Origin of the sequence: Streptomyces sp. NPDC046909, from assembly GCF_040644695.1 — a bacterium.
GTDB lineage: Bacteria > Actinomycetota > Actinomycetes > Streptomycetales > Streptomycetaceae > Streptomyces.
The window spans coordinates 227345-284102 of the sequence record NZ_JBEYXC010000009.1 but is presented as its reverse complement, the minus strand read 5'-3'; the positions used below and the strand labels follow the sequence as shown (position 1 = coordinate 284102).

Below are 56758 nucleotides of genomic sequence, written 5' to 3'. Positions count from 1 at the left end.
GCGCACTGCTGGAGTTCGCGGGTGTCGACGGCCCGGACGACGACGGCCCGGAGGACGAGGGCCCTGACGAGGAAGGTCCGGACGACGAAGGACCAGAAGACGAAGGGCCAGAAGACGACGGCCCGGAGGACGAAGGCCCGGATGTCGAGGGCCCCGGGCTGGACGGCCCGGACGTCGAGGGCTGCGGGGGAGTGCTCGTGGGCCCGCCCGAGTCGTCGGAGCCCTCGGCCACGCTCAGCATCACGTACTGCCCGAACCCCAGATCCGTCCCGGCCGGCGGATCGGTCGCGACGACCTGCGCGTCGTCCGGCGGCACCTTCGCACTGTCGTACCCGACGGCCAGCCCCTGGGCGATCAGCGTCTGCCGGGCCTGACCGAACGACGCCCCGGCGAGGTTGGGCACCTTGTGCTTCTCCCGGGTGTCGAACTCGGTGTCCTTCGTGCCCGCGGTGCCGACCGGGCGCTTGATGCCGCGGTCGGGATCATCGACGTCGACGAGGTCGATCTGCTCCAGCGGACGAGCCGCCGGCCGCACGGCCACGACGGAGGACCGGTCGTAGCCCTTCCACTCCTTGTTCCCGTCCTCGAACTTGACCGAGATCCGGCTCGTGTCACCGGCGAAGGGACGCAGCGGGTTTCCACAGCTGCACTTCACGGCGGGCTGCCCCTGACGATCGACCAGAATCGCGATTCCGGCCTGCAACAAGGAGTCGTAGGGAACAGCCTTTCCCTTCTTGTAGTCGTGGTTCTTCACGAGAGTGTCGTGACGCAACAGAACGGGTGTGAGCCGATCGAGATATTTCGGTATCCGGTCCGTGGTGATATTCAGGGCCCGTGCCCACGCCTGAGCCTTCTGGTCGTTCCTGGGATCGGTGAGGAATTGCTCCAGCTTGTCGACGTCACAGACCGTCGGCTGTTTCGAACCCCCGTACAGACCCGGGGTGTCCCCTTGCTGGAGACTGCCCCGCACCGGCCGCGACGCGACCTGCGCGTCCTGGCCGAGGCCGCTCTTCTCGTCGAAGAAGGGCGCGAGCGAGGGCACTCCCACGGCGACCGCCTTCACGGCCCGCAGGGCCTCGCGATCGCACCCGGTGAGTGCCAGAACGAAGACCAGCAGCACCGCGACCTTACGGATCGCCGATTTCCCGGTCGTTTGCAGAAACACGTGAATTGTCATCACCGCTCCCCCCGGCGGTTCCCCCAACGCGTTTCATGCTACTGAATGGAAAAGCATTCCCGGCGGATTGAGGGCAAAGAGCGGACTGAGGGGAAAGAGGTGTCAGCGCCCGCGTGCGTTGAGTGAGGCCAAATAGGCGTTGTACGCCTCGAGTTCCTTGTCCCCGTCCCGGTCCGCGGCCCGGTCCTTGCGCCGCGCCTGCCGCTGCTCGGAGCCGTACCACTGGAACAGCAGCGCGAGCAGCACCAGCACGGACGGGATCTCACTGAACGCCCAGGCGATACCGCCCGCCGCGTTCTGGTCGGAGAGCGCGTCGATACCGAGCGAGGCGGGCGGGTTCTTGAACGACTCGACCATCGGCGTGGACGCCATCATCAGCGCGATCCCGAAGAACGCGTGGAACGGCATGCCCGCGAACAGCTCCAGCATCCGCATCAGATACCCGGGCCGGTTCGGCCCCGGATCCACCCCGATGATCGGCCAGAAGAACACCACGCCGACCATCAGGAAGTGCACCATCATCGCGATGTGCCCCGTCTTCGAACCCATCAGGAAGTCGAAGAGCGGCGTGAAGTACAGCGCGTACAGACTCGCGATGAACAGCGGAATGGTGAACGCCGGATGCGTGACGATCCGCATGTACCGGCTGTGCAGCAGCGCGAGCAGCCACTCACGCGGCCCCTTGCGCCCCTTCCCCGCGACCGGCAGTGCCCGCAGCGCCAGCGTCATCGGCGCCCCGAGCAGGATCAGGATCGGCGACAGCATGCTGATGATCATGTGCTGCACCATGTGCACGCTGAACATGACCATTCCGTAGTCGTTGAGCCTGGTGCACATCACCAGTGCGATGGTCAGTACGCCGACGACGTACGAGATGGTCCGCCCCACGGACCAGGCGTCCCCACGCCTGCGCAGCCGCACGACCCCCCAGCCGTACAGCGCGAGCCCGAGCAGACAGGCGACGAGGAAGAACGGGTCGGCCGACCACTGAAGACCCCGCCCCAGCGTGAACGGCGGCAGATCCATGGTCATGCCGTGCCCGCTGTGATCCATTCCGGCGGCTCCTGATTCGTGGGGGGTTGTGCGATGTGTCCGCCACACAGACTAGAACCGCCCCCGGCCGCTGCTGCGGCCGGGGGCGGACTGTTCAATTCCGTACGGTCGGATCTAGAGCACGCACTCGGCCTCTTCGTAGCGCTCGGCCGGCACCGTCTTCAACGTCTCCACGGCCTCCGCCAATGGCACCATCACGATGTCCGTCCCCCGCAGCGCCGTCATGTGACCGAACTCGCCCCGGTGCACGGCCTCCACCGCATGCCACCCGAACCGGGTCGCCAGCACGCGGTCGTACGCCGTCGGCGTGCCACCCCGCTGCACATGCCCCAGAATCACCGGCCGGGCTTCCTTCCCCAGCCGCTGCTCCAGCTCGATGGACAGCTGACGGGCGATCCCGGCGAACCGCTCATGCCCGTAGACGTCCTTGCCGCCCTCGTCGAACTCCATGGTCCCGGCGGCCGGCTTGGCCCCCTCCGCCGCGACGACGATCGCGAACCGCTTGCCCGCCTCGAACCGTTCGCCGACCCGCTTGGCCAACTCCTCGATGTCGAAGGGCCGTTCCGGTACGACGATGGCGTGCGCGCCGGCCGCCATGCCTGAGTGCAGGGCGATCCACCCGGTGTGCCGCCCCATGACCTCGACGACGAGCACGCGCTGGTGGGACTCGGCGGTGGTCTTGAGCCGGTCCAGGGCCTCGGTCGCCACACCCACCGCGGTGTCGAAGCCGAAGGTGACGTCCGTGACGGCGATGTCGTTGTCGATGGTCTTCGGCACGCCCACGATGGGCAGACCGGCGTCCGACATCAACCGGGCCGCCTTCAGCGTGCCTTCACCGCCGATGGGGATGATCGCGTCGAGCCCGAGCTCGGCGACATGCCCCTTCGCCCGCTCCACACCGTCGCGCAGATGCGAGGGCTGGACGCGGGAGGAGCCGAGGATGGTGCCGCCGCGGGCGAGGATGCCGCCCACCGCGTCGAGATCGAGCTTGAGATAGTCGCACTCCAGGAGGCCCTTCCAGCCGTCCCGGAAGCCGATGACCTCGTCGCCGTGGTCGGCGACGGCGCGGTGCACGACGGACCGGATGACGGCGTTCAGGCCGGGGCAGTCGCCGCCGGACGTGAGGACACCAATGCGCATAGCCCGAAACAACCTTCTCAACGTGGGCCGGGGACCGGACCACGCTGTCCGGCTCGATCCCCGCCACCCTAGCGGCAGGAGGGGGCGGGGCCGTACCGTGCGTCCGCCTGCTGGACGGGCCCGCTCAGGTGTGCGGACCCATCGTCAGACGGGCCGGTAAACGGGGGCTGGAGCGCCGATGAAACCGCAGGTCAGGCGGGCTGCTGCGCGGCCGCGATGCGCTCGTTGCGCAGCGCCTCGTACCAGCGGTCGTCGGTGGGCGGCAGCGCGTTCACGTCCAGCGCCAGCTTCAGCAGCAGGTCGGCGATGAGCGGGTTCCGCGCCAGCACCGGTCCGTGCATGTACGTACCGAAGACGGTGTCGTTGTACGCGCCCTCCGTACCGTCGCCCGTCCCGTTGCCGTTGCCGAGCTTGACCTGGGCGAGCGGGCGGGCCGTCGGTCCGAGGTGGGTGACGCCCTGGTGGTTCTCGAACCCGGTCAGCGGGGGCAGCCCGAGCCGCGGGTCGATGTCGGCGAGCACGTCACCGACGCAGCGGGCACCCTCGCCACGCACCGAGACCACGTCCAGCAGCCCGAGCCCGGGCTCGCGCTGACCGAGGTCGTTGATGAACTCGTGCCCGAGGATCTGGTATCCGGCGCACACCGAGAAGACGATCGCCCCGTTCTCCACGGCCCGGTGCAGTCCGCCGTCGCGGCGCAGCCGCTCGGCCGCGAGCCGCTGCGGACGGTCCTCGCCGCCGCCGATGAGGTAGATGTCCCCGGAGGTCGGGATCGGCTGGTCGCTGCGCACGTCGAGCCGGGCCACGTCGAGGCCGCGCTGCCGCGCCCGGCGCTCCACGACCAGGACGTTGCCCTGGTCGCCGTAGGTGCTGAGCAGGTCGGGATAGATCCAGACGACCCGCAGCTGGTTGTCGCTCACAAAAGTCCCCTGAGTGTCAGTTGCCGACGCGGCGGCGCAGGTCCTGGAAGGCGGTGTAGTTCGCGATGACCTCGATACGGCCCGGCGGGCACATCTGCACGGCCTGGTCGAGGTTCTCGCAGACCTGGAAGTGCTGGTTCGCGACCTCCAGACGCACCGCGAGGTCCAGCTTGCGGTCGCCGATGACGCAGATCGGGTGGCCGGTCAGACGCGTGTAGTCGACGTCCCACAGCCAGGAGGTGTCGGTGCCGTCGGCGCCGCGCGCGTTGACGGAGAGGATCACCGGGGTGGGCGGCGGATCGATCAGGCTGAACGTTTCGAGCCAGCCGGCCGGGTTCTTCGCGAGCAGCAGCCGCAGATCGCGCTGCTGGAACTGGACGACGTCGTACCGCCCCGCCACGGCCTGCACCTGGTACATGCGTTCCAGGGCGACCTGCGGCGGCACACCGAACACGGCGGCGACGGCGGCGGAGGAGGCGGCGTTGGCCTTGTTGGCGCGACCGGGCAGCTGGAGATGAATGGGCCAGGCGGAACCATGAGGGTCCAGCACATGGTCGCCGGACAGCGCCCAGCTCGGCGTGGGCCGCCGGAATCCGCACTCACCGCAGAACCAGTCGTCGCCGGGCCGCTGCATCACACCACCGCAGGACGGGCAGGACCAGGCGTCGTCCTTCCACATCTGCCCGGCGGCGACCCAGATGACATTGGGGGAGGAGGAGGCGGCCCACACGACCAGCGGGTCATCGGCGTTGGCCACGATGACGGCCTTGCTCCCGGCCAGCCCCTCACGCCAGTTCTCGGCGAGCATGCGGGTCTCGGCGGCACGGTCGAGCTGGTCGCGCGAGAGGTTGAGCAGCGCGATGCACTTGGGGTCGGTGTCCCGGGCGACGCCCGCGAGGTACTTCTCGTCGACCTCGATGACGCCGTACCGCGCCTCGGATCCCCCGGCGAGCGCCGAGGTGATGCCGGCGGGCATGTTGGCGCCGAGCGCGTTGGAGACGACGGGCCCGGCGGCGCCGAGCGCCTCGGCGATGAGCCGGGTGGTCGTGGTCTTGCCGTTGGTCGCGGAGACCAGGACCACATCCAGGTTCTGCGCGAGCCGGGCGAGGAGGTCGGGGTCGAGCTTGAGCGCCACCCGGCCGCCGATCACCGAACCGCTGCCGCGCCCCGCGGCGCGAGACGCCGCCGCGACCGCCTTGCCCGCGGTCACGGCGATCTTGGCCCGCGGCGTGAGCGGGTCCGAGTTGCCTGCCATCAGTTCTCGATCCTCCTTGCGTACGCGCCGCGCCTGACGGCAACGTGGTGGTGGTCAGCCTATCGAGATCCATTCGCACTCCCGAATCCGTACCCTGGCCGACATGCGACACAGTTTGATTCCGGGCACCCGCGGGCGCGTACGACCGATGACTCTCTTCGGCGATCCGGTACTGCATTCCCCCTGCGCCGACGTAACCGACTTCGGCCCCGAACTGGCGTCACTGATCGAGGACTTGTTCGCCACGATGTACGCCGCCCAGGGCGTCGGCCTGGCCGCGAACCAGATCGGCGAGTCACTGCGGGTCTTCGTCTACGACTGCCCCGACGACGAGGACGTACGACATCTCGGACATGTGGTGAACCCGCGTCTGGTGGAAGCGGACGGTGTGGTGCTACGGGGCCCGGAAGGCTGCCTGTCGCTGCCGGGCCTGGAGGCGGGAACGGAACGATACGACCACGCGGTGGTGGAGGGTTTCACGGCGACGGGAGACCCGGTAAGGGTGCACGGTACGGGCTTCTTCGCCCGCTGTCTCCAGCACGAATGCGACCACTTGGAGGGCAGCGTGTATGCGGACCGAGTGACGGGCTGGCGTCACAGACGCTTGCTGAGGCAAGTGGGCCGAGCCTCTTGGCGCCGGGGAAGTGCAGACACCTAAGGGGCGCGGGGCTGTATCGATTTGCGGCTCCGCCGCGTGGGCGCGATCAACCCCACAGACCCGCAGGCGACACACAACCCTCAGAACCCAGGTCCACCGATCTTGTCCCCGGCCGCAGCGAGCCGCCCCCAAAGGAGATCGGCCAGACTCCGCACCAACTCCGCACGCGAGCAAGGCCGTTCCCCCAGCCACCAGTCACCGGCCGCATGCATCATCCCGACGATCCCATGCCCCCACACCCGGGCAAGCTGCTGACTGCCGGGCCCGAGATCCAGCCGGTCCTCGATGACCTGCGCCAACTCCTCACCCATCTGCCGAAGCAACGGCACCGAGTGCTTCCCGACATCGAACCCGGGATCGCCCGACTGCCCACCCTCCGCGGGATGCATCAGGAACCGGTACACCTGAGGCCGCAACTCGATCGCCGCGAGATAAGTGTCGAGGGTCGCCTCGACCCGCTCGCGCCGATCCGCAGGTGCGTCGAGAGCCGCCCGCAGAGAATCCAGCAGCGCATCCGTATGCCGCTTGGCCAACGCCGCGTAAAGTCCCCCCTTGTCACCGAAGTGACGGTAGAGGATCGGCTTCGTGATGCCCGCTTCCGCGGCGATCGCGTTCATGGAGGCTTGAGGGCCGTCACGCAGGACTACCCGGTCTGCGGCCTCCAGCAGCTCTCGCCGACGGCGGTCGGCGGACCGCTGCTGATCGGTCCGCTGCGTGGTGTCCATGAGCTCTCCCCACCCGTGCTGTTTCGGTGACGCCTGCGCAAACTAACACTCAACCTGCCCCTCGCATCGAACGGGCTACCGAGCGGTCATCAGGAGTTGACTTTTCCTACCGGTCGGTAACAGACTCGGGTTACCGCTAGTAACATGCACGTCGCGCCGCCGCTGGAGGGGACATGGCCGAGTTCACCATGGAGCTCAACGACGAACAGAAGGAGGTCCGGGACTGGCTGCACGGCTTCGCCGCCGACGTCATCCGCCCCGCGGCCGCCGAATGGGACGAGCGTGAGGAGACTCCCTGGCCGGTCATCCAGGAGGCCGCCAAGGTCGGCATCTACTCACTCGACTTCTACGCCCAGCAGTACTTCGACCCCACCGGCCTCGGCATCCCCATGGCGATGGAGGAGCTGTTCTGGGGCGACGCGGGCATCGCCCTGTCGATCGTCGGCACCGGCCTCGCCGCCGTCGGCGTCCTCGCCAACGGCACCGAGGAGCAGATCGGCACCTGGATCCCGCAGATGTACGGCGACGCCAACGACGTCAAGGTCGCCGCGTTCTGCTCCTCCGAGCCGGACGCCGGGTCCGACGTCGCCTCGATGCGCACCCGCGCGGTGTACGACGAGGCCAAGGACGAGTGGGTCCTCAACGGCACGAAGACCTGGGCGACCAACGGCGGTATCGCCAACGTCCACGTCGTCGTGGCCGTCGTCGACGCCGAACTCGGCTCCAAGGGCCACGCGTCCTTCATCATCCCGCCGAACACGCCCGGCCTGTCCCAGGGCCAGAAGTTCAAGAAGCACGGCATCCGCGCCTCGCACACCGCCGAGGTCGTCCTGGAGAACGTCCGCGTCCCGGGCCACTGCCTGCTCGGCGGCAAGGAGAAGCTGGACCAGCGGCTGGCGCGGGCGCGCGAGCGGGCGAAGGCCGGGAACGGCGAGCGCGTGAAGAACGCGGCGATGGCCACGTTCGAAGCCTCGCGGCCGGCGGTGGGTGCGATGGCCGTCGGTACGGCCCGTGCCGCGTACGAGGTGGCCCTCGACTACGCGAAGACGCGTGAGCAGTTCGGGCGTCCGATCATCGACAACCAGGGTGTGGCTTTCCAGCTCGCGGACATGCGTACGTCGATCGACGCGGCGCGTCTGTTGGTGTGGCGGGCGTCGTGGATGGCGATCAACGGCAAGCCGTTCACCGCGGCCGAGGGTTCGATGTCCAAGCTCTTCGCCAGCGAGACGGCGAAGAAGGTCACCGCGCAGGCGGTCCAGATCCTCGGCGGCAACGGCTACACGCGGGAGTACCCGGTGGAGCGGATGCACCGGGACTCCGCGATCTACACCATCTTCGAAGGCACGAGCGAGATCCAGCGACTGGTGATTGCCCGGACGCTTTCGGGGATGTCCATTCGGTAGTCGCGCGGCTGCGGCGGCGTGGGGGCTGGTCGCGCAGTTCCCCGCGCCCCTAGGTGTCTCACCGGTGCCTGAGTGGAGTGAGTTGCTGGATGTCGTATCTCCCTCGCAACTCCTCGATCGCCTCGTGATCCGGCGGACCCCCGCCCCCCAGGATCTCCAGCAGCTCCTCGAAGTACCGCTCGTGATCCGGCGGCGGGGACGCCTGGAAGAACATCTTGGCCGGGGTGTCCGTCGGGTTCGCGAACGCGTGCGGGCAGCCCGGCGGTACGACGATGACCGTGCCCGGTGTCGCCCGTACCACCCGGTTGCCCGAACTCGACTCCCAGCGCTGCCAGTTGTCCGGGGTCCGTACCCGCGGCTCGAAGGCGAGCACGTCCAGCTCGCCCTCCAGGACGTAGAACAACTCCTCGCTGCGGGTGTGCACATGGGCCCCCACGTCGAAGCCCGGCGGGACGATCACCTCGAACGTGGACGCCATGCGGGAGTGGGAGCCCGTCACCTTGAAGGTCACGTGCTGGGCCGGGGTCTCGACGACCCGGCCCTGTCCCGGCGGTACCAGGAGTCCTTCGGCGGCCGTCACCACATCACCGGCAGAGCCTCGGGGCCGCGGATCAACGCACCCTTCTTGAAGGGGACTTGGTCCGGCGGCACCGCCAGCCTCAGCCCGGGCACGCGGTCCAGCAGCGCGTCCACCAGCAGTTCGGACTCCAGGCGGGCCAGCATGCCGCCCGGGCAGTAGTGCGGGCCGAAGCCGAAGGACACATGCGGGTTGGGGGTACGGGAGAAGTCGATCGTCTCCGGGTACGGGAAGACGGCCTCGTCGCGGTTCGCGGCCAGGTACGACACGTACACCGCGTCGCCCGCCCGGATCCGTACGCCTCTGATGCCGACGTCCTCCAGGGCGATCCGCGACAGGCCGACGGCGTTGCGGTGCGGGATGTAGCGCAGCAGCTCGTCGATGGCCTGGGGGCGGATCGACGGTTCGGCGCGCAGACGGTCGGCCAGGTCGGGGCGGGTCAGCAGGAGGTAGAACATCTGGCCGCTGTTGTTCGTCACCGCCTCGCCGCCGATCTGGAGCAGGACCGCCAGGCCCACCGCCTCCTCCAGCGTGACCTCGCCACGGCCCACCGCCGCCCCCAGGAGGGACGCGACGTCCTCGCCGGTGCTGCCCTCCCGCAGGCCGATCAGATCGGCGAAGTAGGCGCCCATCTCGTTCTTGGCCTTCTCGCTGACCTTCTTCCCGTGCGAGGAGGACAGGATCAGCTGGGTCCAGGTGTGCATGCCCTGCCGGTCGGCGGCCGGGACGCCCATCAGCTCGCAGATCACCGCGATGGGGAACGGGGTGAGGACGGTCGCCGTCAGGTCGGCCGGGGGACCGTCCTGGAGGAGTTCGTCCACCAGCTCGTCCAGCATGTGGCGCGACCTCTCGCGGATGCGCTCCACGCCCCGCGCCGTGAACGCGGCGGCCACGGAACGCCGTAGCCGCGTATGGTCCGGCGGGTCCAGGAAGCCCACCGCGCCGCGCGCCGGGATGAAGTGCGGGGCGAGCCGGGTGACCTCCGGCTGGTCCATGACGGCCTCGCGGCTGAAGCGGGGGTCGTTGGTCACCATCCGCACGTCCTCGTACCGGGTGACCAGCCAGGCCCAGCCCTCGCCGTTGGGCAGCTGGATCCGGGTGACCGGACCCTCGCGCATCAGCTCGGTCAGCACCGGGTCGAAGTCCGTGCCGCTCAGATCGAGCGCGGGCCAGTGCCGGACGGGTGGCAGGATCTCGGTGATCGTCTCTTCGGTCATCTCACGCCGTCTCTGCGTAACGCTGCCAGCGGCCCAGGGCCATTTCCGCGGTGATGCCGGGCCCGAACCCGGCGAGCAGTCCACGCGCCCGGTCGTGCGCGCCGCCCGCGTCGAACAGCCGGCGCAGCGCGTCCAGGACGACGGCGCTGGCGATGTTGCCGTACTCGGTGAGCGTGGCCCGGCTGAAGCGGAAGGCGTCCGGGTCGACCTGGAGGAACTTGCTCAGGTCGTCGAGGATGCGCGGGCCGCCCGCGTGGACGATGTAGAAGTCCAGGTCGGCCGCGTCCCAGCCGTGCAGGCCCGCGAGATCCTGGAGCGCCGGGGCGAGCGGCTCCATCGTGGCCGGCACCCGCTTGTCCAGCTGGAAGTGGAATCCGGTGGCCCGGACGTCGTACATGATCCATTCCTCGGTCTTGGGGATCAGGTACGAGCCGTTGCGCTCCAGCGAGATGCCCTCGCCGCCCCGCCCGCGCACCACGGCGGCGGCGATCCCGTCCCCGAACAGTCCGTTGGAGAGCAGGTTGCCGATGCCGAGGTCGGTGGGCTGGTAGCACAGGGAGCAGAACTCGCAGGCCACGATGAGGGCGTTGGCCTCCGGGTAGGCCGTGCAGAAGTCGTGCGCCCGGTTGATCGCGGCCCCGCCGGCCGCGCAGCCCAGCTGGGCTATGGGTATCTGCCGGGTGGTGGACTGGAAGTCCATCTCGTTGATCAGCCAGGCCGTCAGCGAGGGCATCATGAAGCCCGTGCAGGACACGTAGATGATGACATCGATGTCGCTGGTCAGGAGCTCGGCGTCGTCGAGCGCCCGCTGCACCACGGCCGGTACCCGCGCCTTCGCCTCGGCCACGTAGACCTTGTTGCGCTCCTCGAAGCCCGGATGCTTCAGCGTCTCCTCGATGGGCTGCACGAGGTGCCGGGTGCGCACCCCGGTGTTCTCGATCAGCCGGAGGGCCAGCGGCAGTTGGGGATGGTCGGAGTGCCGGGAGCGAGCCAGCTCCAGCGTCTCCTCCATCGTGATCACGTACTCCGGAACGGACACCGAGGGTCTGCACAACGTCGCCATGAACCGTGCCTGCCTTCACCTCAGGAAGTGGTCCAGTCCACGATCACCTGAGAGGGCGGCAACTTCGCGCGGGGTTACTCCAAACGCGGGACACGGGGGATACCTGAAGAGCCGCTACGAGGTGGTCCCGCTGCTGTGCGCGATGCACGCCACATCGATGCGATCGGCGAGCTTCGCGAGTTCGATCGTCAGCGCGGCCACCGTGTCCTCGTCGAGCCCGTCCTCCCCGGCCTCGACAAGGTGCAGCCACCGTCCGCCAACCGTGCGGAGCAGCTTGCTGACGTCGGCCGCGGCCACTTGCAGCGTCCCCCGGTCATCGACGATCAGAGGCAGAGTCACTTCACGGTTCACACCGGGGATCGTAGCCGCGCAAGCGTCACGCTCCGTGCCAAACCGTCGTGATGTTGCAGAACTCGCGGATTCCGTGCCCGGACAGCTCACGCCCGTAACCGGACCGCTTCACCCCGCCGAACGGGAACGCCGGATGGGAGGCGGTCATGCCGTTGAAGAACACTCCGCCGGCCTCCAGGTCCCGTACGAACCGGTCGACCTCGGCCTCGTCGCGCGTCCACACGTTCGAACTCAGCCCGAACGGGGAGTCGTTGGCGATGAGCACCGCCTCGTCGAGGTCGCCCGCGCGGTACAGCGTGGCGACCGGGCCGAAGGCCTCCTCGCGGTGGATCCGCATGTCGCGGGTGATGCCGGCGAGGACGGTCGGCGGGTAGTACCAGCCCGGCAGCTCGGGCCGCCGCAGCCGATGCCCGCCGCACAGCACCTCTGCCCCGCTCCGCGTCGCGTCGTCGACCAGTTCTTCCAGGTCGTCGCGCCCCTGCTCGCTGGAGAGCGGACCGATGTCGGTGTCCTCCTCCATCGGGTCGCCGACCTTCAGCGCCTTCATGCCCTCGACGAACCGTTCGGCGAACGCGTCGTACACGTCGGTGTGGACGATGAACCGCTTCGCGGCGATGCACGACTGCCCGTTGTTCTGGACCCGTGCCGTCACCGCGATCTGCGCTGCCCGGTCGATGTCGGCGGACGGCATGACCACGTACGGGTCGCTGCCGCCGAGTTCCAGGACCGTCTTCTTCACCATGTCCCCGGACACCGAGGCCACCGCGCGGCCCGCGGGCTCACTCCCCGTGAGCGTGGCCGCCTTGACGCGTTCGTCGCGCAGGATCTCCTCGACCTCGCCGGAGCCGATGAGGAGCGTCTGGAAGGTGCCCTCCGAGTAGCCCGCCTGGTGGAAGAGGTCCTCCAGGAACAGGGCGGTCTGGGGGACGTTGGAGGCGTGCTTGAGCAGCCCGACGTTGCCGGCCATCAGCGCGGGCGCGGCGAACCGGATCACCTGCCACAGGGGGAAGTTCCACGGCATCACCGCGAGCACCGGGCCGATCGGCCGGTACCGCACCCGGACCCGGGAGGCGCCCGAGTCCTTCACGTCGAACTCCGAGGGCTCCTCGTCCGCGAGCAGCGCCTCGGCGTGCTCGGCGTACCAGCGCATCGCCTTCGCACACTTCGCGGCCTCGGCGCGGGCCTGCTTGACCGGCTTGCCCATCTCCGTGGTCATGACCTTGGCGATGTCCGGCGCGATGTCGTCGAGAAGACCCGCGGCCCGGTTCAGCAGCCGGGCGCGCTCGTCGAACGGCGTCGTCCGGTACGTACGGAACGTCGCCTGCGCGAGCTGGAGCCTGCGCTCGATCTCCTCCGGGCCCATGGCCTCGTACGTCTTGAGCGTCTCGCCGTTCGCCGGGTTCACCGTCGCGATGGGCATGACCGACCTCCTGAAGAGCGGACTGTGCTTCGACCTTCCCGCGCGGCGGCCCGCGCCGCAACGTGTCAAGCCGAGTGCTCCGCCAGCCGGTCGAGAAACGCGGCCTGCGCCTTGACGATCACGTCCCGGGCCCGGTCCAGGCCGAACCACTCGACCCGGTCCAGCTCGGGGAACTCCTGCTCATGGCCCGACTTCGGCGGCCACTCCATGCGGAACGTGCCCGGCACGACGGTCGTCGGGTCGAGGTCGGCCTCGATCGCCCAGACCGTGACGAGCTTGCCGTTGGTCTGCTTCACCTCGCCGAGCGGTACGGCTTCCCCGTCGGGCGGCGGCAGCCCGAGTTCCTCCTGGAACTCACGCCGGGCGGCGTCCCAGGCGGCTTCCTCGCCGGCCACGTACTCGCCCTTGGGGACGCTCCAGGCACCGGCGTCGCGGCGAGCGAAGAAGGGGCCGCCCATGTGGCCGAGCAGGACCTGGAGCCCGTCGTCGGTGTGCCGGAACAGGAGCAGCCCCGCACTCGTCCTCACGGCTTCACCTCGGGGTGCGCGGCCAGCAGCGTCTCCACCGTGTCGGCCTCCTCCGGCCGCTTGTCCTCGCGGTAGCGGACCACACGGGCGAAACGGAGCGTGACGCCCGCCGGGTAACGCGTGGACTTCTGGAGCCCGTCGTAGGCGATCTCGACGACGAGCTCCGGGCGTACGGTCACCACGTACCCGTCGGTGTCGACCGCGAGCTCCTGGAGCCGCTCGGTCTGCCAGGTCAGCATCGCGTCGGTCATGCCCTTGAAGGTCTTCCCGAGCATCGCGAAGCCGCCCTCAGCGGTACGGACGCCGAGATGGAGGTTGGAGAGCTTGCCGGTACGGCGGCCGTGGCCCCACTCGGCGGCCAGGACCACCAGGTCGAGGGTGTGGACGGGTTTCACCTTCAGCCAGGACGCGCCCCGGCGGCCCGCGCTGTACGGGGCGTCGAGGGACTTCACCACCACGCCCTCGTGCCCGCGCTCCAGCGTCTCGGCGAGGAACGCCTCGGCCGCGCCCACGTCCTCCGGCCTGGCCACCAGCGTCCGCCGCACCCGCATCGGCTCGGGCACCAGTCGGGCCAGCTCCGCGTGCCGTTCGGCGAAGGGGAGGTCGAGGAGGTCGTGGCCGTCGACGGACAGGGCGTCGAAGAAGACGGGGGAGACGGGGACCTCGGCGGCGGCCGTCGTCACGTCCACGCGGGAGCCGACGCGGCCGGCCGTCTCCTGGAAGGAACGGGGGCGGCCGTCCGCGTCGAAGGAGATGACCTCACCGTCCAGAATGAAACGCTCGCCTCGCAACTCCAGGGCGGCAGCAGTCAGTTCGGGCAGGCGGTCGGTGATCTCGTCCAGGGTGCGGGTGTAGATCCGTACGTCGTCGCCGTCCCGGTGGACCTGGACGCGGATGCCGTCCAGCTTCTCCTCGACCGCGCACGCCCCGAGCTTCTCGACCGCCTCCGCCACCGAGGACGCGCTGTGCGCCAGCATCGGCAGGACCGGGCGGCCGACGGTGAGCGAGAAGCGGTCCAGGGCGGCGGGGCCGTCCGCGAGCAGGGCCTCGGCGACGGTCTGGAGTGAGCCCGCGAGCATCACCGCGCGGCGGACGTCGGCCGGGGGTGCCTCGGTCGCCTGGGCCAGCCCCTCCGTGGCGACGGCGTCGAGTGCGCCCTGTCGTACCTCGCCGCTGATCAGGCCGAACAGGAAACGTTGCTCGGCCTCGGTCGCCGCGCCCATCAACTCGCCGACGATACGGGTGCGTTCGGCCTGCGAGCCGGTGCCGGAGACTTTGCCCAGCTCGGTGAGGAGGGCGTCGACGTTCCTGACGTTCAGGCTGGGCTCGGCGGCCGGGGTGACCGGACGGCTCAGCACCTTCCAGCCCACCCCCAGCCGCCCCTGGGGGAGGCGTCCCGCCAGATACGGGATGACGATCGGGACGTCCTCCGGCTCGGCCTCCCGGAACAGCTCGGCGAGCAGCGCGATCTTCTTGGAGCGCGCAGAGGTCGCGGCGACCTCCTGGGACACCTGGGCCAGCCGGGCAAGCAGCATGCCACCAGACTGCACCGGAGTCGGCGGGTCTACACCCGGGAAGCCGCGTCGAGGTCTGCGAAGAGCAGATCCCCGTTGATGAATGCCCCGGCCCGGTAACCGCCCGCCGCCGCGTTCACCACCTGCTCGGAGAAGCCCATCGCGTTGCCCACCGCCCAGACGCCCCGCACCGACGTGAGGCCGGTCGGGTCGACCACCGGGTACGCGCCGAAGGGGGTCTCCGTGAACTCGGCGCCGAGCTTCGCCAGCAGTTCCGTCTGCGGTACCGTGCGGGGCGCGAGGAACAGCGCCTCCCGTGCGTGCACCGAGCCGTCCACCAGGCGCACGCCCGTCAGCCGGTCGTCCTCGATCCGCAGCCCTTCGACCTCACCCGGCACCACCCTGACCCCGGCGGCCGCGAGCCTGCGCAGGTCGTCGTCCGACAGGTCCGTCTCCGCGACCTCGTGCAGGAACAGCGTCACGTCCTTCGACCACTGCGACACCATCAGTGCCTGGTGCACGCTGAGCGGGGTCGTCGCCAGTACGCCGAAGGCCTGGTCGCGGACCTCCCAGCCGTGGCAGTACGGGCAGTGCAGCACGTCACGGCCGAAGCGCGCGGCGACGCCGGGGACGGCCGGGAGCTCGTCCTTGAGGCCGGTCGCGATGACGAGGCGACGGGCCCGGACGGTGCGGCCGCTCGCCAGGGTCACCATGAAGTCCCCGGCGGAATCCTTGGTGGACTCCTTGGTGGACTCCTTGGTCACGTCCACCGCGCGGTCTTCCACCAGCTCGACGCCGTACCGCGCGATCTCCTCGCGGCCGAGCGCCAGGAACTCGGCGGGCGGCATGCCGTCGCGGGTCAGATAGCCCTGCATATGGGCGGCGGGCGCGTTGCGGGGCTCGCCGGCGTCGATGACGAGGGTGCGGCGCCGGGCCCGGCCCAGGACGAGGGCCGCGGAGAGGCCCGCCGCGCCGCCGCCGATCACGATCACTTCGTAGGTCTCGGGTGTCTCGGGTGTCTGGGTCATGCCGACACGGTCGTCCCGTGGGTGCGGGATTGACAAACTTCTTTGCCGAATCTGCAATACGGGGCATGACTACGGATGACGTACTCGCGGAGGTCGGGCCGAGGCTGCGGCGGCTGCGGAAGGACCGGGAGGTGACGCTCGCCTCGCTGTCCGAGACGACCGGCATCTCCGTCAGCACCCTGTCGCGGCTGGAGTCCGGGCTGCGCAAGCCCAGCCTGGAGCTGCTGCTGCCGATCGCGCAGGCCCACCAGGTGCCGCTGGACGAGCTGGTCGGGACGCCGCCCGTGGGGGACCCGCGGGTGCGGGCCAAGCCCCTCGAACGGCACGGGCGCACCTACTGGCCGCTGACCCGCCAGCCCGGCGGGCTCCAGGCGTACAAGGTGCTGGTGCCGCAGCGGACGGAGGAGCCCGAACTGCGTACCCATGAGGGCTACGAGTGGTTGTACGTGCTGTCGGGCAAGCTGCGGGTCGTCCTCGGCGGGCATGACGTGGTGATGGCGGCCGGGGAGGCGGCCGAGTTCGACACGCGGGTTCCGCACTGGTTCGGGTCGACCGGGGAGGGGCCCGCGGAGTTCCTGAGTCTGTTCGGGCCGCAGGGGGAGCGGATGCATGTCCGGGCGAAGTCCCGGCGGTCGTGACGCCCGCTACTGTTCCGCGGCGGACTGTTCCCTGATGGCAAGCGACCGCTTAGTATGCGGTGAACCCCGTCAGACGATGCAGTCGCGTGGAGGCACCGCATGCAGGCATGGCAAGTGCACGAGAACGGCGAACCGGGTGAGGTGATGCGCCTCGAAGAGGTGGCGACACCCACGCCCGGCGACGGCCAGGTCCTGCTGAAGGTGCGTGCCGCGAACATCAACTTCCCTGATGTGCTGATGGCCCGCGGCCACTACCAGGTGCGGCCGCCGCTGCCCTTCACCCCGGGCGTGGAGATCTGCGGCGAGACCGAGGACGGACGCCGCGTGCTCGCCAACCCGGCGCTGCCGTACGGCGGTTTCGCCGAGTACGCCGTCGCGGATGCCGCCGGTCTGCTGCCCGCGCCCGAGTCGCTGGACGACGCCGAGGCCGCCGCGCTGCACATCGGCTACCAGACGGGATGGTTCGGACTGCACCGCCGGGCTCATCTCGAGGCCGGGGAGACGCTGCTCGTGCACGCCGCCGCCGGTGGGGTCGGCAGCGCCGCCGTGCAGCTCGGCAAGGCGGCCGGGGCCACCGTCATCGGGGTCGTCGGCGGTGCCGAAAAGGCCGCCGTGGCACGGGAGTTGGGCTGTGACGTCGTCATCGACCGGCGTGCCGAGGATGTCATCGGTGCCGTGAAGGCGGCCACCGGCGGGCGGGGCGCCGACGTGATCTACGACCCGGTCGGCGGCGAGGCCTACACGCAGTCCACCAAGGTCGTCGCCTTCGAGGGGCGGATCGTGGTCATCGGGTTCGCCAGCGGAAGCATCCCGAGCCCGGGGCTCAACCACGCCCTCGTGAAGAACTACTCGATCCTCGGCCTCCATTGGGGCCTGTACAACACCAAGAACCCGAAGCTGGTCCAGCACTGCCACGAGCAGCTCACCGAACTCGCCGCCCGGGGGGCCATCAAGCCCCTGGTGAGCGAGCGGGTGCCGCTGAGCGAGGCCGCGGCCGCGGTGCAGCGGGTCGGGGACGGGGTCACCACCGGCCGGGTCGCCGTCGTCCCGTCCCTCGGTGCCTCTTCGGAGAACGGAGCCGCCGCATGACCGACGCAGCCGAACTCAAGCGCCGCACAGCGGAGTTGTTGGCCGCGCACCCGCCCACCCGTCTCCCGCCACCACCCTCAACCGAGGACCCTGCGGGCCCGCCCCCCTTGTCTGCCACGACCGAGCGTCTGGACTTCCTGCGGGCCCGCTTCGACGCCGGGCTGGCCTGGGTCCACTACCCCGAGGGGCTCGGCGGACTCGGTGCCGCGCGCTCCCTCCAGGCCGTCGTGGACGCCGAACTGGAGGCCGCGGGCGCCCCCGACAACGACCCCCGCCGCAATGGCATCGGCCTCGGCATGGCCGCGCCGACCATCCTCAAGTACGGCACCGAGGAGCAGAAGCGGCAACTGCTCCGGCCCCTGTGGACGGGCGAGGAGGTCTGGTGCCAGCTGTTCAGCGAGCCCGGCGCCGGATCCGACCTGGCCGCGCTCGGCACCCGGGCCGTCCGCGAGGGCGACGGGTGGGTGGTGAACGGGCAGAAGGTGTGGACGTCCAGCGCGCACAACGCCCGTTGGGCCATCCTCATCGCCCGCACCGACCCGGACGTGCCCAAGCACGCGGGCATCACGTACTTCCTGTGCGACATGACCGACCCGGGCGTCGATGTCCGGCCGCTGCGCCAGATCACCGGCGAGGCCGAGTTCAACGAGGTCTTCCTCACCGACGTCCGCATCCCCGACTCCCGTCGCCTCGGCGAGATCGGCGACGGCTGGCGGGTCGCGCAGACCACGCTCAACAACGAGCGCGTCGCCATCGGCGGCATGCGACTGCCCCGCGAGGGCGGCATGATCGGCCCGGTGTCGAAGACCTGGCGCGAGCGCCCGGAACTGCGCACCCATGACCTCCACCAGAGGCTGCTGAAGCTGTGGGTCGAGGCCGAGGTCGCCCGCCTCACGGGTGAGCGCCTGCGTCAGCAGCTTGTCGCCGGTCAGCCCGGCCCCGAGGGCGCCGGCATGAAGCTCGCCTTCGCCCGGCTCAACCAGGAGATCAGTGGCCTGGAGGTCGAACTCCGGGGCGAGGAGGGCCTGTTGTACGACGACTGGACCATGCGCCGCCCCGAGCTGGTGGACTTCGTCGGCCGCGACGCCGGCTACCGCTACCTCCGCTCCAAGGGCAACAGCATCGAGGGCGGGACCAGCGAGGTCCTGCTGAACATCGTCGCCGAGCGCGTCCTGGGCCTGCCGTCCGAGCCGCGCACCGACAAGGACGTCGCATGGAAGGACCTGGCCCGATGACGGACCTGCTGTACTCGGAGGAGGAAGAGGCGCTGCGGTCCGCCGTACGGGACCTGCTCGCCGACCACTGCGACGCCCCCGGCGTCATCGCCCGCACCGAGTCCGACGCCCCGCACGACCTCGCCGCCTGGAAGGCCCTCACGGACGGCATGGGCCTCGCCGGTCTCCTGGTCCCGGAGGCGCAGGGCGGCCAGGGCGCCACGCACCGCGAAGTCGCCGTCGTGCTGGAGGAGTTGGGGCGCGCCGTCGCCCCGGTGCCGTACCTCACCAGCGCCGTCGTCGCCACCGAGGCCCTGCTGGCCTGCGGCACGGACGACCTGCTCGCCGAACTGGCCTCGGGGCGGAAGATCGGCGCCCTCGCCGTCGCCCTGAACATCGCGGCGGGCGGCGCCTACAAGGTCGTACGCCATGAAGGCGGGGCCCTGCACGGGGAGTTGACCGGGATCGCCGACGCGGTGGCCGCCGATGTGCTGCTGGTGCCCGCGGACGACGGCGGGCTGTACGCGGTGGACGCCGCCGACGTGACGGTCACGCCGCAGGTGTCGCTGGACCTGACCCGGCCGCTCGCGACCGTGTCCCTGAACGGTGCTCCCGGCCGCCTCCTCGGCGACGCCGAACCCGCCGTACGCCGGGCCCTTCGGGCCGGTGCCGGGCTGCTCGCGTCCGAGCAACTCGGTGTCGCGGACTGGACGTTGACCGAGACCGTGCGCTACCTGAAGGAGCGCAAGCAGTTCAACCGGCCCGTCGGCGGGTTCCAGGCGCTCAAGCACCGGCTCGCCCAGCTGTGGCTTGAGGTCGTCAACCTGCGGGCCGCCGCACTCAATGCCGCCGACGCGCTCGCCGGCGGTGAGTCCGGGAAGGAAGCGGACGTGGCGGTCGCCGTCGCGCAGGCCTACGCGGCGTCCGTCGCCGTGCACGCCGCCGAGGAGGCGCTCCAGCTGCACGCCGGTATCGGCATGACGTGGGAGCACCCGATCCACCTGTACCTCAAGCGGGCCAAGGCCGACTCGATCGCGTACGGCACCGCGGGCGCCCACCGGGCGGCGCTGGCCGAACTGGTGGACCTGCAAGCCCCCTGACGTTCATCCGGGAAAGCCCGCCCCACCTGGGGCGGGCTTTTTCGTGTGCCCCGCGCGAGGGCGATGAACAGACGGCGGCAGTCCGGCCAACTCCTGTCACGAGCATGCCCTTTGAGAGCGGTACGACCGCATACTCGCCGGTGTCCCGTACCGCCCTCAAAGGGAGGCAGGCATGGCCCTCACCACCCGACGCAGAGCCCTCACCACCCTCGGCGCCGCCCTCGCGGGCGTCGTCGCCCTGCCCGCCACCGACGCGCTCGCCGGCCAACAGAAGCGCCACCCACGGCCGTTGTGGCGGGCCCACGCCCACAACGACTACGAGCACCCCCGCCCCCTCTTCGACGCCCTCGACCACCGCTTCGGCAGCGTCGAGGCCGACATCTTCCTCGTCGGCGACCAGCTCCTCATCGGCCACACCGTGGACGACCTGGACCCGACCCGCACCCTGGAGTCCCTCTACCTGGACCCGCTGGCCAAGCTCGTCAAGGCCAACCGGGGCTCGGTGTACCGGGGTTACCGCAGGCCGCTCCAGCTGCTCATCGACATCAAGACCGAGGGCTCCTCGACGTACCTCGAACTCGACCGGCATCTCCAGCGCTACAAGCACCTGTTCACGACGTACGCCCACGGCCGGGTCCTCCGCGGACCCGTCACCGCCGTCATCTCCGGCGACCGCGCCGCCCGTACGCCCATGGAGGCGCAGACCGTGCGGCGCGCCTTCTACGACGGCCGGCTCACCGACCTCGGCAGCTCCGCGCCCGCCTCCTTCATCTCGCTGATCAGCGACAACTGGACGCTCAACTTCACCTGGCAGGGCGTCGGAGCGTTCCCGGACGCCGAGCGGCAGAAGCTGCGCGGCATCGTGCAGGCCGCCCACGCGCGCGGGCAGCAGGTGCGGTTCTGGGCCACGCCGGATGTCGCCGGGCCCGCGCGTGACGCGCTGTGGGGCGAGCTGCTCGCCGCCGACGTCGACTACCTCAACACCGACGACCTCGCCGGACTCGAAGCCTTCCTGGACGCCCACCGGTCGGCGTAGACACCACACGTTCGGCGGACAGGTCAGCCGCCCGGACGAACCCTCCGCTACGCCACACTTGCGGCCGAACGCCGTGAACCGGACGTGCTGGCGTGGCGGAGGAGGCTGACGATGGCGATTTCCATCTCTGTGGTGATGCTGCTGCTGATCCTGGCGGTGATCTTCCTGCGCAACGGCGGGCTCAAGGTCTCCCACGCCCTGGTCTGCGCCCTGCTCGGCTTCTACCTGGCCAGCACCAGCATCGCCCCGACCATCAGCAGCGGCCTGACCGCGACCGCGGACATCGTCAGCAGCCTCCGCCCCTGAGGCTCACCCCGTCGAGAACACGCCGATGCCGTTGGGCACGGGGCGTTCGGCGCCGCCGGTGGGGTGGTTGTACACCGACACCGTCGACGCGCCCGGCGCCCGCGCGACCAGCGTCGAGGACCCTCCGCCGTCGAGGCTGAAGCCGTCGACCGCGCCCAACCCCCGTAGTACGGACGCCACTTCGGCGATCGTCAGCCCCGTGCGGTACGCGGTCGCGCCGTCCACGGCGAGCAGCAGCACCCGCCTGCCGCTGTCCGCGACGCCCACCGCGGTGCGTACCGCCGACGTCGTGGCGTCCAGGCCGGGCAGCGGTGAGCCGTCGTCGAGGACCGGATAGCCGCCGAGGACGAAGCGGTACGGGATCCGGGTCGCGGACGCCACCAGCCGCTGCCGTAGCTTCACGAACTCGCCCACGGAGAACTTCCGCAGCTGCTGCGCACCCGCCTCGCGGCCCACGAGCACGGTGGTCCGCGCCCCGATGGGCCCGCTGCCCGGGGTGTCGGAGGCCGACACGACCCGGCCGCCACGGACCGTCACCTCGTAGGTGTCCGTGCTGCACGGGGCGGCCCGGTCGGTGTCCGTGCCGCAGGTGGCGCGCACCCGGGAGGCGCTGCCCCAGGCGGTGGTGTAGGCGCCGATGGAACCCACCGGCAGGGCGTACTGGTTGAGCCCGCCCAGCGGCAGCTGCGTCCAGGGCGTCCGGACGAAGCCGGTCAGGGTCAGGCTGTCGAGGCGGGTCCGCCGGTCGACGCCCATGCCGAGCACGTTCCTGGTGGAGGTGCCGGGCGGCAGGGCGGGGCCGAAGCGCTGCCCGTCCGGTACCGCGGCCTTGAGCGTACGGCCGCTCGCGATCGCAGGGCCCACGCTCGCGCCGGTCGCCTCGACGCCCGGGTGCTGGGTCTCGGTGATGTTGAAGAAGTCACCGTTGACACCCGCGACCGCGCCCTGCGCGTCGGCCAATCGGGAGACGGGCGCCCGCGCGGCCACCGCGCCCGGGTGCAGCAGGTCGAGCCGTACACGCGGATCGCGCAGATTGACCGTCAGCACATGGATACGGGTCGGCCCCTTGGCCGCCTGGATGTCGTACTGCTGATAGGTGACCCCCGACGCGACCCGGACGGCGCTCGGTACGGCGGCGGCCGGCGCCGCCCCCGTCAGGGCCGCACCGGCCAGCGCGCCGAATGCCGTGAGAAACGCCAGTACCGTTCTGCCCGCTCGGAACCTTCTCTGACGACGCGTCACAGTCCCCCCTGAAGTCGCGTCAACTCTCCCAGGACTCAGGGGAAGTGCACCAGACGGCAGGGTTTCTAGGCGCCGAGAAGCCGGGAACGGGTCAGAAAACGCACTCCTTCGGGTGCTTCGAGCGAGAAGCCGCTGCCCCGGCCCTCGACGACATCGACGATCAGCCGGGTGTGGGACCACAGCTCGTACTGGCTGCGCGACATCCAGAACGTCACCGGCTCCTCGACCCCCTCCACCACCAGCTCCGCGAGCAGCACATCGGAGCCGCCGGTGCGGAACTCGCCCTCCGGGTAGCACATGGGGGCGCTGCCGTCACAGCAGCCGCCGGACTGATGGAACATCAGCGGGCCGTGCGCCTCCCGGAGCCGGCGCAGCAGGTCGGCGGCCGCGGGGGTGAGCTCGACGCGCGGGATCTCCTCATCCATGCGGTCCAGCGCAGCAGACGGGACGTTGCGAGAAGGTTGCAGCCGGAGGGCGAGGGCCGGGGTGTCAGGCGGGCTGCGGTGTCAGTCGCTTGTGGCCCTTGCGGTCGTAGTAGACGGTCATCGCGAAGCCGAACAGGACGCCGAGGACCGCGCCGATCGCGGTCATGGTCCAGGCGCGGGTGAGTCCGGCGTCGCCGCGGGCGTCGAAGTAGAGGATCGCGCGGACGCCGTCGCTGAGCTGGCGCATGGGCTCGAAGTGGGAGAGGAAGCGGTAGAAGTCCGGGACCGCCTGGAGGGGCACGGTGGCGCCGGAGGAGGGCAGGCCCAGGACGATGAACACGAACATGGAGACGAGCTGGCCGATACCGCCGAACGCGGCGTTGATCGCCTGGACGCCGAGGCCGACGGCGAGGGAGGCGCAGTAGGAGTAGATCCACAGCAGGGGCAGGTGGGTCGCGTCCATGTTCAGGAAGGTCACGCAGGCCAGCATCACGAGGGAGACCGTGAGCAGGGTGATGCCCGCGGTCATCGCCATCTTCAGCAGCAGGGTCTGGGTGCGGCTGATCGGCACGGTGGGCAGCCGGGTGTGCCAGGGGCCGATCTCGTTGTCGGCGTAGCCGAGGGCGGTGTCGACGCCGTTGCTGACGATGTTGCCGCCCATGAACCCGGCGAGGACGAGCAGCAGCGTGTAGTAGAAGGCGGTCAGGCCCAGGCCGCTGTGCCTGCCGACGGGGTGGCCGACCTCGGTGGCGACCGTCACCGGGTCGGCGAGCAGCAGCTTCTGCGTGGCGTTCGCCCGCGGGGCGGCCGCGGTCAGCTCCTTGCCGATGGTCTGCGAGGCCTGACGGGCGGCCGCCGTGGTGATCTGACCGGCGAGGGAGGAACCGAGGCTGCCCTTGCCGGGGTTGGTCAGCACCGTCATCGTCGGCCGCACGGTGGCGCCGGTGGTGGTGAGCGCGCCGACCGAGGCGGTGAAGTCGGTGGGGATGACGAGGGCGCCGTAGACCTTGCCGGAGTCCAGCTCGTCCTGGGCCTGCGTCCGGGTGAGCCGCCGCCAGTCGGCCTTGTCGTAGGAGGTGTCCGACATGATCGCCCCGGCGACCTGGGTGCCCAGGTTCTGCTTCTGTCCGGGCAGCGGTTGGCCGGTGTCGGAGTTGACGAGCGCGATCGGCAGATCCTTGAGGTCGCCCTGCGGATTGACGATGCCGCCCATGTAGAGCAGCGACAGCAGCAGGGCGAGCAGTCCGCTCAGGACGGTGGGGACCACCCACAGTTTGGGGTTGCGCAGCAGAGCGGAGGCACGGGCCTGGGGAGCGGCGTCGTTCATGGCTCTCCGTCGGGTCGGCGGCGACACGGTCCCTCCAGTCGTACGCGACGGCGGCCCGCCGCGCATCCAGAGTGGGGGAGGGGGCCGGGTCCGCCCCCTCCCGGGCGGCGTCACACGGCCAGGCGCGCCAGCGTCTCGTGGAAGTCCGGCGCGCCCTCGGCCCGCCGGTTGTACGGCAGCCGGCTCAGCACGGCCGCCATGCCGCAGGTGTTGGTCACGGCCGAGAAGACCAGGCCCGCGCCGATCAGCCCGGACAGCCAGTGGGCGGGTGGCTGGACCAGTCCCGCGGCGAAGCCCGCGACGACCAGCGAACCGGCGGTGAGGCGGACCTGACGGTCCATCGGCCAGGGGGTGCGGCCGGTGCCGGCCGGGCGCTCGACCGCGTGTCCGGCCGCCGCCCAGGCACCGGTGCCGCCGTCCAGGGAGAGGGCCTCGACGCCCAGGGCCGCCAACCGCTCGCAGCCCTTGGCGGACCGGGCGCCGGACGCGCAGACGATCAGCAGCGGCCCGCGCGTGGCGACCGCCCTCAGGACGCTCGCGGCCTCGTCGAGCCGGTCCAGCGGGATGTTGTGGGCGCCGGGCACATGGCCGCCGGCGTACTCGCCGGGCGTGCGCACGTCGACGACGGTGAACGCGTCCAGCCGGGCGGCGGCCACGGGGACGGAGACGGGGACGGGGACGGAGGAGGGGGTGGTCACGGAACAGAACCTTTCGGTGAGGTGTTGCCCCGCACAGGTAGGATACCCGTGGGGGTATATAGGGGCCTGTATGAGGAGGAAACGTGCAGCTCGACATGTCGGCCGAGGAGCTGAAGTCCGCGCTCAACCGGCTGCGGCGCGCGCAGGGTCAGCTCGCGGGGGTCATCCGGATGCTTGAGGAGGGCCGGGACTGCGAGGACGTCATCACCCAGCTCGCCGCGGTCTCCCGGGCGCTGGACCGGGCCGGTTTCTCGATCATCGCCACGGGTCTGGAGCAGTGCATGACCAGCGAGGACCCCGAGGTGCGCGACTCCGTGGCGATGCGGGCCCGGCTGGAGAAGCTCTTCCTGTCGCTGGCCTGATCACAGCATCACGCCGACGCCCATGGCCACGGCGACCGCCAGCAGTACGGCCCCGAAGACGCGCTGGAGCACGGCCGCGGAGACCTTCGCGGCCAGCCGCCTGCCGTCCCAGGCCCCGAGCACGGCCGTCGCGAGGAACGGCATGATCAGCGCCCAGTCCAGCTCGACGGCGGTGTGGGCCCGGGCCGCCAGCGCCACCAGCGCGTTGGCGACGATGACCAGCAGACTCGTCCCCACCGCCGCGCCCATCGGCACCGCCAGCACCGTCACCAGCGCGGGCACGGCCAGAAAGCCGCCGCCGACCCCGAGAAACCCGGTCACCGCCCCCAGCCCGGCCCCGGCTCCGGCCGCGCGGCCCGCCGACGCCCGGACGCGCGCGTGGGGCGTACGCCGACGCAGCATCCGTACGGCGGCCAGGCCGGCCAGCGCCGCGAACATCAGGGTGAGCAGCGTGTCCGGGATCCGCGCCGACAGGGCCCCCGCCACGGCGGCCGGCACCAGACCGGCCCCCGCGAACAGCAGCCCCGCCCGCCAGCGCACCGCCCCGCAGCGCGCGTGGGCCACCAGCGCGGTGACCGACGTGACGATCACGATGACCAGGCTCGCGGTGGTCGCCGCCGCCGGACCGAAACCGAGCAGATAGATCAGCGCCGGGACGGTGAGAATGCTCCCGCCCGCCCCCAGCGCGCCGAGCGCCAGACCGACCAGGGCTCCGGCGAACAGAGCCAGCACGAACGCGGTCATACGACGATCCCGGGCGCCCCGTGCGCGTCCGCGACGGGAAGTCCCTGAGCGGCCCAGTCACGCATACCGCCGATCACGTCGACGGCCGTCACGCCGTGCTCCGCCAGCAGGGCGACCGCCTGCCGCGAACGGTTGCCGGAACGGCAGACGAGGACGAGGCGCTGAGCGGTCCCGAGGTGCCTCGCAGCGCTCACGGACTCCAGCCGGGCGAGGGGTATGTGCAGCGCCCCGGGTATGTGCCCGGCCCGGAACTCGTCCGCCTCGCGCACGTCGACGAGTACGGCCTCGCCGTCCCGGAACAGCCGCCGGGCCTCGGTGACGGAGGCACGGGGGTGAGAGGGGTCGTACATGCTCAGCGTTCTCCGGTGACGAGGGTGAGGCCCGCCTCGGCCGCGGCGGCGTACCCGTCGTCGACGGCCACCACCTCGCGCCCTGCGGCATCGAGCAGGGACGCGGCGATGGCGGCCCGCATCCCGCCCGCGCAGTGGACCCACACCGTGCCCTCGGGCACCTCGTCCAGACGGCGGTGGAGCTGGTGGACCGGGAGGTGGACGCTGCCCTCGATCCAGCCGCCCGCGCGCTCGCCGTCCCGGCGCACATCGACGACGACCAGGTCCTCGCCGCGCTCCCGGGCGGCGGCCAGACCGGCGAACGTGGCGCGCGGGAAGGCGGCCGGCTCGGCCCCGTCCACCAGCCAGTCCGCCGGACCGCCGACGGCCGCGGCGGCGGGCCGGTCGATGCCCACGCGGGTCAGCTCCCGCTGGGCGCGGGCGACGTCCTCGGCGCTCTCCGCGAGCAGTGTCACCGGCTTGCCCCACGGGATCAGCCACGCGAGATAGGTCGCCAGCTGCCCGTCGACCTCGAAGTTGACCGCCCCGGCCACATGGCCCGCGGCGAAGGCCACCCGGCCGCGCAGATCCACCACCCACTCACCGGCCGCGAGCCGTCGCGCTATCTCCTCGGCGTCGGCGCGCCGAGGCGGCGTGAGGTCGACCGGGGCGGGGCCGCCGCTGTTGGCCGGACCCATGTGGGCGTAGTAGGCGGGGACGTCGTCGAGCCCGGCCAGCAGCTCCTTGACGAAGGAGTCGACGTCCTGGACGAGCCCGGGGTTGGAGACCTTCTCGGCGCCGATCGTGCTGTGCGCCCCGCCCGCCTCGGACGAGGAACAGAAGCTGCCGAACCCGTGCGTCGGCATGACCGCCACCTCGTCGGCGAGTCCCGCCGCGAGCCGCCGCACGGACGCGTGCTGCGCCCGGGCCAGCTCCTCGGTGAGCCGGGGCTCGACGAGATCGGGCCGGCCCACACCACCGATGAGCAGCGAACCGCCGGTGAAGGCGGCCACCGCGTGCCCCGACTCCTCCAGGACGTACGAGGTGTGGTGCGGGGTGTGCCCGGGGGTGGCCACGGCCCGCAGCACCAGGTCCTCGTCGACCGGCTCCACATCCCCGTCGGCGACCGGCACACGCGCGTACGCCACCTCGGCACCGGCCGGCACCAGGTAGCGCGCCCCGGTCAGCCGCGCCAGCTCCAGACCGCCGGTGACGTAGTCGTTGTGCACATGGGTCTCGGCGACGGCCACGATCCGCGTCCCGCGCCGGGCGGCCGCCGCGATCACGCGGTCGATGTCGCGCGGCGGATCCACGACCACCGCCGCGCGGGCTCCGCCAGCCAGATAACCGCGATTGCCCAGCCCTTCGGTTTCCAGCGCGTCGACAAAGAACATGGCTGACTCCTTCGTGGAAAATTACCCCCCGGGGTATCTGAATCCCACGGTAACAGATACCCCTGGGGGTATTTTTCGGCGCCCGGAAAGGTGTCGAAGATCCCGCGAAACCCGGGCCCGGATGTCGGATGTCCCGGCCACGGCGGTCTGTGGCTGGTTTCCCGGGGCCGACGAACCGAGGGTGACCGACGTCCGTCACATCCCCGCGCCCCTCCGGGCGCCGCTAGGAGAGCTTCCGTGAATGCCACGACCACGGCGCACCCGTCGCAGGAACGCCGGGCCGCCACGCTCGTCATGGCCTGCGTCGGCGTGTTCGTCGCCTATCTGCCGGTGACCACCGTGTCGGTGTCCCTGCCCGCGATGCAGCGGGCCCTGGGCGCGTCGACCTCCCAACTGTCCTGGGTCTCCGACGCGTTCGTCCTGCCCATGGCCGCCCTGATCCTCACGGCCGGGGTCTTCGGAGACGTCCACGGCCGCAAAAAGGTCTACCAGGCAGGCCTCGCCCTCAGCGGCCTCGGCGCCCTGGTCGCCCTGTGCGCGCGGTCCGTCGAGGTCGTCTGGATCGGCCAGGCCCTCGCCGGACTCGGCTCGGCCGCCCTGCTGCCCACCACCCTCGCCCTGATCAGCCACGCCGTCCCCGACCCGCGCGAGCGCGGCAAGTACATCGGCCTGTGGGCCACCGCCCTCATGGGCGCCCTCGCGACGGGCCCGATCGTCGCCGGCATCATCCTCGACCACTTCGCCTGGCGCTGGATCTACCTCCTCTCCGTCCCCGCCTCCCTCCTGACCATGGCCTGCGCGGCCAAGCTCCTGACCGACTCCCGTGCGCCCGGCACACGCCGCCTGGACTGGCCCGGACAGCTCACCGCCGCGCTGTCGATCACCGCACTCGTCTACGGGATCATCGAGGGCGGCGCGACGTCCTTCACCGAGCCGAAGGTGATGGTCGCGCTGTCCACCGCGGCGGTCGCCGCCGTCGCGTTCGTCCTGGTGGAACGCGCGAGCGACAGCCCCATGCTGGACCTCACGCTGTTCCGCAGCCCGTCCTTCACCGCCACCACCCTGATCGCCATGATCAGCTTCCTGGGCCTGATCGGCTTCTTCTTCGCCCTCAGCCTCTACTTCGGCATGGTCCAGCACCTCTCCACCCTCGACGCGGCCTGGCGGCTGGTGACGGTCTGCGCGGTCCCGCTCCTGCTCGGCCCGCCCGTCGGCCGCCTCGTCCACCGGGTCTCGCCCCGGCTGCTCATCCCCGGCGGACTGCTGGTCACCGCGGCCTCTCTCCTCTCTCTCACTGACATCGGTCCGGACACCTCGTTCGGTTCACTGGCCTGGCGGCTGGCCCTGCTCGGCCTCGGCCTCGCCTTCGTCATCACCCCGATGACCGCCACCGCCGTCAGCTCGGTGCCCTACCGGCAGGCCGGCATGGCCGCCGCCGCGAACAACGCCTTCCGCCAGGTCGGCGGCGCCCTCGGCCCCGCCGTCCTCGGCGCCCTGCTCACCAGCGAGGCCGTCGACGCCCTCCCCGGCCACCTCGCCGACGCGGGCCTGAGCGGACGTACCGTCCAGCAGGTCACGGCGGTCGCCGAGCACGACGGGATCGGCGCGGTCGGCGGACTCGACCTCGGCGCCGACACACCCCGCGTCCTCGCCGCGCTGTCCGAGGCCTTCGTGGACGGCCTCCACCTGTGCCTGGTGGTCGCCGCCGTACTGGCGCTGCTCGCCGCCGCCGTAGGAGCGCTGCTGCTGCGCCGGCCGCGGCACACGGCGTCCGCGGTGACCGCAGGATCGGTTCCGCCGGCCGTGCCCGTGGGCAGTCGCGCGGGCGAGTGACTCCGGGGGCCCGGGACCACGTACGACACGGTCCCGGGCCCCCGGCCGGACACGCCGTACCGTTGATCGACCACCCCCGAACGAGGAGGGCCGCCGTGGACCCCCGGCCCCTGGACGCGCTCGACCTGAAGCTGATGCAGGCCCTCCAGCTGGACGGACGGGCGCCGTTCAGCCGTATCGGCGAAGTGCTCGGGGTGTCCGACCAGACCGTCGCGCGCCGCTACCGGCGCCTGCGCACCACCGCGGGGCTGCGGGTGGTCGGCGTGGTCGACGAGGCCAGGCTCGGCCGTGCCAGCTGGGTCGTCCGGCTGCGCTGCACCCCTGACGTGGCCGAGCAGTTGGCCAACGCCCTGGCCCGCCGCGCCGACACCTCCTACATCGAACTGATCTCGGGCGGCACCGAAGTGCTGTGCGCGATGAAGCCCCGCAGCCGCAAGGACCGGGACGAACTCCTCTTCGAGCGGCTGCCTCGCACACCCCGTGTCGTCTCCGTCAGCGCGCACTGTCTGCTGCACGTCTTCTACGGCGGCCCGCTCAGCTGGCTCGACAAGATCCAGGCCCTCGACGCGGACGAGGAACGGGCACTGCGACCGTCGTCGGCGGAGCCGCCCGGCACCTCAGACACCGCCGATACCTCTGACACCCCCGATTCTCCCGATACCCCCTCCAACCTCGACGCGGGCGACGAGGCTCTGGTGGCGCTGCTGCGCCGGGACGGCCGCGCCCCCTACAGCGAGCTCCAGGCCGCGACCGGGCTGCCGGAGTCCGCCGTCAAACGCCGGGTGGAGCGGCTGCGCTCCTCGGGACTGCTCTACTTCGACATCCAGCACGACACGGAACCCTTCGGCCAGGGCGTCGGCGCGATGCTCTGGCTCACCGTGGCGCCCTCCGCCCTCGCGGACGTCGGCCAGGCGCTCGGGGCACACCGCGAGGTGCGGTTCGCCGCGGCGATCACCGGCCAGGCCAACCTCGTGGCGGCCGTCCTGTGCCGGAGCACCGGTGACCTCTACGCCTATCTGAGCGAGAAGATCGGCGCGCTCGACGGGGTCCGGTCCGTGGAGACGACGCTCACGCTCCGCCAGGTCAAGCAGCTGACCTACGAACCGGCGCCGCGCTGAGGCGAGTTCAGCCGGGCAGCGGCTGCTCGAACCAGACGACCTTGCCCGTGCTCACCCGGGTCGCCCCCCAGCGCTCGGAGAGCTGGTCGACCAGGAACAGTCCCCGGCCGCCCTCGTCGCTCAGCTGCGCGTGCCGCATCCTCGGCACCACCGACGAGTCGTCCCCCACCTCGCAGCGCAGCACGTTCGTACGCAGCAGCCGCAGGGTGATCGGCCGGGTGGCGAAGCGCACGGCGTTCGCCACGACCTCGCTCACCATCAGCTCGGTGGACTCGACCAAGGAGTCGAGATCCCAGAGGCGCAGTGTCCTGCGGGTCAGCCGACGGGCCTGCCCCGCCGTCTGCGGACGCGGGGCCAGATACCAGTAGGCGACCGTGTCCGGCCGGATGCCCTCGAAGCGGGCGGCGAGCAGGGCGATGTCGTCGTCCCGGTCACCGGCGCCCAGCGTGCCGAGCGCGCGGTCGCAGAGCTCTTCGAGAGCCGGGGGAGCCGGGGGAGCCGTGGCGAGCCTCTCCCGCAGCAGCTCCACCCCGGTCAGTACGTCGGAGTCGCGGGACTCGACCAGACCGTCGGTGTACAGCAGCAGGGTCGCCCCGGCCGGCGCGTGCATCTCGAAGGACTCGAAGTCACCGCCCCCGACACCGATCGGCGCGCCCGGCGGCACCTCCAGGACCTCCGTGCTGCCGTCGGGACGCAGGAGCACGGGCGGCAGATGGCCGGCGTTGGCGATCAGCAGCCGGTGCAGCACCGGGTCGTACATGGCGTACAGACAGGTCGCCGTGTGCTCGCTGCCCAGCCGCTCCGCCTGCTCGTCGAGGTGGTGCAGGATCTCGTCCGGCGACAGATCGAGCCCGGCCAGCGTCTGCACGATCGTGCGCAGCTGGCCCATGATCGCCGCCGAGGTCATGGAGTGGCCCATCACATCGCCGATGACCAGCGCGACCCGGTTGCCGGGCAGCGGGATCGCGTCGTACCAGTCCCCGCCGACCTGCGCGGCGCGGGAGGCCGGCAGATACCGGCTGGCCAGCACCACGCCCGGAGGTTCGGGCAGCGAGGGCGGAAGCATCGTGCGCTGCAACGCGTCGGCGACGGAGGCCTCACGGGCGTACAGCACCGCCTTGTGGATCCCGAGGGCGGTGTGCGTGGCCAGCTGGGAGGCGACGAGCAGGTCGTCGGGGGTGAACGCACGGCGTCCGGGGCCCCTGACGAGGACGACGCTGCCCATGACATGGCTGCGGCCGTGCAGCGGGGCGAGGATGAGCCGCCGCCCGGAGGCGGTGGCCCGGCGGGCGTTCGCCGGGCCCAGCAGCTCGGCCACGGCGGGGGCGACGCCGGGGGTGTTGCCGAAGACGGGGCGGCCGGTGCGCAGGAGGGTGGTGAGGGGGCCGGTGTCCGAGGGGTGGACGACTTCTACGGCGTGGAGGGGGTCGGTGGGGTGGGCGAGGGGGGAGGGGCGCGGGGCTTCTGTGGGGTGGGTGGCGTCAGCTGTCCGGGCGGTGGCTGTGGGGCGTGCGGTGGCGGTCGTTCGGTTGGTGTCGGTTGGGCTGGCGGCGCTTGGTGTCTGGTCGGTGTCCGATGAGCCTGTGGCGCCTGGTGTCCGGGAGGTGTCCGTCGGGTTTGCGGCGCCCGGTGTCCCGCCGGTGTGCGTGGTGCGTGCGCTGCCGGCCACCGGGTCGGTGTCCGCGGGTGACGGAGTCGTCGCTGGTGGTGGGGTGCGGTCCGCGGTGTGGAGGCGTAGGACGCCTGGGGCGGTGAGGGGCTCGTCGTCGACCGGGAGTGGGGCGTAGAGGTGGACGAAGGCGGTGTCGGCGAAGGCAGGGACGGCCGCCCGGCACAGTTCGCGGACCGTCTCGTCGAGGTTCATGCCGCGGGCGATCTGCCGGGTCGCCGCGTCGAGGTACCGCAGGCGTTCGGTCTGCGGCTCGGCGGCGCGCCCCCGCCCCGTCGGCGCCTTCGAGGCCGACAGGCGCATCGCGGTGCCGCGCTCGCCGCCGAAGTGCTTCGTCACGCGTGTCCTTCCGGCCGTGCGGCCCGCCGGGGCGGGCGGATCAGGAATCGTCAGGCGTGCCGTCGGCAGCGCAGGAAGATCTGCACCTCGGGCGGGACGTCCGCGGACGCCGGAGCGTACGAGTAGGAGGCCTCGTCGACGATCTCGAACCCGGCCGCGTCCACGACCTCGCGCAGTTCGTCCCGCAGATAGCCGGAGACCCGGATGGTGCTGCCGATGAACGGGATCTCGAAGTCGTCCACGTCGGCCTCGACCATCGACAGGGTGAACAGGCCGCCCGGGACCAGCAGGTGGTCGATGGTCCGCAGCGCGAGCGGGATCTCGGCGCGCGGCAGCATGAGGAGAGAGAAGAACGCCGCCACCGCGTCGAAGCGGCCCAGGTCCCGGGGGCCTCCCGGCCGTAGATCGGCGATGTCCGCGCGGTGGAACTCCCCGGCGGGCACATGACGCCGGGCGAGCGCGACCATACGGTCCGACAGGTCGACCCCGACGACCTTGAGCCCCGACTCCGCCAGCTGCCGCGCGGTCGGGACACCGGTGCCGCACCCCAGGTCCAGCACGCGGGCCCCGGGAGCCAGGGACGCGATGAGCCACTCGGCGGACGCGACCTGCCCTTCCTTGTGCGGGAAGGCCTCGTCGTAACGGTCGCCGATGGCGTCGAAGGCCTCGGCCTGGCCGGTACGGTCCAGCCGCAGGCCGCCGTAGCCGAGCTGGTCGCCGGGACTGCTCACGAGGGTTCTCCTTCGACGCCGTATGTGTAATTTTTTCACAGTTATACAGACTTTGGTGGGGTCATGCCGCCCCGCACGGGTGGGGGTGGGCGTGGGGACGGGGGGCGTACGGGGCGGTGAAGGAGATGCCTGCGCTTCTTGTGGCGGTCAAGTCGTCTGACGCGTCAAGGATCCGCGGTCCGCTGTCACGAGAACGGTGTTGACCGCGATCACGATGGCGAAGGCGATGGCGGAACCGTGCCGGCCGATGGCGTACAGGGCGGCGACCGCCGCGCCGAACACCAGTGCCTTCACCCCCAGAACGACCGTCGACGGCACCGGAATGCGAGCCTTCGGGGCGGCGAACAGCCCCCACAGGACCGCCGCCGACAGCGGTGCGGCCCCGGCGAGGGCGATACGCGCCGCCAGGTTCTCGACGCTCTGCCAGCCCCAGCACGCGAGAACGACGAGGGCCGCGACCTCCAGGAGAAACGCCAGTCCCTCGTTGACGACACGCAAGGGGGCGGGGAGCTTCATCGGTTGTCACCCTTCGTCATGAGCGCGGCGCTTGATTGGAACAGAGGTGCCCGTCGGTGGGGGGCGGATTACGTCGGCGGGCCGGTGAAAACCCTGTGGCAGCGGTGTCAGTGGTGGCGTTTATGCTGCCCCTCACGATCACGCGGTACCAGGGGAGGGCGCGGCATGCTGGGGAAGTTGTTCGGGAGAGGTGCGGAGAGATCGGCGGCGGATCCGCATGCCCTTCCGGTCCCGGGCAAGAAGAAGCACGGGACGTACGCGCTGCGCGCGCTGGGGGACGCCCGGGTGCTCGCCCTGGTCGAGGCGGCCGACGCGGGTGACTGGGCGGCGGTCAAAGCGGCGTCGGCCCCGTTCGACCTCGGGCGCCAGCAGGAGGTGCTGGGGCAACTGACCGAGGTGGGCGGCCTGGAGGAGTGGATCGTCCGCGCCGCCGAGGAGGACAAGGACGACAAGGAGCTCCGGGCGACCGCCCTGCTGATATCGGGTGCCCGCCACGTCTCCTGGGGCTGGGAGGCGCGCACCTCCGCCCGGGCCGTGGACGTCAGCCGCGAGCAGTGGCAGACCTTCTACGAGCGGCTGCGCATCGCCGAGGAGCACCTGCTCGAAGCCGCCGAGCTGCGGCCCGACTGGGTCACGCCGTGGCGCCATCTGCTCACCTCGGGACGCGGTATGTCTGTCGAGGACAGCGTGCAGGAGGCCCGGCTCGCGGCCGGTCTGCGCCGTGACCCGCTCAACCTGGACATCCACCTGGAGTGGATCTCGCACCTCCAGCCCCGCTGGGGCGGAGAACCGGGCCAGGCCCTCGAGTTCGCCCGGAAGGCCTTCGCCGCCGCGCCCGACGGGCACCGGCTCGGCTGTGCCGTCGCCATGGCGCACATCGAGGACTGGGTGGAGTCCGACAGCCGCGACTGCCTGCAACAGCCGCGCATCCGGACCGAGTTGAGGGAGGCCGCGGAGCGCAGCATCCTGCACCACGCGTATGAGCGCCGCCTGGGCTGGCAGGGCGACTACAACATCTTCGCCATGGCCCTCTCGCTGGCGGGCAGCAGCAAGGCCTCCAATGTCTTCCGCGAGCTCGACGGTGTGATCACCCGGTGGCCGTGGGCCTTCATGGGGGAGCCGGAAAAGGCGTACGCCCGCTTCCGCAAGGCCTTCTGAGCCGACGGCCGCATCTGCCGCACCGGCTGCTGCCCTCGGCTCCGCCGGCACCGCCCGTCTCCGGCCGGTCCCGCGGACCACCGCCCACCCCCGCCGTTCCCTTCACCTCGGACTGCCCCATGCCTCTGCGTGACACATCCGCCCAGCCCGCCGCCACCGACCGCACCTTCCAGGTCGACCTCCGCGGCCTGGTGGACCTCCTCTCCCACCACCTCTACTCCAGCCCCCGCGTCTACCTGCGCGAACTCCTCCAGAACGCGGTCGACGCGCTCACCGCACGGCATGCCATCGAGCCTCAGGGCGACTTCGGTATCCGCCTGTACGCGGACGGCGCGACCGTACGCGTCGAGGACGACGGCGTCGGTCTCACCGAGGCCGATGTGCACACCTTCCTCGCCACGATCGGGCGCAGCAGCAAGCGCGCCGAGCAGGTCGCCGAGCAACGCGCCGATTTCATCGGCCAGTTCGGCATCGGTCTGCTCTCCTGCTTCCTCGTCGCCGACGAGATCCACGTCGTCAGCCGCTCCGCCCGTACCCCCGACGCCCCCGCCGTGGAGTGGCGCGGACGCGGCGACGGCAGCTACACCGTCCGCACCCTGCCCGCCTCCGCCCGCCCCCGGCCCGGCACCACCGTCACGCTGACGCCGCGCGCCGACGCGGGCGAGTGGACCCGGCCGAACCAAGTCCACGCGCTGGCCCGGCACTTCGGCTCCCTGCTGCGTCATCCGGTCACCTTCGAGGACGGGTCGAGCGGACCGAGCGTCCCGGTCAACCCCGAGCCCGCGCCCTGGGCCCGTACGTACCCCACCCCGGGAGCCCGTTCCCGCGCGCTCGCGGCGTACGGCGAGGAGGTCTTCGGCTTCGCCCCGCTGGACACCATCGAGCTGGACCTGCCGGCCGTGGGCCTGAAGGGCATCGCCTGCGTACTGCCCGAGGCGGTGCCCGCCGGGCGGCGCCACGGACACCGCGTGCACGTCAAGGGCATGCTGCTGTCCGAGCAGGCCGAGGAGATCCTGCCCGAGTGGGCGTTCTTCGTGCGCTGTGTCGTCGACGCCGAGAGCCTGCGTCCGACGGCGTCCCGGGAGTCCCTGTACGAGGACGACACCCTCGCCGCCGTCCGTGACGCGCTCGCCGAGGGGCTGCGCGCGTGGATCGCGCGGGCCGCCGCCAGCGACCCGGACCTGCTCGGCCGTTTCCTCCAGGCCCACCACCTGGCCGTGAAGTCCCTCGCCGTGCACGACGACGAGATCTTGCGGATGCTGCTGCCCTGGCTGCCGTTCGAGACCACCGACGGGCACTGCACCCTCGACGAGTTCGCGCGCAGCCACCGCACCGTGCTCGTGACGTCCAGCGTCGAGGAGTTCCGCCAGGTCGCGGCCATCGCCTCGGCCGCCGGGCTCGGCGTCGTCAACGGCGGCTACACCTACGACCGTCAACTGGTCCACCGGCTGCCCGAGATCAGGCCCGAGGCCACGGTCGCCGACCTCGACCCGGCGACCCTCACCGCCCACCTCGACCCGGTCGACCGGGAGACGGAGCTGGCCGCGGCGGCCTATCTCGCGCAGGCCCGCGACGCCCTCGCCGTCTTCGACTGCGATGTCGCGCTGCGCACCTTCCAGCCCGCCTCCGCGCCCGCCCTCCTCGTGGACAGCCGCGAGGCCCGGCACGAGCGCACCCGCTCCCAGCTCGCCCGGGAGCAGGAGGGCGGTCTGTGGGGCGACATCCTCGGCGCGCTGCGCCAGGAGGCCCCGCGCGCGCAGCTGATCCTCAACCAGCTCAACCCGCTGGTCCGCACCGCCGTCGCCATCGACGAGCCCGAACTGGCCCGCACCAGCGCCGAAGCGCTCTACGGACAGGCCGCGATGCTGTCCCGGCGGCCGCTGAGGCCCGCCGAGTCGAGCCTGATCAACCGCTCCTTCCTCGACCTTCTCGCCCACGCCCTCCGCAAGGACAGCTGACGATGCCTACCCTGCCCCAGACCACCGAGGAGCTGTTCCAGGCGCTCCAGGAGAACGACCGGCGCCCGTACGGCCGTACCCGCACCGTCACCGCCGAGGAACTCGTCGACGCCGCCGAGCAGTTCGACGAGCCGGTCCCGCTCATCCACGCCCTCCTCGAACTCCAGGAGGCGTACACCTACGGCTCCGAACCGCGTAAGTCCCCTGTCGTCTTCGCGCGCCTGCTCACCCTCTTCGACGAGCAGCCCGACCTCTTCGACGAGCGCCTGCGCCACCAGCTGTTCTGGCGGTTCAAGTGGGTGGCGCACGCCCTGCGCCAGCTGCCCGAGATCCCCCTGGCCAGCCTGCGCCAGTGGCTGACGGAGATGCGCGACCGGTACGAGAAGGCCGGCCTCGGCCTCCAGCCGTACTACGGCCAGGCGTATCAACTCGCCGTCCACGTGGGCGAGGACACCGCACTCGCCCACGACCTGTGGGCGGGCCGCACCCGCACCCGGCTCAGCGACTGCGAGGCCTGCGAGACCTGCCAGCGCGCCCGCCACCAGCTCCGGGCGGGCGACGACGAGGGGGCCCTGCGCGCCTTCGAGCCCGTCCTCGCCGGGAAGGAGTCCTGCAAGGAGGAGCCGGCCCGCTCCGCCTCGTACGCGCTGCTGCCCCTGCTGCGCACCGGCCGCGGCGACCGGGCCCGCGAACTGCACCTCGCCGGCTACCGCGCCTGCCGCCGCAACCCCTCGATGTCCGAAGAGGTCGGCCGGCACCTGGAGTTCTGCGCGCTCACCGGCAACGAGGCACGCGGCCTGGAGCTCCTCGCCGAGAACCGGAACCTGTTCGACGAGGTCGACTCCCCGCTGGACCAGCTCGGCTTCCTCACCGGCGTCGAGGTCCTCCTCCAGCGCGTCGAGGCCCTCGGCCACGGTGAGCTGCCCGCCGCCGGGTACGCGGGCCGCACCTGGACGGTGGCCGGGCTGCGCGCCGAGGTGCGCGGCCGGGCCGACGACCTCGCCGCTCGCTTCGACGCCCGCAACGGCACCACGACCCTCGGCGACCGCCGCAAGGCCCGCCTCGACCGGGCCCCGCTCCTGGAGTCGCTGGAACTGACCCTGCGGACGACGGGCCTCGACGACGTCGCCCCGGCGGTCCCGGCCGCCGCGCCCGCCGCCCGCACGCCCGCCGCCGTCCCCGACTCCCTGCCCGAACTCATCCTCGCGGCAAGGGCGTTGGACGAGCAGGGACACCCGGACGCGCGGGGCGCCTGGGCGCGCCTTGCCACGCTCGTCGCCGCCCGCGACTACACCCACCCCGACGACCCGGCCGTCGGCCCGCTCGTACGGCTGCGCGCGGACCTGCTCTCCGACGAGGCGAGCCGGGCGGGCGAGCGGGACGAGTACGCCGACGCCGCCGCCCTGCACGAGGAGGCCGCGGCCCTCTACGACGACGCCGGGGAACCGGGCCACGCGGCGGTCTCCCGGGCCTGCGCCCTGCTCGCCACCGCCGAGATCCCGGCGGAGGGCACCGGCACGGCCGACGCCGCCGAGGCGGCCGAGGCGAAGACCGCCGCGCTGACCGAAGCCCACGCGGCCATGGTCCGGCTGCACGAGGAGACGTCCGGCCTCGCCCCGTTCGTGGAGGCCCGCCTGCTGCGGCTGCGGGCGACCGTGCTGGGCCTGCGGCTACAGAGCTCGGGGAGCGAGGAGCACATCCCGGAGGTCCTCGCCGAGGTGGACCTGCTGCACGCGTTCGCCACCCGGCACGACCTCCCCGGGCAGCTCTCCGGCGCCCTGCTGCTGCGGGCCAGCACCCACGCCCTCTCCGGCGACCTGCCCGCCGCGGTCACCGAGATCGACGCCCTGATCGACCGGCTGAGGAAGGACGGTCCCGCCTGGCATCTGCCCCGCACGCTCGGACTGCGCGGCCGGTTCCAGTTCGGCCTGCGGGACGCGCAGACGGCGTACGACAGCCTCAGCGAGGGCCTGCGCCTGGCCGCCGAGTGGCCGGCCGACACCGGCGGCACCAGCCGGCTGCACGGCGATCTGGCCGAGGCCTGCATGCACCTGGGCCGCCCCGACGAGGCACTGCGCCACCTGACCCGCTCCGCGGAGACGGACCTGCGGCGCGGCAGCCGGACCGAGGCGTACTGCACCTACAGCAACGCGGCCCAGCTCAGCCTCGACCTCGGGCGCATCGAGGACTGCATCGCGCTGCTCGACTCCCTGCTGGCCGAACCGGCCGTCGCCGCCGGGGAGTTGGACGACCGGATCATCGCGCAACTGCGCCTGACCCGCGCCCGCGCGCTGCACGCGGGGGAGGATCTCAAGGCGGCCACAGCGGAGTTCGTCACGCTGGCGGCCGAGTCGGCCGCGTGGGACGACGACCCCGGGAGCCACGCCATGATCGCCGCCGAGACCGCCGTACTCCTCGGCGAGTCCGGCGAGTTCGAACGGGCCCGCGAAGCGGCGGACCAGGCACTCGCCGCCCACGCCCGGGCCCCGCGCCACGAGCACCTCAGCAGTTCTCTGCGCGAACTCGCCCGCCTCCAGTCCCAGCGGCAGGGCGCGGACGGCCTGCCCGGCGCGCTCGCCTTCCTCGCCGACGCGGGCCGGATCGCCGACGAGGCCCGCGCCGCCGGGTACGAGGCCCGGGGCCGAGCCCTGGACCCGGCCCTGGCCTACGAGTACGGCCGCGTCAACGCCTACGCGGGCGAGTACGAGGACGCCCTGGCCGCCCTGGACAAGGCCCTCGCCCTCCTCGGCGACCCGGGCCGGGACGACGACGCCGGCGAGTGGGCCGAGTGCGTCCGCCTCGCGGGCGCGGTGGAAGGCATCTACCTGGAACGCCCCGCCCCCGCCCTCACCCGCCTCGACGCGGCGATCTCCCGCCTGACGGCCCTGGGCCACACCGAGGAGACCGAGTCCCTGACCTCTCTGGCGGCGCAGCTGCGCGACGAGAAATGACACGAAGGGCGCCTGCCGGGGGTCTTTCCTGGGCAGGCGCCCGTTCCCCGTCGCCTAGAAGAAGCCCAGCTTCTTCGGGGAGTACGACACCAGGAGGTTCTTCGTCTGCTGGTAGTGCTCCAGCATCATCTTGTGTGTCTCGCGGCCGATCCCGGACTGCTTGTAGCCGCCGAACGCCGCGTGCGCGGGGTAGGCGTGGTAGCAGTTGGTCCAGACGCGGCCCGCCTGGATCGCGCGGCCCGCGCGGTACGCGGTGTTCATGTCGCGGGTCCACACGCCGGCGCCGAGGCCGTACAGCGTGTCGTTCGCGATCTTGATGGCGTCGTCGAAGTCGTCGAAGGAGGCCACCGAGACGACCGGTCCGAAGATCTCCTCCTGGAAGATCCGCATCCGGTTGTCGCCCTCGAAGATCGTCGGCTGGACGTAGTAGCCGCCCTTCAACTCGCCGTCGTAGTCGATGCGTTGGCCACCGGTGAGGACCTTCGCGCCTTCCTGGCGGCCGATGTCGAGGTAGGAGAGGATCTTCTCCAGCTGGTCGTTGGAGGCCTGGGCGCCGATCATCGTGTCGGTGTCCAGGGGGTGGCCCGGCTTGATCAGCTCAGTGCGGGCGACCGCCGCCTCCAGGAACTCGGCGTAGTTGCCGCGCTGGATCAGGGCCCGGGACGGGCAGGTGCATACCTCGCCCTGGTTGAGGGCGAACATGGTGAAGCCTTCGAGGGCCTTGTCGCGGAAGTCGTCGTTCTGCGCCCAGACGTCGTCGAAGAAGATGTTGGGCGACTTGCCGCCGAGTTCGAGCGTGACCGGTTTGATGTTCTCCGAGGCGTACTGCATGATCAGCCGCCCCGTCGTGGTCTCGCCGGTGAAGGCGACCTTCGCGACCCGCGCGCTGGACGCGAGCGGTTTGCCCGCCTCCACGCCGAAGCCGTTGACGATGTTCACCACGCCCGGCGGCAGCAGGTCCGCGATCAGGCTCATCCAGTAGTGGATGGACGCCGGGGTCTGCTCGGCGGGCTTGATGACGACCGCGTTGCCCGCGGCGAGGGCGGGAGCGAGCTTCCACACCGCCATCAGGATCGGGAAGTTCCACGGGATGATCTGCGCGACCACGCCGAGCGGCTCGTGGAAGTGGTACGCCACCGTGTCGTCGTCCAGCTCGCCGAGCGAGCCCTCCTGGGAGCGGATCGCCCCCGCGAAGTAGCGGAAGTGGTCGATCGCGAGGGGGATGTCGGCCGCCAGCGTCTCGCGCACCGGCTTGCCGTTCTCCCAGCTCTCGGCGACCGCGAGCTTTTCGAGGTTCGCCTCCATCCGGTCGGCGATCTTCAGCAGGATGTCGGAGCGCTCGGTCACCGACGTACGGCCCCAGGCCGGGGCGGCCGCGTGCGCCGCGTCGAGCGCCCGCTCCACGTCCTCCGCCGTGCCCCGCGCCACCTCGGTGAACGGCTGCCCGTTCACCGGTGACGGGTTCTCGAAGTACTGCCCCCGGACCGGCGGCACGTACTCCCCGCCGATGAAGTGGTCGTAGCGCGCCTGGTAGGAGACGATCGCGCCCTCGGTGCCGGGCGCCGCGTAACGGGTCATGCTGGTCTGCCTCCCTGCAGCAGCGCTGCCCGCCGTTGGGCAGCTCTCTGCGCGAGGCTAGGAACGGGGACGTTGCAACTACGTTGCCGTCGGCGCGGGTACCGCGTGGAGGCCTCGCTCCGTCCCGGCAACGCGCCCCCGGTGCTGCTACCGCGTCTCAACCCCCCGCCGCCGTAGGCCCGGTATCGCCAGCTCCGCCTCCAGCGCCGCCAGCCGTGACCGCACCGCCGCCGTCGGCCGGGTCGCCGCCAGGGCCCGCCAGACGTCGAAGTCGTCCTCGCCCCACGGCGCGTGCGCCCAGTCCGCCAGCAGATCGGGGTCGCGGCGGGCGATCAGCGCCGTGCGGAGGCCGTCGGCGAGACGGTGCCTGAGGCGTACCACAGCCGGCGCCTGGGAGGCGGGGAGCAGCGGACCGGCGTACGACGTCGCCGCCGCCGTGACCGCGCCGGTCTCCAGGCGCCGCTCCACGACGGTGACATCGGACTCGACCGGCACCGTCAGCCGGTACGGGCGCGAGGCCAGCAGCCCGGGGCCGAGGACCCTGCGCAGCCGGGCCAGTTCGGCGCGCAGCGTCACCGGTGTCACCGACTCGTCCTCGTACAGCGCGCACAGCAGCTCGTCACCGGTGAGCCCCTCCGGATGGCGGGAGAGCAGCACCATGATCTCGCTGTGCCGGCGGCTGAGCCTGACCTTGCGGCCGCCGATGAGGAGGTGGGCCTCGTCGCGGCCCAGCGCGGTGAGCTCGGGCAGGTCGGCAGCGGGTGTCTCCGGGGCGAGCAGCGCCAGATGGGACTCGGCGGCGCGCGCGACCGCCTGGACGAACCCCAGGCTGTGCGGATGCGCGAGTCCGTCGCCGCCGGTGATGTCCACGGCACCCAGCACGCGCCCGGTCCGCGGATCGTGCACAGGAGCCGCCGCACACGTCCACGGCTGCACCCGGCGGCTGAAGTGCTCCGCCGCGAACACCTGCACCGGCCGGTCGACCGCGACCGCCGTGCCCGGCGCGTTGGTCCCGACCGCGGTCTCCGCCCACCGCGCACCCGGCACGAAATTCATCAGCCCCGCCTGCCGCCGCGTCGACGCGTGCCCCTCGACCCACAGCAGCCTGCCGTGCGTGTCGCACACCGCGAGCAGATGCTCCCCGTCGGCCGCGAACGTGCCGAGCAGTTCACGGAAGAGCGGCATCACCCGGGCCAGCGGATGCTCGGCCCGGTAGGCGCCGAGGTCGCCGTCCATCAGCTCGACGCTCGCGGTGCCGTCGGGCCCGACCCCGGCCCGCGCGGAACGCCGCCACGAGTCCGCCACCACCGGACGCACCGGTCGCGACACGGTGCCCGCCGCGGTGAACGTCTCATGTGCGCGGCGCAGCATCCGCGCATGCTCGGCAGGGTCGGCCCCCGGCTCCAGGGCCACCCACGGATCGGTCAACTCGGCCTCCCCGAAAGGCGATGCGGCTGGGGACATCGTCACTCCCGGTACGCGTGCCGACAACCACTTCGACCGGCATCACCCGAACGACGTCACCGCGCCGCGTGTTCGACCAGCCCCATGTAGCGCTCCCAGTCCCAGTGCGGCCCGGGGTCGGTGTGGTCCGTACCCGGCACCTCGTAGTGCCCGATGATGTGCGACCGGTCCCTCGGTATGCCGTACTTGACGCAGATGTCGGCGGTCAGTCTCGCCGACTGCGCGTACATGACGTCGGTGAAGGAGGAGGACCGCTCCACCCGCCCTTCGTGCTCGATGCCGATGCTGCGCGTGTTGTAGTCCCAATTCCCGGCGTGCCAGGCGATGTCGGTCTCGCGGACGCACTGCGCGATGTTGCCGTCCCGCGACCGGACCACGTAGTGGGCGGAGACCGCCTTCGCGGGGCTGCGGAAGACACCCAGGGCCTTGCGGTAACTCGTCTGCGTCACATGGATGATCACGAGGTCGATGCGGTGGTCCGCCGGGCGCTGCGCGGGCGTGCAGTTGGCGGTCGTCGCGGGCTGCCACTCGGCGAGCGGGTGGTCGACGGGGTGGGTCTCCGCTCCGGCGCGCGCGTCGGGCAGCAGCGCGTACGGGACGGCGGCCAGGGCGGCGCCCTTCAGGAGCCGCCGTCTGCTGGGCAGCGGTCTTGCCCGGTCCATGGACGATTGCCTTTCGGACGATTGCCTTGCGGCGGTGCGGTGTTGATCGAGACGTGGGTCAGGGGCGGATGGTTGCGGCGGTGTCCCTGAGCTGTGCGTGGATGCCGCGGTGTGTCTCCCGCGCGGGCAGCCACTCCTTCCGGATCTTCGCCACGCACGTGTAGTTGGTGTCGCACACGTTGGCCAGCGGCGACTCCACGGCCTGGGTCGCGAACTGGTACGCGTCCAGTTCGCTGAACCCGTAGTCGCGCACCAGCCATCGCACGAGGTCGAGTTGGGATATCCGGAACGCGTCCTCCAGCGGGCGCGCCGACCCCGTCGAGATGATGTGGGTGTCCGATTCGATGCGCGGCCAGGGCGTGGCGAGCCCCTTCAGCAGTTCCACGATCACCACCGTGTTCATCGCGCACTCGACGGCGACTCCGCAGGTCTCGCCCTCGCCCTGCCGGGCGTGCCCGTCGCCGAGGCTGAGCAGGGCGCCCTCGACGTTCACCCCGAGGTAGCAGGTGACGCCGGCCCGCATCTCCGGGGTGTCCATGTTCCCGCCGTGCGCGTCGGGCACCAGGGCCGAGCGGACCTCCAGGTTGGCGGGGGCCACGCCCACGGTGCCGTGCATCGGGTCCATGGGCAGCTCGGCCTCGATGTCGCTGTCGTGCGCCCGGAACAGCGCGGTGCGACGGGTCCGGTCCAGCTGCCAGATCCAGACGGTCTCCGGGAGCGGAGGCTGGAGGGTGGCCGTGGTGTGCGTCGAGGTGAGCGCGCCGAAGAGGGGCACGGTGGTGGACGCGGCCCAGTCCCGGGCCGGCTCGATCGACACGAAGTGCACGGCGACCGTGTCGCCCGGCTCGGCGCCCTCGATGTGGAAGGGCCCGGTCTGCGGGTTCAGGAACGGGAACTCGCACACCTCCGACACGAGATCCTTCTCGGACCGCACCCGGCCGGCGAAGCAGTCCTCGGTGTACAGGTCCAGGACTGTGCCGGGCGCGATCCGCGCCACGGGCGGCGCGCCGCCGAACGTCCAGGCGTACTCGCCCGGTTCGGGCCGCACGGTCAGGATCCGGGGGTCGCTCATGGCTGTACTGCTCCGTTCTGTGAAAAGCCGATGGGATCGGCGTTCTGTGAAGGGCCGGTGGGTTCAGCTCGGTGAAAGGCCGACGGGATCAACGGGATCGGTGGGGGACGGGTCGTCGAGATGGACGCGGGCCGTCTCGGCTATGCGTCCGGGATGACGCCGTATCAGCACGGCCAGCACCACGACGCCCACGGCCATCCACACCCCGACGACCGGACCCGCGTACGACACCGGGGCGGTCAGTTCGGTGACGAAGTCGAAGACGGGCAGTCCGGCCGCGGTCAGCAGCGCGGGGACGAACGCGACGATGCCGAGCAGGGGGAGCAGCAGGTGCCGTACCGGCTTGAGCGACTCCCTTCTGCGGCGCAGGAAGTAGCCCGCGCAGGACAGGTTCACCACGATGTAGACACCGATCACGACCGTGACGATCACCGTGGCCAGCAGGAGGAAGGCCGTCACCGGGTCGTAGGCGAAGCCCAGGCCCAGCACCGCACCGACCGCCACCACGGTCTGCACGGCGATACCGGCGACGGGCGAGCGGTACCTCGGGTGCAGCAGGGCGAGGAACGAGGGCAGGACCCGGATGCGGGCCAGGGCGAAGGCCGTGCGGGTGGAGACATTGGCGCACGCGTTGGCGTTGGCGATCGTCGAGTTGACCACGGCGAGAAACACCAGCACCCAGAACAGCCCGAACGACGCCCGCGCCACTCCTTCCCAGGACCCGGGGCCCGAGGCACCGAACTCCGCGAACCGGTCCGGTCCGTAGTACACGGTCATGGCGTATGTGGTGAGCACGTAGAAGAGTCCGATGGCGAGCGCCGCGCCGAGCACCGCGCGGTGCATGGTCCGGCGGGGGTTCCTCGTCTCCTCGGCCAGCGGGGCCGCCGCCTCGAAGCCGGCGAAGGCCAGCACCGTGTAGACCGAACCGGCGAAGACCCCGCTGATGCCTTCGTAGGCGTCGCTCGTGTGCGAAGTGCCGAACACCGACAGGGTGTTGTCGCCGCCCGCCTTGGCGATCAGCCAGATCGCGAACACCAGGAGGACCAGCACCTCGAAGACACCGAGCACGGTGCCGAAGCGGGCCGAGGCGCGCACCCCGAAGTACCCCGCCACCGCGATGATCGCGGCGCCCAGCAGCGCCCACGGCCACCACAGGTCCGCCGGATACGAGGACCACTCCTCGTGCAGAGTGCCCGCCGTCGTGAAGCCCAACTGGAGGAGCAGCAGCGGCGGTATCAAGGCCTCCACGAACACGTAACCCCAGCCCACGAGGAAGCCCACGGCCGGATGCAGGCCCTGCGCCGCGTACGTGGCCACCGAACCCGCGGCCGGCAGCTCCCGGGCCAGCTCCGCGACGCAGGACGCGGTGAACAGACAGGCCACCAGCGCGATCAGCACCGACAGCGGCAGACTGCCGCCCGCGAAGGCGGCGCCCGACGGGATGGACGCGGCGACCGCAGCGGCCGGTGCCATGGCCGTGATGCTCTGGAACAGGACCTCGCGCATCCCGACGGCGTCGCGCCGCAGTCCTTCAGCCGTTTCCCCCGACATCCGAATCCCCTCGTCCCCCCGACGAACCCCTTTGTTCCCCCTGACCGCTGCCAGGGCGGTTGCGTCTCGCGTGCATCACGGTACGGCGCTCGAGGGTCGGGCAGAAGGGCGCGGCGGGTTTCGGTGGACGGCCTCGGACCTGTGGAAAACTCGCCCACTCGTCCGAGTGAATCAGGCTGAAGTCGCCCTGGGATCAGGCCCGTTCGCCCACCGCGGCGGGGTCGTCGAGCACGGCCCGGATCACGGAGTGCGCGGCCCCCAGCAGCGGCCCCTCAGGGCCCAGCCGGGACACGGACACCGGACAGGGCGGCCCCGCCGTGCGCCGGGCCAGCTCGGACTCCAGCGTCGGCAGCAGCCACGGCGCCAGCCCCGACAGCTCCCCGCCCAGCACCACACTCTCGGGGTCCAGCAGGTTCACGGCCCCGGTCAGCGCGACCCCGAGCGCCCGCCCCGCGTCCCGCAGGGCACGTCGTACGGCCTCGTCGCCTTCGGCAGCCCGCCCCGCGAGCAGCCCGACCCGGTCCTCGCCCGGTTCCAGACCGGCCGCGCGCAGCACCGCCTCCTCGCCGGCGTACTGCTCCAGACAGCCCCGGCCGCCGCACGGGCACCGCGGGCCCTCCGGTTCCACCGGGACGTGTCCCAGCTCGCCCGCGAAACCGCGGATCCCGCGCAGCAGCCCGCCGCCCACGACGAGGGCCGCGCCGATGCCGATCTCCGCCGACACGTGCAGGAAGTCGTGCGGGGTGGCGTCGCCGAGCCAGAGTTCGGCGAGAGCGCCGAAGTTGGCCTCGTTGTCCACGGTGGGCGGGAGCGCCGGGGGCAGCAGGGCGCCGAGGTCCGTGTCGTGCCAGTCGAGGTTGGGGGCCCGGACGACGGTACGGGCGTCGCGCGCCACCAGGCCCGGCACCGCCACCGCGAGCCCCGCCGGCCACAGACCCTGCCCCTCCGCCTCGGCGACGACCTGGTCGAGCAACGCGGTGAGTTCCGCGATGACCGGCTCGGGGGAGCGGCCGCGGTTGGCGCCGTGCCGTACGGCGCGGGCCCGTACCTCGCCGCGCAGGTCGACCGCGCAGACCGCGAGGTGGTCGACGCCGACCTCGGCGCCTATCCCGGCGGGACCGTGCGCGCTGACGGCGAGCGCGGAGCCGGGCCGGCCCACCCGGCCCGGCCGCTCGGGGCCGAGCTCTTCGAGCAGGCCGGAGCGTATGAGCTCGTCGACCAGGGTCGACACCGCCGCCCGGGTCAGACCGATCCGCGAGGCGACGGCGGCACGGGACAGCGGCCCCTCGGCGCTGACGGCGTACATCACCCGGGCCAGGTTGCGGCGGCGCATGCCCTGCTGGGTGTCGGGCAGCGCGCGCCCCGGTCCGGCCGGGTGGGCGTCGTGCAGCGGTGCGGTCATGCCTCCGTCAGTCCTCGCTGGTCGGTGCGGTGCGCAGTGGCTCCGTAAGGGCCTGCTGGTCGGTGCCGTGCTCAGCCCCTCGTCGGCCCTTGCCGGCCGGTGCCGTGCTCAGCCCCTCGGTCGGCCCCTGCTGGTCGGTGCGGTGTTCAGTGCCTCCGTAGGTCCTCGGCGGTCGGAGAAGTGTTCCCCGCTCGGTCAGTCGCCCTCCGTCGGCCTGTCCAGCAGCGGAGCCGCGTCGGAGAGTACCCCGGAGATCCGTGCCATCGTCGCCTCGTCCCGCTCCACGGCCTCCAGCACCGGGCCCGCGGTGGTGTTCCAGCGCCGGGCGACGGCGGCCGGGTCCTCGCCGGTCAGCAGGCCCGCGGCCTGGGCCGCCGCGCCGAGCGCGACCAGTTCCTTGGCCTCGGGGATCTGCACCGGGCGGCCCGAGAGCCGTCGTACCGTCTCCTGCCAGGCCCGGCCGCGAGCGCCGCCGCCGATCAGCAGCAGCGGGGTGGAGCGGTCGGCGTCCTCGTCGAGGACCAGGTCGAGGGCGCCGAGCAGCGCGTGGACGGCACCGTCGTAGGCGGCCTGGAGGAGCTGGCCGCCGGTGGTGTCGTGGCGCAGGCCGTGCAGCAGCCCGGAGGCGCCGGGCAGAGCGGGGGTGCGCTCGCCGTCCAGGTAGGGGAGCAGTGTGACGCCCGTCGTGGGTTCCACGGCCTCGCGGTCCAGGCCCAGCAACGCGGCGACGCGGTCGACGGCGAGGGTGCAGTTCAGGGTGCAGGCCAGCGGCAGCCAGTCGCCGTGCGCGTCGGCGAAGCCCGCGACGGTGCCGGTCGGGTCGGCGGGCCGCCGCTGGGAGACCGCGTACACCGTGCCGGAGGTGCCCAGGCTCAGCACCGGCGTGCCGGGGCGCAGGCCGAGGCCCAGCGCGGCGGCGGCGTTGTCGCCGGTGCCCGGGGCGACCAGGGTGCCCTTGGAGAACGGCAGGTCGTGGATGTCGCGCACGGTCCCCGCCACCTCGCCGGGCCGCACCACGCGGGGCAGCAGCGCGGGGTCGAGGCCCACGTGCGCGAGGATCTCGTCGTCGTACGCCTCGGTCGCCGACGCCCACCAGCCGGTGCCGGAGACATCGCCGCGGTCGGTCGTGCCCTGGCCCGTGAGGCGCTCGGTGAGGTAGTCGTGCGGGAGGCGTACGGCCCTGGTCGCGCGGATCGCCTCGGGCTCGTGCTCGGCCAGCCAGGCCCACTTCGTGACCGTGAAAGACGGTCCCGGGACACTGCCGGTGCGCTCGGCCCAGGCCTTGGCGCCGCCCAGTTCCTCGACGAGCCGCGCGGCCTGCGGAGCCGAGCGCACGTCGTTCCAGAGCAGCGCGGGGCGTACCGGCTCGCCCTCGGCGTCCAGCGTGACCAGGCCGTGCTGCTGCCCGCCGATCGACACGGCGGCGGCCTCCCGGGCCGCGTCACCGCACTGGTGCAGGGCCTCGCACAGCGCGTCCCACCACTGGCGCGGGTCACTCTCGCGACCGGCCCCGGAGGAGACGGTGTGCGGCGCCTGCCCGCTCGCCACCACCTGTCCGGTCGACGCGTCGACGACCAGGGCCTTGGTGGACTGCGTGGACGTGTCCACGCCGACGACGAGCGGACCCTCGGCAGCTGACATCGGGCTCTCCCTTTTGCGGGCTCAAGTTTTGCGTGCTCAAGCGGCTCGGGTCTCCGTCCGAAGACGGTCGGAGACATCTTGTCTCTTCCCAGAGATGCGATCGCATACTAATTTGTAAACCGCCATGACGAAATAGTCGTGGAGAGCAGTCGTCAGCGAGTAGGAGCCGCGGCATGAACTACCAGCCCACCCCCGAGGACAGGTTCACCTTCGGCCTGTGGACCGTCGGCTGGCAGGGAAGGGACCCGTTCGGCGACGCCACGCGGCGTGCCCTGGACCCTGTCGAGACCGTGCAGCGCCTGGCCGAGCTCGGCGCCCACGGTGTGACCTTCCACGACGACGACCTGATCCCCTTCGGGTCCTCGGACAGTGAGCGCGAGGGTCACATCAAGCGCTTCCGTGAGGCCCTCGACGCCACCGGCATGAAGGTGCCGATGGCCACCACCAACCTCTTCACGCACCCGGTCTTCAAGGACGGCGGGTTCACGGCGAACGACCGTGACGTGCGCCGCTACGCGCTGCGCAAGGTGATCCGCAACATCGACCTCGCGGCCGAGCTCGGCGCCGAGACCTACGTCGCCTGGGGCGGCCGTGAGGGTGCCGAGTCCGGCGCCGCCAAGGACGTACGCGTCGCTCTCGACCGCATGAAGGAGGCCTTCGACCTCCTCGGCGAGTACGTCACCGAGCAGGGCTACACCCTGAAGTTCGCCATCGAGCCCAAGCCGAACGAGCCGCGCGGCGACATCCTGCTCCCGACCGTCGGCCACGCGCTGGCGTTCATCGAGCGCCTGGAGCGCCCGGAGCTGTACGGCGTCAACCCCGAGGTCGGCCACGAGCAGATGGCCGGGCTGAACTTCCCGCACGGCATCGCACAGGCCCTGTGGGCGGGCAAGCTCTTCCACATCGACCTCAACGGCCAGTCCGGCATCAAGTACGACCAGGACCTGCGCTTCGGCGCCGGCGACCTGCGGGCCGCCTTCTGGCTCGTCGACCTGCTGGAGAGCGCCGGGTACGCCGGTCCGAAGCACTTCGACTTCAAGCCGCCGCGCACCGAGGACTTCGACGGCGTCTGGGCGTCCGCCGCGGGCTGCATGCGCAACTACCTCATCCTGAAGGAGCGTTCCGCCGCCTTCCGTGCCGACCCGGAGGTCCAGGAGGCGCTGCGCGCCGCGCGGCTGGACGAGCTGGCGCAGGCCACGGCGGCGGACGGCCTCAAGGGGCTGCTCGCGGACCGTACGGCCTTCGAGGAGTTCGACGTCGAGGCGGCCGCCGCGCGCGGGATGGCCTTCGAGCAGCTCGACCAGCTCGCGATGGACCACCTGCTGGGCGCGCGGGGCTGACACGTGCGCGTGCGCACGTCGTGACCGCACGCGCGCGTGGGCCCGCCGCACGTCCTGTACGGCGGGTCTTGTCAGGCACGCGCGCGTGCACCGGGTGTTCGACCTCCGCGCGGAATGCTCCGGAATCATGCGGTCCGTGGCATGAGTCCGTATCAACTTCCGTGCGGGGGTCGCGCCCTGCCCGGCGCACCGGGACTCTGGACGGTATGGCCATGCCGCCCTTACCGCCTCAGCCCCCAGGGCCGCCGGACGACACACCGCCCTACAGCGGTGGCTTCGGCCCCCCTCCCGACGGCTACGGCCAAGGAGGAGGGGGGTATGGGCCGCCGGGAGGTTACGGACCTCCTCCTGGAGGCAACGGCCCGCCCTCCTACGGGGGCTGGGACCCGCCTCCGCCGGAACCGCCCGGCGGCCCGGGCCGGCGCCGCAGCCCGCTGTTCGTCCTGCTCACCGTGCTCGTGGCCGGTGCCGTCGTCGCCGTCATCGTCCTGATGGCGTCGGGGAACGACGACGACTCGCCGGACGACAAGCCCAGCGCGAGCGCGAGCAGTTCGCCGCGCCCCACGCTCAGCCTGCCGAGCGAGCTGCCCAGCCGGCTTCCGAGCAAGCTGCCGACCGAACTGCCCTCGCAGTTCCCCAGCGATCTGCCGAGCGAGTTCCCGAGCGGCCTCGAATCGCTGATCCCGTCCTTCGCGTCCGACGAACTGCCGTACTACATGCTGAAGACCGGCGACTGCTTCGACACCGACGCCGTCAGGCCCGGGCAGGCGGCCAGGCGTTCCTGCGAGAAGCCGCACGACGCCGAGGTCGTGAAGGTGGCGGAACTCGAAGGCGCCTACACGACCGACGCCGCCCTGAAGCAGGCCGCCTCCGACCTGTGCGAGCGGACCCTGAACAGCAAGGCGGCGGACCAGCCCGCCGGGGCCGTGGGCGGCATGCTGGTGCAGTACCCGGACCCGGCCGGCTACCGGCTCGGCATCGACAACGTCGCGTGCAGTCTGGCCGCCGACGACGGAGCCACCCGTAAGCTCACCGCCCCCCTGACGTGATCAGATCCCGCGCGGCAGCCGCACGTACGTGACCTTCGTCTCCACACCGCTGTCGACCAGACGTCCCTGCGCGTCGAACGCGCCCGAACCGTCGGTCATCCCGAAGTCGTTGTCGTTGATCAGGGCGAGCGTGTCGTGGTCCACGCGCGCGACGCCCTCGATCTTCCCCGGTACCCCGGCGACCGTGCCCAGGTCGACGACGAGCCGCTTGGCGAGCACCGGCACCCCGGCGGCCGCCGGATCGTCGAGCTGCTCCAGTGACGGCGAGGTCGTGTCGTCGTCATAGGCGCCACCGAGAATGTCCGCGTCCCGGTCGAGGCGTACGAGTTGCAGCCGGGCGGCCTTGTCGGTGCGCTCCTCGACCAGCAGCCGGTCGCCGCCCACCGCGACCACCGAGGAGATCTTCAGCTCCGAGGTGTCGTCCTCGCCCGGGTCGACGACCTCGACCGGGTCGAAGCGGTAGGCGTACTCGGCGGTGACCGCCTTCTTCCTGGGCGAGAACCGCAGCAGCCGGGTTGTGCGCGAGGCCTCTCCCGCGGCGGTGTCCGGCAGGGACAGCGGACTCTGCACCGCCAGCACCAGGTCGCCGCCCGGCAGTTGGGCGAGCCCCTCGAAGCCGCGGTTGATCTTCCGGTGCAGCAGGACGGAGGGCAGCGCCTCCACGACCGGGTAGTCGGTCCCGGTGAGGTTCAGCCCCTCGGGGACGTACCGCGTGAGCACCTTCCCGCGCGCGGAGACGTGCACCAGGGAGGGTCCGTACTCGTCGACGAGCCAGAAACTCCCGTCGGCGGCCCGCACGATGCCCTCGGTGTCCAGCCCGTTCGGGTTGAACGCCAGGCGCGTCCTCGCGTCATAGGTGTACGGCGCCTCGTCGCGCCTCTCCTGGTCGGGCAGCCCGGTGACCGGCTTCCCGGAGGAGGTGGTGATCGGGATCGCGTCCAGCACCTTCACGGTGTCCCCGGACACCTTGATCCTCACGATCGCCGGGTCGAAGCCCGGGACCGGGAACGTGCGGCGCTTCGTGCCGTCCACCTTGATCTGGCCGTTGGGGCCGCGGTCGGTGACGGTCCAGAACTCGCCCTGGCGGCCCGCCGGGTAGATGTCACTGCCGATGCCGCCGAGGTCCACGCCACGGTCGTCGTCCACCGTCCCGGGCAGCAGCGTGTCGCTGAACGCGCCCAGCGGAATGTCCCCGAGCGTCGCCGTGCGCGTGACGTACGGCTCGCCCGACGAGGCGCCCGAGGCGGGAGCGGCCGCCACGAGCGCGGCCAGTACGGCGAGAGGCACGCCCGCCGCCACGGAACGGTGGACGCGGCGCCGGCCGGCGGCAGACGGGGACATCGGGCCTCCTGGGTGAACAAGTTCGTTGACAGCGGCCAGATTTGGGCCCCGTGTCGAACGCCGTACGACCGGCAGGTGAACGACGTGTGGCAAGGGCTCGTCGAGCATGCGTGAGGATGGGGCGCATGACACAAGGCGTTCTGGAAGTGGTGGCCGCCGCGATCGTCCAGGAGGGACGGCTGCTGGTGGTGAGCAAGCGGGCGGCTCCCGAGGTCTTCTATGTGCCGGGCGGCAAGCCGGACCCGGGCGAGACGCCCTTGGAGACCCTGTACCGCGAGCTGGACGAGGAGTTAGGGGTGCGGCCCCTGCAACCGCGCTTCCTGGTCGACGTGGAGGCCGTGGCGGCCCTCGAAGGCGTGCCCATGCGGATGTCCCTCTACGCCGCGCGCCTCGGTGAGGTGCCCCGTCCCGCCGCCGAACTGGCGCATCTGCGCTGGATCACCGGACACGAGGACGGCATCCGGATCGCGCCGGCGGTACGGGATCACGTCCTGCCGATGCTGTGGCAGGGCCGCCTCACGACGTAGAGGACGGCCCTGCACGGCCTTGACGACGGTGAGGGCGGCCGCCGCTCCTCACCCCGTCAGCGGAACCTCCTGTGCCGCCGCCAGAGCCGTCGCCGGATCCTGGGTGGCGCCTCCCGCCGGCACCCAGCGGCCCCGCTCCTTGCGATACGGCCACCAGCGGCCGTCCCGTCCCAGGCGCAGCTGACTCGAAGAGCCCACGACCGTCCACCGGTTGCCCCGCGCCCGCAGCGACGGCCGCTCGTCGTCGTCCCACGCCGAGTCGAGCGCGGCACGCGCGCGTGCGAGCGTTTCGCCGGCCACGGCCCACTCCTCTTCGAGCACATCCAGTGCGGCCACGCCCCCGTCCCGCCACGCGCCGACCGCCAGTGCCAGCTCCTCCGCGGTGCGCCCGGTGCCCTCCGCCAGCCGCTCCCGTACGGTCGGCTCGCCAGCGTCCACCGCGAGGCGGACGGCGTCCTGGGCGACGGTCAACTCGTCCTCGAAGACGTCCTGTCCGTCCAGGAGCCGGTACGCCCGGACCGCGGTCCGGCCCGCCAGGAACTCCAGGGCGGCCGGATCGACACCCGGCGGGGCCGGCGTCTCGGTGTCCAGGGAGGGCGGTGTGCCGGGTTCCTCGGGCAGTTCCGGCAGGGCGGGCAGCGGCGGCAGGATGTCCCCGGCCGCGAACGCCTCCGCAGCGTCCACCCCCTCGGGCGCCGGGGCGGGCGTCCCGTCGGGCACGGACGTGCGGTCCTGGAGCTCGTCCAGCAGGGCGCGTTCACCGCGCCCGCGCATCAGCAGCAGGACGAACGGGTCCTGGTCGAGGAGCCGCGCGACCTGGTAGCAGAGCGCCGCCGTGTGCCCGCAGTGGTCCCAGGCGCCACAGTCGCACTCCGGCTCCAGATCACCCAGGCCCGGCAGCAGGTCGACGCCCGCGGCCGCCGCGTCCTCGACCAGGTGCGGCGGCATGTCCCGGTCCAGGAGCGCCGCGACATGCCCGGCCCGCTCGACGGTCATGTCCAGGAAGCGGTCCCACTGCTCGGCCGACAGCTCCTCCAGCAGCACATCGGCCCGGTGCGCGGTGCGGTCGCGGTCCTGGACGACGGCCGTGATGCGGCCGGGCCGCACGGACACCGCGCCGACGGCACCCGCGCGCGCGAGCCTGCGGCCCACCTTGACCTGCGCCGAGTCCAGCGCGGCGTCCTCCAGCGCCTTCAACCAGGCCTGGCCCCACCACGTCTGCGCGAAACCCTTCCCGTGCGCGGGCGGGAACGCGGCGAACGTCCGCTCGTTCTCGTCGTTCATCGTGCGCCCCCTCGCAGTTCGACCAGATCCGCCAGCTCCGCGTCCGTCAGCTCCGTGAGCGCGGCCTCCCCGGCGCCGAGCACCGCGTCGGCCAACTGCTGCTTGCGGCTCAGCATGTCGGCGATACGGTCCTCGATCGTGCCCTCGGCGATCAGCCGGTGCACCTGCACGGGCCGGTTCTGCCCGATCCGGTACGCGCGGTCGGTGGCCTGCGCCTCCACGGCCGGGTTCCACCAGCGGTCGTAGTGCACGACATGCTCCGCCCGGGTCAGGTTCAAGCCCGTGCCCGCCGCCTTCAACGACAGCAGGAACACCGGCACCTCACCGTCCTGGAAGCGCCGCACCATCGCCTCGCGCCGCGCGACGGGCGTGCCGCCGTGCAGGAACTGCGAGGACAGACCGCGGCCCGCCAGATGCCGCTCGATGAGCCGCGCCATCTGCACGTACTGCGTGAAGACCAGCACGCTCGCCCCCTCGGAGAGGATGGTGTCGAGCAACTCGTCCAGGAGCTCCAGCTTTCCGGAGCGGCCGACGATCCTGGGCCGCTCCTCCTTGAGGTACTGCGCCGGGTGATTGCAGATCTGCTTCAGCCCGGTCAGCAGCTTCACGATCAGCCCGCGCCGCGCCATGTTGTCGGCGCCCGAGATCTCCGCGAGCGTCTCGCGCACCACGGCCTCGTACAGCCCCGCCTGTTCCTTCGTCAGCGACACCGCGCGGTCGGTCTCCGTCTTCGGCGGCAGCTCCGGGGCGATCCCCGGATCCGACTTGCGGCGACGCAGCAGGAACGGGCCCACCAGCCGGGACAGCCGCTCGGCGGCCCTCGGGTCCCGGCCGCCCTCGACGGCCGCCGCGTACCGCGCGCGGAACGTACCGAGGCGGCCCAGCAGCCCGGGTGTCGTCCAGTCGAGGATCGCCCACAGCTCCGACAGGTTGTTCTCCACCGGAGTACCGGTGAGCGCCACGCGTGCGCGTGCGTTGATCGACCGCAGCTGCCGGGCCGTCGCCGAGTACGGGTTCTTCACGTGCTGTGCCTCGTCCGCCACGACCATGCCCCACGACACGTCGGCCAGCCGGCCGGCGTCGAGCCGCATCGTGCCGTACGTGGTGAGCACGAACTCCCCGTCGCCCAGCGAGCCCAGATCGCGTCGCGGCCCGTGGAAGCGGCGCACGCGCGTGCCGGGCGCGAACCTCTCGATCTCGCGCTGCCAGTTGCCCATGAGGGACGTCGGACACACGACCAGCGTGGGACCGGCCGTCTCCCGGTCGGACTGGCGGTGCAGATGCAGGGCGATGAGCGTGATCGTCTTGCCGAGACCCATGTCGTCGGCGAGACAGCATCCCAGCCCCAAGGAGGTCATCCGGGCCAGCCAGTTGAGGCCCCGGCGCTGGTAGTCCCGCAAGGTCGCTGCGAGCGCCGCGGGTTGCTCCACGGGCTCCTGCGCCTCGGGGTTCGCGAGCCGTTCCCGCAGCGCCGCCAGCCACCCCGTGGGCTGTACGTCGACCCGTCGGCCGTCCATCTCCGTCGAGCCCGTGAGAGCGACGCCCAGCGCGTCGACAGGTGTGATCTTGCGGTCCTGCTGGGCGTGGGCCCGGCGCACCTCCTCCGGGTCGATCAGCACCCACTGGTCGCGCAGCCGCACGA

51 protein-coding genes (2 of these 51 cut by a window edge) are annotated in these 56758 nt (G+C 71.7%); 17 read left to right on the top strand and 34 right to left on the bottom strand.

What is annotated here, in order from left to right:
- From ABZ928_RS29510 to ABZ928_RS29490, 5 genes are all read right to left on the bottom strand, one after another.
- Positions 1-1177, bottom strand: partial view of a PASTA domain-containing protein gene (locus ABZ928_RS29510; protein WP_361525341.1) — the 5' portion only. Its footprint begins 209 nt before the window's first position; 1177 of the gene's 1386 nt are visible here — the first part of the coding sequence; the start codon lies at positions 1175-1177; its stop codon lies off the left edge, out of view.
- A 102-nt stretch (positions 1178-1279) separates the two neighbouring features.
- Positions 1280-2230, bottom strand: a complete 951-nt coding sequence (locus ABZ928_RS29505) for a cytochrome c oxidase assembly protein (protein WP_361525339.1) — start codon at positions 2228-2230, stop codon at positions 1280-1282.
- Positions 2231-2344: 114 nt separating this feature from the next.
- Positions 2345-3370, bottom strand: coding sequence for a 6-phosphofructokinase (locus tag ABZ928_RS29500; protein WP_361525336.1), 1026 nt, complete (start codon positions 3368-3370; stop codon positions 2345-2347).
- A gap of 191 nt (positions 3371-3561) precedes the next feature.
- The gene (locus tag ABZ928_RS29495; protein ID WP_361525333.1) at positions 3562-4290 is read right to left on the bottom strand and encodes a glutamine amidotransferase; all 729 of its coding nucleotides are present in this window, start codon (positions 4288-4290) and stop codon (positions 3562-3564) included.
- Positions 4291-4306: 16 nt separating this feature from the next.
- A complete protein-coding gene (locus ABZ928_RS29490) occupies positions 4307-5545 on the bottom strand; it encodes a MurT ligase domain-containing protein (protein ID WP_361525330.1) in 1239 nt (412 codons plus the stop codon).
- Between the two features lie 103 nt (positions 5546-5648).
- Here ABZ928_RS29490 and def point away from each other — a divergent pair, with 103 nt between their 5' ends.
- Complete coding sequence (gene def, locus ABZ928_RS29485) at positions 5649-6203, top strand: peptide deformylase (RefSeq protein ID WP_361525327.1); 555 nt, start codon at positions 5649-5651, stop codon at positions 6201-6203.
- Positions 6204-6283: 80 nt separating this feature from the next.
- On the opposite strand, the gene ABZ928_RS29480 is transcribed toward def, so the two are convergent.
- Entirely contained in the window at positions 6284-6928 is a 645-nt protein-coding gene (locus ABZ928_RS29480; RefSeq protein WP_361525324.1) for a TetR family transcriptional regulator, read from the bottom strand.
- Positions 6929-7101: 173 nt separating this feature from the next.
- Here ABZ928_RS29480 and ABZ928_RS29475 point away from each other — a divergent pair, with 173 nt between their 5' ends.
- Positions 7102-8331 carry an acyl-CoA dehydrogenase family protein gene (locus tag ABZ928_RS29475; RefSeq protein WP_361525321.1) on the top strand — a complete coding sequence of 410 codons (1230 nt, stop codon included), beginning with the start codon at positions 7102-7104 and terminating at the stop codon, positions 8329-8331.
- Positions 8332-8389: 58 nt separating this feature from the next.
- Here ABZ928_RS29475 and ABZ928_RS29470 read toward each other — a convergent pair whose 3' ends face one another.
- The 8 genes from ABZ928_RS29470 to ABZ928_RS29435 all read right to left on the bottom strand — a co-directional run bounded on the left by ABZ928_RS29470 (position 8390) and on the right by ABZ928_RS29435 (position 16028).
- The gene (locus ABZ928_RS29470; protein ID WP_361525318.1) at positions 8390-8911 is read right to left on the bottom strand and encodes a cupin domain-containing protein; all 522 of its coding nucleotides are present in this window, start codon (positions 8909-8911) and stop codon (positions 8390-8392) included.
- A complete protein-coding gene (locus ABZ928_RS29465; RefSeq protein WP_361525315.1) occupies positions 8908-10125 on the bottom strand; it encodes a cytochrome P450 in 1218 nt (405 codons plus the stop codon). The genes ABZ928_RS29470 and ABZ928_RS29465 overlap by 4 nt, the downstream gene beginning before the upstream one ends.
- A 1-nt stretch (position 10126) precedes the next feature.
- Positions 10127-11188 carry a type III polyketide synthase gene (locus tag ABZ928_RS29460; protein WP_361525312.1) on the bottom strand — a complete coding sequence of 354 codons (1062 nt, stop codon included), beginning with the start codon at positions 11186-11188 and terminating at the stop codon, positions 10127-10129.
- A 114-nt stretch (positions 11189-11302) separates the two neighbouring features.
- Positions 11303-11539 carry a DUF6213 family protein gene (locus tag ABZ928_RS29455; RefSeq protein ID WP_361525310.1) on the bottom strand — a complete coding sequence of 79 codons (237 nt, stop codon included), beginning with the start codon at positions 11537-11539 and terminating at the stop codon, positions 11303-11305.
- Between the two features lie 25 nt (positions 11540-11564).
- Positions 11565-12959, bottom strand: coding sequence for an NADP-dependent succinic semialdehyde dehydrogenase (locus ABZ928_RS29450; protein ID WP_361525307.1), 1395 nt, complete (start codon positions 12957-12959; stop codon positions 11565-11567).
- A gap of 65 nt (positions 12960-13024) precedes the next feature.
- Complete coding sequence (locus ABZ928_RS29445) at positions 13025-13486, bottom strand: NUDIX domain-containing protein (RefSeq protein ID WP_361525304.1); 462 nt, start codon at positions 13484-13486, stop codon at positions 13025-13027.
- On the bottom strand, positions 13483-15021 hold the full coding sequence (locus tag ABZ928_RS29440; RefSeq protein ID WP_361525301.1) for an ATP-dependent DNA ligase: 1539 nt from the start codon (positions 15019-15021) through the stop codon (positions 13483-13485). The genes ABZ928_RS29445 and ABZ928_RS29440 overlap by 4 nt, the downstream gene beginning before the upstream one ends.
- A gap of 29 nt (positions 15022-15050) precedes the next feature.
- Entirely contained in the window at positions 15051-16028 is a 978-nt protein-coding gene (locus ABZ928_RS29435) for an NAD(P)/FAD-dependent oxidoreductase (RefSeq protein ID WP_361525298.1), read from the bottom strand.
- 65 nt (positions 16029-16093) lie between these two features.
- Here ABZ928_RS29435 and ABZ928_RS29430 point away from each other — a divergent pair, with 65 nt between their 5' ends.
- From ABZ928_RS29430 to ABZ928_RS29405, 6 genes are all read left to right on the top strand, one after another.
- Complete coding sequence (locus ABZ928_RS29430) at positions 16094-16666, top strand: XRE family transcriptional regulator (RefSeq protein ID WP_361525295.1); 573 nt, start codon at positions 16094-16096, stop codon at positions 16664-16666.
- Positions 16667-16765: 99 nt separating this feature from the next.
- Positions 16766-17755, top strand: coding sequence for an NADPH:quinone oxidoreductase family protein (locus ABZ928_RS29425; protein ID WP_361525293.1), 990 nt, complete (start codon positions 16766-16768; stop codon positions 17753-17755).
- The gene (locus tag ABZ928_RS29420; protein WP_361525290.1) at positions 17752-18990 is read left to right on the top strand and encodes an acyl-CoA dehydrogenase family protein; all 1239 of its coding nucleotides are present in this window, start codon (positions 17752-17754) and stop codon (positions 18988-18990) included. Before ABZ928_RS29425 ends, ABZ928_RS29420 begins: the two co-directional genes overlap by 4 nt.
- The gene (locus tag ABZ928_RS29415) at positions 18987-20069 is read left to right on the top strand and encodes an acyl-CoA dehydrogenase family protein (RefSeq protein ID WP_361525287.1); all 1083 of its coding nucleotides are present in this window, start codon (positions 18987-18989) and stop codon (positions 20067-20069) included. Before ABZ928_RS29420 ends, ABZ928_RS29415 begins: the two co-directional genes overlap by 4 nt.
- Positions 20070-20241: 172 nt before the next feature.
- Positions 20242-21105, top strand: a complete 864-nt coding sequence (locus tag ABZ928_RS29410; RefSeq protein ID WP_361525285.1) for a phosphatidylinositol-specific phospholipase C/glycerophosphodiester phosphodiesterase family protein — start codon at positions 20242-20244, stop codon at positions 21103-21105.
- A 111-nt stretch (positions 21106-21216) separates the two neighbouring features.
- A complete protein-coding gene (locus ABZ928_RS29405; protein WP_353696998.1) occupies positions 21217-21411 on the top strand; it encodes a hypothetical protein in 195 nt (64 codons plus the stop codon).
- Positions 21412-21414: 3 nt separating this feature from the next.
- Here the strand turns inward: ABZ928_RS29405 and ABZ928_RS29400 are convergent, their stop codons facing one another.
- The 4 genes from ABZ928_RS29400 to ABZ928_RS29385 form a co-directional block, all read right to left on the bottom strand.
- The gene (locus ABZ928_RS29400) at positions 21415-22653 is read right to left on the bottom strand and encodes a phosphodiester glycosidase family protein (RefSeq protein WP_361525282.1); all 1239 of its coding nucleotides are present in this window, start codon (positions 22651-22653) and stop codon (positions 21415-21417) included.
- 65 nt (positions 22654-22718) lie between these two features.
- Positions 22719-23078: a DUF779 domain-containing protein gene (locus tag ABZ928_RS29395; protein WP_361525279.1), complete on the bottom strand. Its 360-nt coding sequence runs from the start codon at positions 23076-23078 to the stop codon at positions 22719-22721.
- 64 nt (positions 23079-23142) lie between these two features.
- Complete coding sequence (locus ABZ928_RS29390) at positions 23143-24405, bottom strand: DUF3533 domain-containing protein (RefSeq protein ID WP_361525276.1); 1263 nt, start codon at positions 24403-24405, stop codon at positions 23143-23145.
- A gap of 110 nt (positions 24406-24515) precedes the next feature.
- A complete protein-coding gene (locus ABZ928_RS29385; RefSeq protein ID WP_361525273.1) occupies positions 24516-25103 on the bottom strand; it encodes a rhodanese-like domain-containing protein in 588 nt (195 codons plus the stop codon).
- A gap of 83 nt (positions 25104-25186) precedes the next feature.
- Between ABZ928_RS29385 and ABZ928_RS29380 the strand changes: the two genes are divergently transcribed.
- The gene (locus ABZ928_RS29380) at positions 25187-25465 is read left to right on the top strand and encodes a metal-sensitive transcriptional regulator (protein WP_361525270.1); all 279 of its coding nucleotides are present in this window, start codon (positions 25187-25189) and stop codon (positions 25463-25465) included.
- Here ABZ928_RS29380 and ABZ928_RS29375 read toward each other — a convergent pair whose 3' ends face one another.
- The 3 genes from ABZ928_RS29375 to ABZ928_RS29365 are packed head-to-tail and all read right to left on the bottom strand — an operon-like array spanning position 25466 to position 27932.
- Positions 25466-26209: a sulfite exporter TauE/SafE family protein gene (locus ABZ928_RS29375; protein WP_361525267.1), complete on the bottom strand. Its 744-nt coding sequence runs from the start codon at positions 26207-26209 to the stop codon at positions 25466-25468.
- Positions 26206-26559: a rhodanese-like domain-containing protein gene (locus ABZ928_RS29370; RefSeq protein WP_361525265.1), complete on the bottom strand. Its 354-nt coding sequence runs from the start codon at positions 26557-26559 to the stop codon at positions 26206-26208. The genes ABZ928_RS29375 and ABZ928_RS29370 overlap by 4 nt, the downstream gene beginning before the upstream one ends.
- A 2-nt stretch (positions 26560-26561) precedes the next feature.
- Positions 26562-27932: an MBL fold metallo-hydrolase gene (locus ABZ928_RS29365; RefSeq protein WP_361525262.1), complete on the bottom strand. Its 1371-nt coding sequence runs from the start codon at positions 27930-27932 to the stop codon at positions 26562-26564.
- A gap of 294 nt (positions 27933-28226) precedes the next feature.
- On the opposite strand from ABZ928_RS29365, the gene ABZ928_RS29360 reads away from it, so the two are divergent.
- Together ABZ928_RS29360 and ABZ928_RS29355 are read left to right on the top strand one after the other, a co-directional pair.
- Positions 28227-29765 (top strand): MFS transporter, encoded by a 1539-nt coding sequence (locus tag ABZ928_RS29360; RefSeq protein ID WP_361525853.1) that lies wholly within the window; start codon positions 28227-28229, stop codon positions 29763-29765.
- A 95-nt stretch (positions 29766-29860) separates the two neighbouring features.
- Positions 29861-30883 (top strand): Lrp/AsnC family transcriptional regulator, encoded by a 1023-nt coding sequence (locus ABZ928_RS29355; RefSeq protein WP_361525259.1) that lies wholly within the window; start codon positions 29861-29863, stop codon positions 30881-30883.
- 7 nt (positions 30884-30890) lie between these two features.
- Here the strand turns inward: ABZ928_RS29355 and ABZ928_RS29350 are convergent, their stop codons facing one another.
- From ABZ928_RS29350 to ABZ928_RS29340, 3 genes are all read right to left on the bottom strand, one after another.
- Positions 30891-32855, bottom strand: coding sequence for a SpoIIE family protein phosphatase (locus tag ABZ928_RS29350; protein ID WP_361525850.1), 1965 nt, complete (start codon positions 32853-32855; stop codon positions 30891-30893).
- A gap of 86 nt (positions 32856-32941) precedes the next feature.
- Positions 32942-33622: a class I SAM-dependent methyltransferase gene (locus ABZ928_RS29345; RefSeq protein ID WP_361525256.1), complete on the bottom strand. Its 681-nt coding sequence runs from the start codon at positions 33620-33622 to the stop codon at positions 32942-32944.
- Positions 33623-33769: 147 nt separating this feature from the next.
- On the bottom strand, positions 33770-34138 hold the full coding sequence (locus tag ABZ928_RS29340; protein WP_361525253.1) for a YrdB family protein: 369 nt from the start codon (positions 34136-34138) through the stop codon (positions 33770-33772).
- Positions 34139-34303: 165 nt separating this feature from the next.
- On the opposite strand from ABZ928_RS29340, the gene ABZ928_RS29335 reads away from it, so the two are divergent.
- From ABZ928_RS29335 to ABZ928_RS29325, 3 genes are all read left to right on the top strand, one after another.
- On the top strand, positions 34304-35296 hold the full coding sequence (locus tag ABZ928_RS29335) for a hypothetical protein (protein WP_361525250.1): 993 nt from the start codon (positions 34304-34306) through the stop codon (positions 35294-35296).
- 119 nt (positions 35297-35415) lie between these two features.
- Positions 35416-37254, top strand: a complete 1839-nt coding sequence (locus tag ABZ928_RS29330) for an HSP90 family protein (RefSeq protein WP_361525247.1) — start codon at positions 35416-35418, stop codon at positions 37252-37254.
- Between the two features lie 2 nt (positions 37255-37256).
- Positions 37257-40205, top strand: coding sequence for a hypothetical protein (locus ABZ928_RS29325; protein WP_361525244.1), 2949 nt, complete (start codon positions 37257-37259; stop codon positions 40203-40205).
- 54 nt (positions 40206-40259) lie between these two features.
- On the opposite strand, the gene adh is transcribed toward ABZ928_RS29325, so the two are convergent.
- The 7 genes from adh to xylB all read right to left on the bottom strand — a co-directional run bounded on the left by adh (position 40260) and on the right by xylB (position 49575).
- Positions 40260-41783, bottom strand: a complete 1524-nt coding sequence (gene adh / locus ABZ928_RS29320) for an aldehyde dehydrogenase (protein ID WP_361525241.1) — start codon at positions 41781-41783, stop codon at positions 40260-40262.
- 147 nt (positions 41784-41930) lie between these two features.
- Positions 41931-43247 carry a GAF domain-containing protein gene (locus ABZ928_RS29315; protein ID WP_361525238.1) on the bottom strand — a complete coding sequence of 439 codons (1317 nt, stop codon included), beginning with the start codon at positions 43245-43247 and terminating at the stop codon, positions 41931-41933.
- 56 nt (positions 43248-43303) lie between these two features.
- Positions 43304-43909 carry an N-acetylmuramoyl-L-alanine amidase gene (locus ABZ928_RS29310; protein ID WP_361525235.1) on the bottom strand — a complete coding sequence of 202 codons (606 nt, stop codon included), beginning with the start codon at positions 43907-43909 and terminating at the stop codon, positions 43304-43306.
- Positions 43910-43967: 58 nt separating this feature from the next.
- Entirely contained in the window at positions 43968-44981 is a 1014-nt protein-coding gene (locus ABZ928_RS29305) for an acetamidase/formamidase family protein (protein WP_361525232.1), read from the bottom strand.
- 63 nt (positions 44982-45044) lie between these two features.
- Positions 45045-46532 carry an APC family permease gene (locus ABZ928_RS29300; protein WP_361525230.1) on the bottom strand — a complete coding sequence of 496 codons (1488 nt, stop codon included), beginning with the start codon at positions 46530-46532 and terminating at the stop codon, positions 45045-45047.
- 193 nt (positions 46533-46725) lie between these two features.
- Positions 46726-47934, bottom strand: a complete 1209-nt coding sequence (locus ABZ928_RS29295; RefSeq protein ID WP_361525227.1) for an ROK family transcriptional regulator — start codon at positions 47932-47934, stop codon at positions 46726-46728.
- Positions 47935-48129: 195 nt separating this feature from the next.
- Entirely contained in the window at positions 48130-49575 is a 1446-nt protein-coding gene (gene xylB / locus ABZ928_RS29290) for a xylulokinase (protein ID WP_361525225.1), read from the bottom strand.
- Between the two features lie 173 nt (positions 49576-49748).
- Here xylB and xylA point away from each other — a divergent pair, with 173 nt between their 5' ends.
- On the top strand, positions 49749-50915 hold the full coding sequence (gene xylA / locus ABZ928_RS29285; protein WP_361525222.1) for a xylose isomerase: 1167 nt from the start codon (positions 49749-49751) through the stop codon (positions 50913-50915).
- A gap of 452 nt (positions 50916-51367) precedes the next feature.
- Positions 51368-51964: a hypothetical protein gene (locus ABZ928_RS29280; protein ID WP_361525219.1), complete on the top strand. Its 597-nt coding sequence runs from the start codon at positions 51368-51370 to the stop codon at positions 51962-51964.
- On the opposite strand, the gene ABZ928_RS29275 is transcribed toward ABZ928_RS29280, so the two are convergent.
- Positions 51965-53305, bottom strand: coding sequence for an esterase-like activity of phytase family protein (locus ABZ928_RS29275; protein ID WP_361525216.1), 1341 nt, complete (start codon positions 53303-53305; stop codon positions 51965-51967).
- Between the two features lie 125 nt (positions 53306-53430).
- On the opposite strand from ABZ928_RS29275, the gene ABZ928_RS29270 reads away from it, so the two are divergent.
- Positions 53431-53832, top strand: coding sequence for an NUDIX domain-containing protein (locus ABZ928_RS29270; protein ID WP_361525214.1), 402 nt, complete (start codon positions 53431-53433; stop codon positions 53830-53832).
- A 48-nt stretch (positions 53833-53880) separates the two neighbouring features.
- Here ABZ928_RS29270 and ABZ928_RS29265 read toward each other — a convergent pair whose 3' ends face one another.
- Positions 53881-55116, bottom strand: coding sequence for an SWF or SNF family helicase (locus ABZ928_RS29265; protein WP_361525211.1), 1236 nt, complete (start codon positions 55114-55116; stop codon positions 53881-53883).
- Positions 55113-56758: the 3' portion of an SNF2-related protein gene (locus ABZ928_RS29260; RefSeq protein WP_361525208.1), read on the bottom strand. It continues 1486 nt past the right edge of the window; 1646 of the gene's 3132 nt are visible here — the last part of the coding sequence; its start codon lies off the right edge, out of view; its stop codon occupies positions 55113-55115. The genes ABZ928_RS29265 and ABZ928_RS29260 overlap by 4 nt, the downstream gene beginning before the upstream one ends.

What these genes read in the sequence shown, in the direction of transcription:
- ABZ928_RS29505 (WP_361525339.1), bottom strand. Translation starts at nt 2,230, where the DNA reads ATGGATCACAGCGGGCACGGCATGACCATGGATCTGCCGCCGTTCACG.
- ABZ928_RS29500 (WP_361525336.1), bottom strand. Translation starts at nt 3,370, where the DNA reads ATGCGCATTGGTGTCCTCACGTCCGGCGGCGACTGCCCCGGCCTGAAC.
- ABZ928_RS29490 (WP_361525330.1), bottom strand. Translation starts at nt 5,545, where the DNA reads ATGGCAGGCAACTCGGACCCGCTCACGCCGCGGGCCAAGATCGCCGTG.
- def (WP_361525327.1), top strand. Translation starts at nt 5,649, where the DNA reads ATGCGACACAGTTTGATTCCGGGCACCCGCGGGCGCGTACGACCGATG.
- ABZ928_RS29480 (WP_361525324.1), bottom strand. Translation starts at nt 6,928, where the DNA reads ATGGACACCACGCAGCGGACCGATCAGCAGCGGTCCGCCGACCGCCGT.
- ABZ928_RS29475 (WP_361525321.1), top strand. Translation starts at nt 7,102, where the DNA reads ATGGCCGAGTTCACCATGGAGCTCAACGACGAACAGAAGGAGGTCCGG.
- ABZ928_RS29465 (WP_361525315.1), bottom strand. Translation starts at nt 10,125, where the DNA reads ATGACCGAAGAGACGATCACCGAGATCCTGCCACCCGTCCGGCACTGG.
- ABZ928_RS29460 (WP_361525312.1), bottom strand. Translation starts at nt 11,188, where the DNA reads ATGGCGACGTTGTGCAGACCCTCGGTGTCCGTTCCGGAGTACGTGATC.
- ABZ928_RS29450 (WP_361525307.1), bottom strand. Translation starts at nt 12,959, where the DNA reads ATGCCCATCGCGACGGTGAACCCGGCGAACGGCGAGACGCTCAAGACG.
- ABZ928_RS29440 (WP_361525301.1), bottom strand. Translation starts at nt 15,021, where the DNA reads ATGCTGCTTGCCCGGCTGGCCCAGGTGTCCCAGGAGGTCGCCGCGACC.
- ABZ928_RS29435 (WP_361525298.1), bottom strand. Translation starts at nt 16,028, where the DNA reads ATGACCCAGACACCCGAGACACCCGAGACCTACGAAGTGATCGTGATC.
- ABZ928_RS29430 (WP_361525295.1), top strand. Translation starts at nt 16,094, where the DNA reads ATGACTACGGATGACGTACTCGCGGAGGTCGGGCCGAGGCTGCGGCGG.
- ABZ928_RS29425 (WP_361525293.1), top strand. Translation starts at nt 16,766, where the DNA reads ATGCAGGCATGGCAAGTGCACGAGAACGGCGAACCGGGTGAGGTGATG.
- ABZ928_RS29420 (WP_361525290.1), top strand. Translation starts at nt 17,752, where the DNA reads ATGACCGACGCAGCCGAACTCAAGCGCCGCACAGCGGAGTTGTTGGCC.
- ABZ928_RS29415 (WP_361525287.1), top strand. Translation starts at nt 18,987, where the DNA reads ATGACGGACCTGCTGTACTCGGAGGAGGAAGAGGCGCTGCGGTCCGCC.
- ABZ928_RS29410 (WP_361525285.1), top strand. Translation starts at nt 20,242, where the DNA reads ATGGCCCTCACCACCCGACGCAGAGCCCTCACCACCCTCGGCGCCGCC.
- ABZ928_RS29405 (WP_353696998.1), top strand. Translation starts at nt 21,217, where the DNA reads ATGGCGATTTCCATCTCTGTGGTGATGCTGCTGCTGATCCTGGCGGTG.
- ABZ928_RS29395 (WP_361525279.1), bottom strand. Translation starts at nt 23,078, where the DNA reads ATGGATGAGGAGATCCCGCGCGTCGAGCTCACCCCCGCGGCCGCCGAC.
- ABZ928_RS29390 (WP_361525276.1), bottom strand. Translation starts at nt 24,405, where the DNA reads ATGAACGACGCCGCTCCCCAGGCCCGTGCCTCCGCTCTGCTGCGCAAC.
- ABZ928_RS29375 (WP_361525267.1), bottom strand. Translation starts at nt 26,209, where the DNA reads ATGACCGCGTTCGTGCTGGCTCTGTTCGCCGGAGCCCTGGTCGGTCTG.
- ABZ928_RS29370 (WP_361525265.1), bottom strand. Translation starts at nt 26,559, where the DNA reads ATGTACGACCCCTCTCACCCCCGTGCCTCCGTCACCGAGGCCCGGCGG.
- ABZ928_RS29365 (WP_361525262.1), bottom strand. Translation starts at nt 27,932, where the DNA reads ATGTTCTTTGTCGACGCGCTGGAAACCGAAGGGCTGGGCAATCGCGGT.
- ABZ928_RS29360 (WP_361525853.1), top strand. Translation starts at nt 28,227, where the DNA reads ATGGCCTGCGTCGGCGTGTTCGTCGCCTATCTGCCGGTGACCACCGTG.
- ABZ928_RS29350 (WP_361525850.1), bottom strand. Translation starts at nt 32,855, where the DNA reads ATGCGCCTGTCGGCCTCGAAGGCGCCGACGGGGCGGGGGCGCGCCGCC.
- ABZ928_RS29340 (WP_361525253.1), bottom strand. Translation starts at nt 34,138, where the DNA reads ATGAAGCTCCCCGCCCCCTTGCGTGTCGTCAACGAGGGACTGGCGTTT.
- ABZ928_RS29335 (WP_361525250.1), top strand. Translation starts at nt 34,304, where the DNA reads ATGCTGGGGAAGTTGTTCGGGAGAGGTGCGGAGAGATCGGCGGCGGAT.
- ABZ928_RS29330 (WP_361525247.1), top strand. Translation starts at nt 35,416, where the DNA reads ATGCCTCTGCGTGACACATCCGCCCAGCCCGCCGCCACCGACCGCACC.
- ABZ928_RS29325 (WP_361525244.1), top strand. Translation starts at nt 37,257, where the DNA reads ATGCCTACCCTGCCCCAGACCACCGAGGAGCTGTTCCAGGCGCTCCAG.
- adh (WP_361525241.1), bottom strand. Translation starts at nt 41,783, where the DNA reads ATGACCCGTTACGCGGCGCCCGGCACCGAGGGCGCGATCGTCTCCTAC.
- ABZ928_RS29315 (WP_361525238.1), bottom strand. Translation starts at nt 43,247, where the DNA reads ATGTCCCCAGCCGCATCGCCTTTCGGGGAGGCCGAGTTGACCGATCCG.
- ABZ928_RS29310 (WP_361525235.1), bottom strand. Translation starts at nt 43,909, where the DNA reads ATGGACCGGGCAAGACCGCTGCCCAGCAGACGGCGGCTCCTGAAGGGC.
- ABZ928_RS29305 (WP_361525232.1), bottom strand. Translation starts at nt 44,981, where the DNA reads ATGAGCGACCCCCGGATCCTGACCGTGCGGCCCGAACCGGGCGAGTAC.
- ABZ928_RS29300 (WP_361525230.1), bottom strand. Translation starts at nt 46,532, where the DNA reads ATGTCGGGGGAAACGGCTGAAGGACTGCGGCGCGACGCCGTCGGGATG.
- ABZ928_RS29295 (WP_361525227.1), bottom strand. Translation starts at nt 47,934, where the DNA reads ATGACCGCACCGCTGCACGACGCCCACCCGGCCGGACCGGGGCGCGCG.
- xylB (WP_361525225.1), bottom strand. Translation starts at nt 49,575, where the DNA reads ATGTCAGCTGCCGAGGGTCCGCTCGTCGTCGGCGTGGACACGTCCACG.
- xylA (WP_361525222.1), top strand. Translation starts at nt 49,749, where the DNA reads ATGAACTACCAGCCCACCCCCGAGGACAGGTTCACCTTCGGCCTGTGG.
- ABZ928_RS29275 (WP_361525216.1), bottom strand. Translation starts at nt 53,305, where the DNA reads ATGTCCCCGTCTGCCGCCGGCCGGCGCCGCGTCCACCGTTCCGTGGCG.
- ABZ928_RS29270 (WP_361525214.1), top strand. Translation starts at nt 53,431, where the DNA reads ATGACACAAGGCGTTCTGGAAGTGGTGGCCGCCGCGATCGTCCAGGAG.
- ABZ928_RS29265 (WP_361525211.1), bottom strand. Translation starts at nt 55,116, where the DNA reads ATGAACGACGAGAACGAGCGGACGTTCGCCGCGTTCCCGCCCGCGCAC.